This is a genomic window from Stappia sp. TSB10P1A (assembly GCF_900185725.1).
GTDB lineage: Bacteria > Pseudomonadota > Alphaproteobacteria > Rhizobiales > Stappiaceae > Stappia.
The window spans coordinates 168018-223468 of the sequence record NZ_FYAU01000036.1 but is presented as its reverse complement, the minus strand read 5'-3'; the positions used below and the strand labels follow the sequence as shown (position 1 = coordinate 223468).

Annotated in this window: 56 protein-coding genes (2 of these 56 cut by a window edge); 32 read left to right on the top strand and 24 right to left on the bottom strand. The window is 66.9% G+C overall.

Annotated elements, in window-relative coordinates:
• The 7 genes from TSB10P1A_RS19730 to TSB10P1A_RS19705 all read left to right on the top strand — a co-directional run.
• Positions 1-372, top strand: the 3' portion of a protein-coding gene (locus TSB10P1A_RS19730; protein ID WP_186389652.1) for a biopolymer transporter ExbD. Its footprint begins 60 nt before the window's first position; 372 of the gene's 432 nt are visible here — the last part of the coding sequence; its start codon lies beyond the left edge, outside the window; its stop codon occupies positions 370-372.
• Entirely contained in the window at positions 369-1487 is a 1119-nt protein-coding gene (locus TSB10P1A_RS19725; protein WP_186389651.1) for an energy transducer TonB, read from the top strand. Before TSB10P1A_RS19730 ends, TSB10P1A_RS19725 begins: the two co-directional genes overlap by 4 nt.
• Positions 1488-1830: 343 nt before the next feature.
• Positions 1831-2607, top strand: coding sequence for an extensin family protein (locus tag TSB10P1A_RS19720; RefSeq protein ID WP_186389650.1), 777 nt, complete (start codon positions 1831-1833; stop codon positions 2605-2607).
• 254 nt (positions 2608-2861) lie between these two features.
• On the top strand, positions 2862-4646 hold the full coding sequence (locus TSB10P1A_RS19715; protein ID WP_186389649.1) for an alpha/beta hydrolase: 1785 nt from the start codon (positions 2862-2864) through the stop codon (positions 4644-4646).
• Positions 4647-4772: 126 nt separating this feature from the next.
• Entirely contained in the window at positions 4773-5789 is a 1017-nt protein-coding gene (locus TSB10P1A_RS23825) for an ABC transporter substrate-binding protein (protein WP_244293194.1), read from the top strand.
• Positions 5786-6820, top strand: a complete 1035-nt coding sequence (locus TSB10P1A_RS19710; protein WP_244293193.1) for an iron ABC transporter permease — start codon at positions 5786-5788, stop codon at positions 6818-6820. Before TSB10P1A_RS23825 ends, TSB10P1A_RS19710 begins: the two co-directional genes overlap by 4 nt.
• Complete coding sequence (locus TSB10P1A_RS19705) at positions 6817-7575, top strand: ABC transporter ATP-binding protein (RefSeq protein WP_186389647.1); 759 nt, start codon at positions 6817-6819, stop codon at positions 7573-7575. Before TSB10P1A_RS19710 ends, TSB10P1A_RS19705 begins: the two co-directional genes overlap by 4 nt.
• Positions 7576-7626: 51 nt before the next feature.
• Here the strand turns inward: TSB10P1A_RS19705 and TSB10P1A_RS19700 are convergent, their stop codons facing one another.
• The 3 genes from TSB10P1A_RS19700 to TSB10P1A_RS19690 form a co-directional block, all read right to left on the bottom strand.
• Positions 7627-8853, bottom strand: a complete 1227-nt coding sequence (locus TSB10P1A_RS19700; RefSeq protein ID WP_186389646.1) for an MFS transporter — start codon at positions 8851-8853, stop codon at positions 7627-7629.
• Positions 8854-9037: 184 nt separating this feature from the next.
• The gene (locus TSB10P1A_RS19695) at positions 9038-11608 is read right to left on the bottom strand and encodes a putative Ig domain-containing protein (protein ID WP_186389645.1); all 2571 of its coding nucleotides are present in this window, start codon (positions 11606-11608) and stop codon (positions 9038-9040) included.
• A gap of 666 nt (positions 11609-12274) precedes the next feature.
• Positions 12275-13102: a phage tail protein gene (locus tag TSB10P1A_RS19690; RefSeq protein ID WP_186389644.1), complete on the bottom strand. Its 828-nt coding sequence runs from the start codon at positions 13100-13102 to the stop codon at positions 12275-12277.
• 377 nt (positions 13103-13479) lie between these two features.
• Between TSB10P1A_RS19690 and dusA the strand changes: the two genes are divergently transcribed.
• Positions 13480-14499 carry a tRNA dihydrouridine(20/20a) synthase DusA gene (gene dusA / locus TSB10P1A_RS19685; RefSeq protein ID WP_186389643.1) on the top strand — a complete coding sequence of 340 codons (1020 nt, stop codon included), beginning with the start codon at positions 13480-13482 and terminating at the stop codon, positions 14497-14499.
• Positions 14500-14566: 67 nt separating this feature from the next.
• Entirely contained in the window at positions 14567-15397 is an 831-nt protein-coding gene (locus TSB10P1A_RS19680; RefSeq protein ID WP_186389642.1) for a sulfite exporter TauE/SafE family protein, read from the top strand.
• A 4-nt stretch (positions 15398-15401) separates the two neighbouring features.
• On the opposite strand, the gene TSB10P1A_RS19675 is transcribed toward TSB10P1A_RS19680, so the two are convergent.
• From TSB10P1A_RS19675 to cobS, 4 genes are all read right to left on the bottom strand, one after another.
• Positions 15402-16118, bottom strand: coding sequence for a TIGR02281 family clan AA aspartic protease (locus tag TSB10P1A_RS19675; protein WP_186389641.1), 717 nt, complete (start codon positions 16116-16118; stop codon positions 15402-15404).
• Entirely contained in the window at positions 16118-16300 is a 183-nt protein-coding gene (locus TSB10P1A_RS19670) for a DUF1289 domain-containing protein (RefSeq protein ID WP_186389640.1), read from the bottom strand. Before TSB10P1A_RS19670 ends, TSB10P1A_RS19675 begins: the two co-directional genes overlap by 1 nt.
• 51 nt (positions 16301-16351) lie before the next feature.
• On the bottom strand, positions 16352-17545 hold the full coding sequence (locus TSB10P1A_RS19665; protein WP_208987158.1) for an alpha/beta hydrolase: 1194 nt from the start codon (positions 17543-17545) through the stop codon (positions 16352-16354).
• Positions 17546-17630: 85 nt separating this feature from the next.
• The gene (gene cobS, locus TSB10P1A_RS19660; protein ID WP_244293192.1) at positions 17631-18458 is read right to left on the bottom strand and encodes an adenosylcobinamide-GDP ribazoletransferase; all 828 of its coding nucleotides are present in this window, start codon (positions 18456-18458) and stop codon (positions 17631-17633) included.
• A gap of 107 nt (positions 18459-18565) precedes the next feature.
• On the opposite strand from cobS, the gene cobT reads away from it, so the two are divergent.
• The gene (gene cobT, locus TSB10P1A_RS19655) at positions 18566-19594 is read left to right on the top strand and encodes a nicotinate-nucleotide--dimethylbenzimidazole phosphoribosyltransferase (RefSeq protein WP_186389639.1); all 1029 of its coding nucleotides are present in this window, start codon (positions 18566-18568) and stop codon (positions 19592-19594) included.
• Positions 19595-19607: 13 nt separating this feature from the next.
• On the opposite strand, the gene TSB10P1A_RS19650 is transcribed toward cobT, so the two are convergent.
• Positions 19608-20657 (bottom strand): helix-turn-helix domain-containing protein, encoded by a 1050-nt coding sequence (locus tag TSB10P1A_RS19650; protein WP_186389638.1) that lies wholly within the window; start codon positions 20655-20657, stop codon positions 19608-19610.
• A gap of 149 nt (positions 20658-20806) precedes the next feature.
• Between TSB10P1A_RS19650 and TSB10P1A_RS19645 the strand changes: the two genes are divergently transcribed.
• The gene (locus TSB10P1A_RS19645; RefSeq protein ID WP_186389637.1) at positions 20807-21859 is read left to right on the top strand and encodes a hypothetical protein; all 1053 of its coding nucleotides are present in this window, start codon (positions 20807-20809) and stop codon (positions 21857-21859) included.
• 40 nt (positions 21860-21899) lie between these two features.
• On the opposite strand, the gene TSB10P1A_RS19640 is transcribed toward TSB10P1A_RS19645, so the two are convergent.
• Positions 21900-23468, bottom strand: coding sequence for a HAMP domain-containing sensor histidine kinase (locus TSB10P1A_RS19640; RefSeq protein ID WP_186389636.1), 1569 nt, complete (start codon positions 23466-23468; stop codon positions 21900-21902).
• Between the two features lie 159 nt (positions 23469-23627).
• Here TSB10P1A_RS19640 and TSB10P1A_RS19635 point away from each other — a divergent pair, with 159 nt between their 5' ends.
• The 3 genes from TSB10P1A_RS19635 to TSB10P1A_RS19625 all read left to right on the top strand — a co-directional run bounded on the left by TSB10P1A_RS19635 (position 23628) and on the right by TSB10P1A_RS19625 (position 25509).
• On the top strand, positions 23628-24266 hold the full coding sequence (locus TSB10P1A_RS19635) for a uracil-DNA glycosylase family protein (RefSeq protein WP_186389635.1): 639 nt from the start codon (positions 23628-23630) through the stop codon (positions 24264-24266).
• A gap of 223 nt (positions 24267-24489) precedes the next feature.
• The gene (locus tag TSB10P1A_RS19630) at positions 24490-24984 is read left to right on the top strand and encodes an Lrp/AsnC family transcriptional regulator (RefSeq protein ID WP_186390083.1); all 495 of its coding nucleotides are present in this window, start codon (positions 24490-24492) and stop codon (positions 24982-24984) included.
• Between the two features lie 24 nt (positions 24985-25008).
• Positions 25009-25509 (top strand): DUF302 domain-containing protein, encoded by a 501-nt coding sequence (locus TSB10P1A_RS19625; RefSeq protein ID WP_186389634.1) that lies wholly within the window; start codon positions 25009-25011, stop codon positions 25507-25509.
• A 48-nt stretch (positions 25510-25557) separates the two neighbouring features.
• Here the strand turns inward: TSB10P1A_RS19625 and TSB10P1A_RS19620 are convergent, their stop codons facing one another.
• The 4 genes from TSB10P1A_RS19620 to TSB10P1A_RS19605 all read right to left on the bottom strand — a co-directional run bounded on the left by TSB10P1A_RS19620 (position 25558) and on the right by TSB10P1A_RS19605 (position 28262).
• On the bottom strand, positions 25558-25977 hold the full coding sequence (locus TSB10P1A_RS19620; RefSeq protein WP_186389633.1) for a VOC family protein: 420 nt from the start codon (positions 25975-25977) through the stop codon (positions 25558-25560).
• 71 nt (positions 25978-26048) lie between these two features.
• On the bottom strand, positions 26049-26900 hold the full coding sequence (locus TSB10P1A_RS19615) for an AraC family transcriptional regulator (RefSeq protein ID WP_186389632.1): 852 nt from the start codon (positions 26898-26900) through the stop codon (positions 26049-26051).
• Positions 26901-27104: 204 nt separating this feature from the next.
• A complete protein-coding gene (locus TSB10P1A_RS19610; RefSeq protein ID WP_186389631.1) occupies positions 27105-27989 on the bottom strand; it encodes an NAD(P)-dependent oxidoreductase in 885 nt (294 codons plus the stop codon).
• A 129-nt stretch (positions 27990-28118) separates the two neighbouring features.
• The gene (locus TSB10P1A_RS19605) at positions 28119-28262 is read right to left on the bottom strand and encodes a hypothetical protein (protein ID WP_186389630.1); all 144 of its coding nucleotides are present in this window, start codon (positions 28260-28262) and stop codon (positions 28119-28121) included.
• A gap of 115 nt (positions 28263-28377) precedes the next feature.
• Here TSB10P1A_RS19605 and TSB10P1A_RS19600 point away from each other — a divergent pair, with 115 nt between their 5' ends.
• Positions 28378-29253 carry a LysR family transcriptional regulator gene (locus TSB10P1A_RS19600; RefSeq protein ID WP_208987157.1) on the top strand — a complete coding sequence of 292 codons (876 nt, stop codon included), beginning with the start codon at positions 28378-28380 and terminating at the stop codon, positions 29251-29253.
• Here the strand turns inward: TSB10P1A_RS19600 and TSB10P1A_RS19595 are convergent.
• From TSB10P1A_RS19595 to TSB10P1A_RS19550, 10 genes are all read right to left on the bottom strand, one after another.
• Positions 29250-30413 (bottom strand): PLP-dependent aspartate aminotransferase family protein, encoded by a 1164-nt coding sequence (locus TSB10P1A_RS19595; protein WP_208987156.1) that lies wholly within the window; start codon positions 30411-30413, stop codon positions 29250-29252. The genes TSB10P1A_RS19600 and TSB10P1A_RS19595 overlap by 4 nt on opposite strands.
• A 92-nt stretch (positions 30414-30505) precedes the next feature.
• Entirely contained in the window at positions 30506-31342 is an 837-nt protein-coding gene (locus TSB10P1A_RS19590) for an ABC transporter permease (RefSeq protein ID WP_186389628.1), read from the bottom strand.
• A complete protein-coding gene (locus TSB10P1A_RS19585; RefSeq protein WP_186389627.1) occupies positions 31339-32052 on the bottom strand; it encodes an ABC transporter permease in 714 nt (237 codons plus the stop codon). Before TSB10P1A_RS19585 ends, TSB10P1A_RS19590 begins: the two co-directional genes overlap by 4 nt.
• A 64-nt stretch (positions 32053-32116) precedes the next feature.
• The gene (locus TSB10P1A_RS19580) at positions 32117-32893 is read right to left on the bottom strand and encodes an ABC transporter substrate-binding protein (RefSeq protein ID WP_186389626.1); all 777 of its coding nucleotides are present in this window, start codon (positions 32891-32893) and stop codon (positions 32117-32119) included.
• A 205-nt stretch (positions 32894-33098) separates the two neighbouring features.
• Positions 33099-34388 (bottom strand): gephyrin-like molybdotransferase Glp, encoded by a 1290-nt coding sequence (glp, locus tag TSB10P1A_RS19575; protein WP_186389625.1) that lies wholly within the window; start codon positions 34386-34388, stop codon positions 33099-33101.
• On the bottom strand, positions 34363-34905 hold the full coding sequence (gene mobB / locus TSB10P1A_RS19570) for a molybdopterin-guanine dinucleotide biosynthesis protein B (RefSeq protein WP_186389624.1): 543 nt from the start codon (positions 34903-34905) through the stop codon (positions 34363-34365). Before mobB ends, glp begins: the two co-directional genes overlap by 26 nt.
• Positions 34906-34910: 5 nt before the next feature.
• Positions 34911-35537 carry a molybdenum cofactor guanylyltransferase MobA gene (gene mobA, locus TSB10P1A_RS19565; RefSeq protein ID WP_186389623.1) on the bottom strand — a complete coding sequence of 209 codons (627 nt, stop codon included), beginning with the start codon at positions 35535-35537 and terminating at the stop codon, positions 34911-34913.
• Positions 35534-36355: a formate dehydrogenase accessory sulfurtransferase FdhD gene (gene fdhD, locus TSB10P1A_RS19560; RefSeq protein WP_244293191.1), complete on the bottom strand. Its 822-nt coding sequence runs from the start codon at positions 36353-36355 to the stop codon at positions 35534-35536. Before fdhD ends, mobA begins: the two co-directional genes overlap by 4 nt.
• Positions 36356-36595: 240 nt before the next feature.
• Positions 36596-37054: a BLUF domain-containing protein gene (locus TSB10P1A_RS19555; RefSeq protein WP_186389621.1), complete on the bottom strand. Its 459-nt coding sequence runs from the start codon at positions 37052-37054 to the stop codon at positions 36596-36598.
• A 133-nt stretch (positions 37055-37187) separates the two neighbouring features.
• Complete coding sequence (locus TSB10P1A_RS19550) at positions 37188-37634, bottom strand: BLUF domain-containing protein (protein WP_186389620.1); 447 nt, start codon at positions 37632-37634, stop codon at positions 37188-37190.
• Between the two features lie 260 nt (positions 37635-37894).
• Here TSB10P1A_RS19550 and TSB10P1A_RS19545 point away from each other — a divergent pair, with 260 nt between their 5' ends.
• The 17 genes from TSB10P1A_RS19545 (at position 37895) to TSB10P1A_RS19465 (ending at position 53560) form a co-directional block, all read left to right on the top strand.
• Positions 37895-39076 carry an Mrp/NBP35 family ATP-binding protein gene (locus TSB10P1A_RS19545; protein ID WP_186389619.1) on the top strand — a complete coding sequence of 394 codons (1182 nt, stop codon included), beginning with the start codon at positions 37895-37897 and terminating at the stop codon, positions 39074-39076.
• Positions 39077-39557: 481 nt separating this feature from the next.
• Positions 39558-40232, top strand: a complete 675-nt coding sequence (locus TSB10P1A_RS19540; protein WP_208987155.1) for a molecular chaperone — start codon at positions 39558-39560, stop codon at positions 40230-40232.
• 123 nt (positions 40233-40355) lie between these two features.
• Positions 40356-40547 carry a twin-arginine translocation signal domain-containing protein gene (locus TSB10P1A_RS19535; protein WP_186389618.1) on the top strand — a complete coding sequence of 64 codons (192 nt, stop codon included), beginning with the start codon at positions 40356-40358 and terminating at the stop codon, positions 40545-40547.
• 135 nt (positions 40548-40682) lie between these two features.
• Positions 40683-43580 carry a formate dehydrogenase subunit alpha gene (locus tag TSB10P1A_RS19530; protein ID WP_186389617.1) on the top strand — a complete coding sequence of 966 codons (2898 nt, stop codon included), beginning with the start codon at positions 40683-40685 and terminating at the stop codon, positions 43578-43580.
• 12 nt (positions 43581-43592) lie between these two features.
• A complete protein-coding gene (gene fdh3B / locus TSB10P1A_RS19525; RefSeq protein WP_186389616.1) occupies positions 43593-44192 on the top strand; it encodes a formate dehydrogenase FDH3 subunit beta in 600 nt (199 codons plus the stop codon).
• A 105-nt stretch (positions 44193-44297) separates the two neighbouring features.
• Positions 44298-44495, top strand: a complete 198-nt coding sequence (locus TSB10P1A_RS19520; protein WP_186389615.1) for a hypothetical protein — start codon at positions 44298-44300, stop codon at positions 44493-44495.
• Positions 44496-44549: 54 nt separating this feature from the next.
• Complete coding sequence (locus TSB10P1A_RS19515) at positions 44550-45707, top strand: formate dehydrogenase subunit gamma (RefSeq protein ID WP_208987154.1); 1158 nt, start codon at positions 44550-44552, stop codon at positions 45705-45707.
• 14 nt (positions 45708-45721) lie between these two features.
• Positions 45722-47110, top strand: a complete 1389-nt coding sequence (locus TSB10P1A_RS19510; protein ID WP_244293190.1) for a c-type cytochrome — start codon at positions 45722-45724, stop codon at positions 47108-47110.
• Positions 47107-47271 carry a hypothetical protein gene (locus tag TSB10P1A_RS19505; protein WP_186389614.1) on the top strand — a complete coding sequence of 55 codons (165 nt, stop codon included), beginning with the start codon at positions 47107-47109 and terminating at the stop codon, positions 47269-47271. Before TSB10P1A_RS19510 ends, TSB10P1A_RS19505 begins: the two co-directional genes overlap by 4 nt.
• Positions 47268-48221 carry a S1C family serine protease gene (locus tag TSB10P1A_RS19500; RefSeq protein ID WP_186389613.1) on the top strand — a complete coding sequence of 318 codons (954 nt, stop codon included), beginning with the start codon at positions 47268-47270 and terminating at the stop codon, positions 48219-48221. Before TSB10P1A_RS19505 ends, TSB10P1A_RS19500 begins: the two co-directional genes overlap by 4 nt.
• Positions 48222-48336: 115 nt before the next feature.
• Positions 48337-48528 carry a DUF6494 family protein gene (locus TSB10P1A_RS19495; RefSeq protein WP_186389612.1) on the top strand — a complete coding sequence of 64 codons (192 nt, stop codon included), beginning with the start codon at positions 48337-48339 and terminating at the stop codon, positions 48526-48528.
• A gap of 58 nt (positions 48529-48586) precedes the next feature.
• Positions 48587-49408 (top strand): biotin/lipoate--protein ligase family protein, encoded by an 822-nt coding sequence (locus TSB10P1A_RS19490; RefSeq protein WP_186389611.1) that lies wholly within the window; start codon positions 48587-48589, stop codon positions 49406-49408.
• Positions 49405-49890, top strand: coding sequence for a DUF6505 family protein (locus tag TSB10P1A_RS19485; protein WP_186389610.1), 486 nt, complete (start codon positions 49405-49407; stop codon positions 49888-49890). The genes TSB10P1A_RS19490 and TSB10P1A_RS19485 overlap by 4 nt, the downstream gene beginning before the upstream one ends.
• Positions 49890-50906 carry a DUF6352 family protein gene (locus TSB10P1A_RS19480; protein ID WP_186389609.1) on the top strand — a complete coding sequence of 339 codons (1017 nt, stop codon included), beginning with the start codon at positions 49890-49892 and terminating at the stop codon, positions 50904-50906. The genes TSB10P1A_RS19485 and TSB10P1A_RS19480 overlap by 1 nt, the downstream gene beginning before the upstream one ends.
• Before the next feature lie 47 nt (positions 50907-50953).
• Positions 50954-51856: a DMT family transporter gene (locus TSB10P1A_RS19475; protein ID WP_186389608.1), complete on the top strand. Its 903-nt coding sequence runs from the start codon at positions 50954-50956 to the stop codon at positions 51854-51856.
• 56 nt (positions 51857-51912) lie between these two features.
• On the top strand, positions 51913-53139 hold the full coding sequence (locus TSB10P1A_RS19470; RefSeq protein WP_186389607.1) for a multidrug effflux MFS transporter: 1227 nt from the start codon (positions 51913-51915) through the stop codon (positions 53137-53139).
• A 118-nt stretch (positions 53140-53257) separates the two neighbouring features.
• Positions 53258-53560 carry a DUF3144 domain-containing protein gene (locus TSB10P1A_RS19465; protein WP_186389606.1) on the top strand — a complete coding sequence of 101 codons (303 nt, stop codon included), beginning with the start codon at positions 53258-53260 and terminating at the stop codon, positions 53558-53560.
• A 49-nt stretch (positions 53561-53609) separates the two neighbouring features.
• Here TSB10P1A_RS19465 and TSB10P1A_RS19460 read toward each other — a convergent pair whose 3' ends face one another.
• A protein-coding gene (locus TSB10P1A_RS19460; protein WP_186389605.1) for a 4Fe-4S dicluster domain-containing protein crosses the window boundary here: on the bottom strand, positions 53610-55451 show its 3' portion. It continues 198 nt past the right edge of the window; 1842 of the gene's 2040 nt are visible here — the last part of the coding sequence; its start codon lies off the right edge, out of view — the gene reads right to left on this strand; its stop codon occupies positions 53610-53612.

Sequence of the window (55451 nt, the reverse complement as noted above, 5' to 3'; positions counted from 1 at the left end):
AACATCGTCTTCCTGATGCTGATCTTCTTCCTGATCGCCGGCCAGCTCGCGCCGCCGGTCGAGCCGTCGGTGACGCTGGCCGAGACCGTCGACGCCCCGCCGCTGGCGCCGCCCGACGCGCTGTTCGTCGACAAGGACGGCGCGCTCACCTATCGCGGCCAGCCGACCGACATTGCCGCCTATCTCGCGGCACTTTCACCGGGCGTGCCGGCAGGCGAGGCGAGCGAGGGCGAGGGGGGCACCAGTGGCCCGCCCGTCATGCTCGCCGTCGACCGCGACCTTGGCGCCGCCCGCGTCCTGGAAATCGCCGAGGACCTCTACCGGGCCGGCGCCGGCAGCGTGTCGCTCGTCACCAGCGGGGTGGAGCGATGAAGCTGCGACCGCATCATGTCGTCGTCGCCCTGGCGATTTCCACCGTGGTTCATGCCGCCGCCATCGCCGTGCTGGCGGGCGGCGAGCCGGGGCTGGAGCTGGAGGGCGGCAGCGCCTTTCTCTCGGCCGAACTGGGCCAGGGCTTTTATGACGCCTTGCAGGCCGGCAGCGAGGGCGAGGTGACCGAGGCCGTCAGCGAGACCACCGAGGTGGTGACGCCGGTCGATGCCCCGGAAGGGGTGAAGGCGGTGGAGCACGCGACCGCGCTGGTGGAGAGCGTCAGCGAGGCGGAGGCGGCGCCCGAGGCGCCGACCAGCGAGGCGCTGCCGCCGGACGAGCTTGTCGAGGCGGTCGAGCCGCCGACAGAACCCGCGACGACCGAGCCGGTCACGGCCGAAGCCCTGACGCCCGAAGCCGTGACATCCGAGGAGGTGACATCCGAGGCGGTGCCGATGGAGATCGCGGCGCTGGCGCCCGGCCTTGCCGCGACCGCCGTTCCGACCGCCGTCGAACGGCCGGACGAGACGCCGCCGGAGACCGCGCCAGAGACCGCGCCCGTGCAGGCCAGCGTCGCGCCGCAGGAGGCCGAGCCCGTGCCCTCGACCGAGCGGCTGGAGGCGACCGTCGCCGTGCCGGTGCCCCAAGCCCGCCCGGCCGACCTCGAGGTCGCCGAGACCCGCCAGCCGGCGCCGGCCCGCAAGTCCGACACGGTCAAGCGGCAGACGGAGAAGCCGGCCCGCGCCGCGAAGGCGGCAAGCACCAGCGGCGCTGGCGGCCAGTCGAACGCCACCGCCAAGGCCGGCGGCTCCGAGCGGGCCGGCGCGTCCAGCGAGTTCGGCAATGCCGAGGCCTCGAACTACATGGGGCAGATCTATCGCAAGGTGAACCGGGCCAAGCGGCGCGGCAGCGTCGGGCGGCAGCGCGGCGAGGCGCTGATCGCCTTCGTCGTCGCCAGCAATGGCAGCCTTGCCGGCGTGCGGGTGGCGCGCAGTTCCGGCAACGAGGCGATCGACCGCGAGGCGGTGAGCACGGTGCAGCGGGCGCAGCCTTTTCCCCCGATCCCGCCGCAGGCCCGGCGCAACACCTGGACTTTCACGGTGCCGATCGCCTTTTGAGCGGGTTTGCGCGGCGAAACGCAATTTCGGGCCGATTTGAGAGGGAATTTTGCAAAATTCCTCTCAATTTTTGCAAGCGTACCCGCGCGATTTTCCGGCCGGAAATCCCCGCGCGATGGTCGGCCCGCCATCCGGCGATCCGGCCGCCGGTTGCGCCGCCGGATCGCGCCCGCTGCGCGGCCGGCGTCTGCCCGGCGCGGGGAAAGCCCACCGGTTGGCGGTCGGTTGGCGGCGGGAAAACCCTGTGCCGGACGACAGATTGCCGAACGGGTGCCATGATTTGCGGCCAGTCTTGCGGGGAACGCCGGGCCGATCGCGCCGCAGGCGGAGCGTGGACAGGCCCTTGCACACGTCACTTTTCGACAGGATCGCGTTTGCCGGGTGGCTCCGCCCGCCGCTTGCGCTCCTGACCGGTCTTGTCCTCGTCGGCACGGCGGTGGCGGCGCCGCCCCTGCCGCAACCGCGACCCGAGGTCGAGATCGCCTCGCGGCCGCAGGAGGGCGGGGACAACCCGGTTTCGACGCCCCGGGCCAAGCCGCCGCTATCCCCGGTGGAGGCGCCGGCGGCGGCGGGGATCGCGCCTGCGGCCAGCCCCTGCGCGCAGGCTCTTTCCAGCCTCGGCGCTCGGTTCGAGCCGCTGCCGGAGATCGAGGCGCTCGGCGCCTGCGGCATCGAGGATCCGGTGTCGCTGTCGCGGGTGGGCGCCATGGCCCTGGTGCCGCCGGCCGTGCTGTCCTGCGACACGGCGCTGGTGGCGGCACGCTTCGCCGCCGGGGTGATCCATCCGCTTACCCGCTCCACCCTGGGTGCGGATGTGGCCGAAATCCGGGTCGCGGCCTCCTATCATTGCCGCGGGCGGAACCGGGTGGCCGGCGCAAGGCTCAGCGAACATTCCTTCGGCCGGGCGATAGATATCCGCGGGCTGGTGCTGGAGGACGGCCGGGAATTCGCCGTCGCCCCGCGCCCGACCGGCGACGAGCCCGCCGATTTTCTGCAAAAATCGCTGCGGACAGCCGCCTGCGGGCCATTTACCACCGTTCTCGGGCCCGGATCGGATGCCCATCACGACGATCATTTGCACCTCGATACCAAGCCGCGCCGCGCGCCCTGGTGCCAGTAGTGCTCCGGCCTCGGCACCTTTATTCCCGTTCCGCAGGGCTGAAAGGGTCGGAAGACTGACCCAGATCAAGGAAAGTCCGACCATCTTGCGGAATACTGTCCCCGTGGCCGTCTCCTCGACCTGTCCGTAACCCCCCCCAACCGAACGCCGAGGCCGTCGTGACCAAGCGCCAGAAAACCAAAGCCGGACCGGGTTCCGGCACCGCCACTATTCCCGCCAGGGCCGCATCCGCGTCGTTGCCCGTGCCGGTCCCCATGCCCGCGCGCGTCCCGGCGCCGGCAAGCCCGGCCGAAAGCCGGGTTCCGAGCCCGCCGGAGCCTGCCCGCCACCTGCACGAGAACATGGACCGCAGCGTCCGCGCGGCGGCGGCGCGCCTGACCGGAGGCGTTTCCCCCCACGCCTTTCTCGGCGCCTGGGGCGACTGGATGCTGCATTTGTCCCGCGCCCCCGGACGCCAGCTCGATCTTGCCGAGCGGGCGCGCGACAATGCGATGAAGCTCGCCGCCTACACCCTGACCGGCGATGGCGAGCGGGCGCCGCCGCCGTTTACCCCGAAGAGTTTCGATCACCGGTTCGGCCATCCCGGCTGGCAGAAGGCGCCCTATCGCATCTGGCAGCAGAGCTTTCTGGCGGTGCAGGACTGGTGGGATTACGCGACCGAACCGCTGCGCGGGCTGGAGCAGCAGGACGCGGATCGCACCCGCTTCATGGCGCGGCAGGCGCTCGACCTTGTCTCGCCGTCGAACTTCCCCTGGAGCAATCCCGAGATCCTGGAAGAGACCGCCCGTCAGGGCGGGCGCAACCTGATCGAGGGCGCCGCGCATTTCGCGGAGGACTTCATCAAGACCGTGACGCAGCGCCACGATCCGGCGCCGAAGGGCTATGAGATCGGCAAGGATCTTGCCTGCACGCCGGGAACGGTCGTCTATCGCAACGACATCTTCGAGCTGATCCAATATACACCGCAAACCGACAAGGTTCAGGCGGAGCCTATCCTGATCGTTCCGGCCTGGATCATGAAATACTACATTCTCGATCTGTCGCCGCACACGTCGATGGTGAAATATCTTGTCGACCAGGGCTTCACCGTCTTCATGATTTCCTGGGTGAACCCGACGGCGGAGCAGGCCGGACTGTCGCTGGAGGACTACCGCAAGCGCGGCGTGATGGCGGCCATGGACGCGGTGTCGGCCATCGTTCCGAACGAGCGCATCCATGCGGTGGGCTATTGCCTGGGCGGCACCATGCTGGCGATCGCGGCGGCGACGATGGCGCGCGATCATGACGACCGCCTGGCCTCGATCACGCTGATGGCGGCGCAGGTGGATTTCGTCGAGGCGGGGGAATTGCTGCTGTTCCTCGACGAGAGCCAGGTGGCGTTCCTGGAAGACATGATGTGGGACCAGGGCTATCTCGACCGGCCGCAGATGGCGCGCACCTTCGCCGCCATTCGCGCCGAGGACCTGATCTACAGCCGCGCCGTGCGCCGCTACATGCTCGGCCAGCAGGATCTGCCGACCGATATCGGCGTGTGGAACGGGGACACCACCCGGATGCCGGCGCGCATGCATTCGCAATACCTGCGCGGCCTGTTCCTGGAGAACCGCCTGACTGCCGGCCGATTCGCCGTCGAGGGGCGGGTGATCGCGCTGAAGGATATTTCCGCGCCGATGTTCGTCGTCGCCACGGAGACCGACCATATCGCGCCGTGGAAGTCGGTCTACAAGACCCAGCTTTTCACCGACAACGACCTGACCTTCGTGCTGACCAAGGGCGGCCACAATGGCGGCATCGTCAGCGAGCCCGGCCATCCCCGGCGCCACTACCGCCTGTCGCACCGCCCGGCCGGCGCCCACTATTCCGGTCCCGACGGCTGGCCGGAGCGGCATCCGGCCCGGCCCGGCTCGTGGTGGCCGGAATGGGCGGCCTGGCTGGCGGCCCGCAGCGGCGGCACCACGCCGCCGCCGCGGATCGGTGCCCCCGAGCAGGGCCTGCTGCCGCTTGGCCCAGCGCCGGGCAGCTATGTCCATCTGGTGTGAACCGGTGCCGGCGGGGGGAGGGGGAGAGATGTGGAAGGATAAAAACATGAGTGAAATACTCTTGAATTCGCGCCCCCTTCAGGGTAGCTCTCGCGCATCCTCCCTCAGATGCGCGGACAGGTTTCCATGTCTTCCAGGTTCCCCCTTGCCGTTGCCGCCCTTGCGCTGGCGACCGTCGCTCTTTCTCCGGCCCGAGCCGAGCCGACCAGCTACCCGCTGACCCTCGACAATTGCGGCGTCGAGGTCACCTTCACCGCCGCCCCCCAGCGCGCGGTGGCGCTCGGCCAGAACAGCGCCGAGATCCTGCTGCTGCTCGGGCTGGAGGATCGCCTTGCCGCCTCCGCCTTCTGGCCGACCAAGGTGCTGCCCGAACTCGCCGAGGCGAACGAGAAGGTGAAGCTGCTCACCGTCGAGCAGCCGACGCTGGAATCGATCCTGGCCGAGGAGCCCGATTTCGTCGTCGCGCAGCTTCCGCTGCTGCTCGGTGCCGACAGCAAGGTGGCCAAGCGTGAGGATTTCGCCGCACTCGGAATTCCGAGCTACTTGTCTCCGGGTATTTGTACCACGCGCAGGGACACCGGGGATATTTACGGCAGCCGCCAGCAGCTCTGGAACATGGATCTCCTGTTCCAGGAGATCGACGAACTCGCCCGCATCTTCGATGTGGCGGATCGCGGGGCGCAACTGATTGCCGACTTCAAGCGGCGCGAGGCCGACCTGCGCGCCCGCCTCGGCAGCAACCCGGATCTCAGCTTCCTGTTCTGGTTCTCCAGCCCGTCGGTCGCGGACGATGCCTATCTGGGGGGCAAGAACGGCGCCTCCGGCTTCATCGCCGACGTGCTGGGCGGGCGCAACGCCATCACCACCGAGGCCGAATGGCCGACGGTCGGCTGGGAAGGCATCATCGCCGCCGATCCGACCGTGATCGTCGCCGCCTCTCTCGACCGCAACCGCTGGGATCTCGACAAGGCCGAGAACAAGATCGCCTTCCTGAAGGGCGATCCGACCGTCAGCCAGATGGAGGCCGTGCGCCGCGGTTATATCGTGACGATGAACGGCGCGGCGATGAACCCGACCATCCGCACGATCTACGGCGCGGAGGAAGTGGCCGCGCAGCTCGAGGCTCTCGGACTGATCAAGTGAGGATAGCCCTCTCGCGGGCCACCGCGCGGTTCGCACTGCTGCTGTTGGCGTCGCTGGCCGTTCTGGTGCTGGCGGTCGCCACGGCGGTGGGGATCGGCGAGATGCGGATCCCGCTGCGCACCGTCGCGCTTGCCGTCACCAACCAGTTCGGCTGGACCTCGGCCGACATCAGCCGGATCCAGGCCAGCGTGATCTGGGACCTGCGGCTCAGCCGCGCGCTGGTCGCCGCCCTGTGCGGGGCGGGGCTCGCCATGTGCGGCGCCATCTTGCAGTCGCTGCTGCGCAATGCCCTTGCCGAACCCTATGTCCTCGGCATCTCCGCCGGCGCCTCGACCGGGGCCGTGGCGGTGATCATTCTCGGCGTCGGCGCGGGGGCGGTGTCGCTGTCCATGGGCGCCTTCGCCGGTGCGCTGGCCGCCTTTGTCTTCGTCGCGGTGTTGTCCGGCGGCGGGCGGGGCGGCGCCGACCGCACCATCCTGTCGGGGGTCGCCGCGGCACAGCTCTTCAACGCGCTGACCGCCTATGTGGTGACGACCTCCGGCAATGCCCAGCAGGCGCGGGACGTGATGTTCTGGCTGCTTGGCAGTTTCGGCGGCGTCCGCTGGCCGGAGTTCCAGCTTCTGGCCGTGGTTCTCGTGTTTGGCCTCGCGGTCTGCGTGTGGCATGCGCGCGCCCTCGATGCCTTCACCTTCGGCGACGATGCCGCCGCCTCGCTGGGCATCGCGGTCGAGCGGGTCAGGGTCATCCTCTTCGCCGTCACGGCGGTGATAACCGCGACCATCGTCAGCATGGTCGGCTCCATCGGCTTCGTCGGCCTCGTGGTGCCCCATGCCGTGCGCTTCCTCATCGGTCCCGGTCATATGCGGCTGCTGCCCGCCTGCATGATGGTCGGGGCCGTGTTCATGGTTCTCGCCGATATCGTCTCGCGCAGCGTGATGGCGCAGCAGACGCTGCCGATCGGCATCGTCACGGCGCTGGTCGGCGTGCCGTGCTTCTCCCTCATCCTCTACCGGGCGAGGCCGGCGGCATGAGCATACGGGCCGAGAACCTCGTCTGGCGGGTCGGGCGCAAGACCATCGTCGACAATGTCAGCCTGCGCGTCGAACAGGGCAGCGTGCTGGGCCTGCTCGGGCCGAACGGTTCGGGCAAATCCTCGCTGCTGCGGCTGCTGTCGGGGCTGCGCCGTCCCGCCTCCGGCCGGGTGACGCTGGACGACGCCGACATCGCCCACATGGGGCGCCGGCACCTGGCGCGCCGCGTGGCGCTGGTCCAGCAGCATGCCGCGACCGACGTCAACGTGACGGTGGAGGAGGTGGTGCGGCTCGGCCGCACCCCGCATCGCGGGCCCTTGGCGGCCTGGACACCGGCCGACACACTGGCCGTCGAGACCGCGCTGCAGCAGGTCGACATGGTGGAGTTCCGCGGGGAGCGCTGGCAGAGCCTGTCCGGCGGCGAGCGCCAGCGTGTCCATATCGCCCGGGCGCTCGCGCAGCAGCCGCACGAACTGTTCCTCGACGAACCGACCAACCATCTCGACATCCAGCATCAGCTCGAGCTGATGCGGCTGATCGCCCGGCTCGGCCTGACCAGCATCGTCGCGCTGCACGATCTCAATCACGCGGCGATGTTCTGCGACCGGCTGCTGGTGCTGGACCGGGGCAGGGTGGTTGCCGACGGGACGCCGGCAGAGGTGCTGACGCCCGAGCTTCTGAGCGGCGTCTTCCGGGTGGAATGCGATTTCCATCGCCCCGACGAGCAGACCCTGCACATCCTTTTCAGGAAATAGCCGCAGCTCCAGAACGGTCCTTCACGCCGGGGAGAGCTTTGCGCCGGGCACTCAGCCTTTCGCTGCGCGGACCCTGCCCGAACCGGCGAGGGCCAGGAAGGCGAAGACCAGCGGCACGAAGGACAGCCACAGGATGGTGTTCCAGCCATAGGCGGTCAGCAGGCCGCCGGACAGGAACGAACCGAAGGCCATGGTGCCGAAGACGATGAAATCGTTCAGCGACTGCACCCGCGTCTTCTCCTCCGGCCGGTGGCACTCCAGCACCAGCGCGGAGGCGCCGACGAAGCCGAAGTTCCAGCCGACCCCGAGCAGGATCAGCGCCAGCCAGAACTGCGTCACCTCGAGGCCCGTCAGTCCGACGGCGGCCGAGGCGCCGATCAGCGCGAGACCGGCGGCGACGACGGCAGGGGCGCCGAACCGGGCGATCAGGCTGCCGGTGAAGAAGCTCGGGGCATACATGGCGATCACATGCCATTGCAGCCCGAGATTGGCCGATTCCTGCGACAGGCCGCAAAGCTGCATGGCGAGCGGGGCGGCGGTCATCAGGAAGTTCATCAGGAGGTAGGAGACGACGCCGCAGGTCACCGCGATCAGGAAGCGCGGCTGGCGAACGATCAGCGCCAGCGGCCGGCCGCCGCTCCGCTCCTCGGCCGTGGGCATCGGCAGGCGGATGCCGGCGAGGATAACCGCCGAGAGCGCCGCCACCGCCGCCTGCGCCAGGAAGGTCGCGGCGAACATGTAGGGCATCCACAGATACATGGTGTGGGTGACCAGTTGCGGCCCGATGACGCCGGCGAACACGCCGCCGGCCATCACCAGCGACAGCGCGCGCGGCCGCTTGTCGGCCGGCACGCAGTCGGCGGCAGCGAAGCGGAAGGACAGCACGACGGCCCCATAGGCGCCGCCGAAGAAGGTCGCCGCGCAGAACAGCCAGAACGAGCCGATGATCACGGCGAGGGCCGCCAGCAGGCCGACCAGCACGCCGCAGACGGTTCCCAGCAGGAAGGTCGCTCGGCGCCCGTGACGCTGTGCGATGGCTCCGGCCGGCAGCGTGCAGGCAGCCATGCCGACGACGAAGATGGTGATCGGCAGTGTCGCCAGCGCCGGCGTCGGGGCCAGCATATGGCCGACGATCGCGCCGGTGGCGAAGACGACGACGGAGTTTGCGCCCGCCAGCGCCTGAGCGAGGGCAAGGCGGATGACGTTGGCGCGGCCATGCTCGTAAAGCGGGGGCGAATAGCGGGGAGAGGCGGGGAGAGCCGCCACGGCGTCGGACATGGGCGCGTCAACCTGACTGAAAGAGATCCGGCAAGAGGACGCGGCAGTGCCGCGTCGCCGGCTGCAAGGAGAGTGTCACCTATCGCATAACAGATCGCGAAAGCGAGGAACAGGGATCACGAGTCTAGCACGCGCCTGCCCGCTCGGGGACAAGCCCGCGAGCGGACCGGCCGACGGGCCCCGCTCAGAAGCGGACGGCGACACCCACCCTGCCGCCGGCCGAGGACTGGCCGTCGCCCTCGATGTTGAAGCGCAGCGCCGCGTCGAGGCTCCAGTGGCCGCCATTGCTGAGCGTCAGTCCGGCTCCGACCGAACCGAAGGGACCCGAGCCGCCAAGGCTGGAATAGCCGCCGGTAAGGGCGACGCTCGGGGTCAGCACCAGCGCATCGTCGAGAACGTATTGGCGGGCGAGTTCGGCTCCAAGGCTGACCCGCAACTGCTCGACCGTGAAGCCATCCAGGCCGACGATATCGCCGGCAGCGTTTGTGACGCGGTAGTCGTCCACCTTCTCGGACAGATAGACGGCGCGCAGCTTCGGGGACAGCGTGGTCGTCTCGTCGAGATACCACTGGCCGGAGAGGGCGGTGTCGAACATCCAGCGGCGGGTGTTGAAGCGGCCGTCCCAGAAGGTGGTGTCGATGTCGTTGGAGGATCCGCCATACAGCAGGCTGGTGTCCCAGAAGACGCCGCGGCCGAGCTCGAACGAGGCATAGGGGCCGACAAGCCAGCCGTCGCCGCTCAGCCTCGAATTGTCGCGGGTCGGATCGCTCATCCGGTCATAGTGGAAGGAGAAGCCGATGAGCGCATTCTCCGTCACCAGATAGTCCGCGCCGGCCGAGAACAGCGCGAACGTGCCCCAGCGGTTGTCGTTCTGCTTGCGATTGTGCACGGCGAACGAGCCGTCGACCCAGACGTTGAACACCGAGGTGTCGACACCGAGGCTGCGCTCGATCGCATCGCTCGCCGCGGACATCTGTGCCAGGCTGGTGGCAAAGCCCAGGGTCATGCCGTGCGACGAGGGCTTCATGCGCATGCTGATGACTTCCCGCGCCGTCCGCATCTGCCGCCGCTCGCGCAGGCCCGGTATCCTGATCATGGTGCTGATCAGGTTCTGCCGTGTCTGCACGAAGCCGTAAACCAGACTGTGGATTTCCTTGGCGACGGCGACGGGACTGTAGCCGAGCGTGTAGAGCACGGTCCCAACGTTGGACGTGCCGAGCGAACTGGTCAGCGTGAAGCGGATCGTCACCTGGCCGGAATAGGTCGGATTGGGCGTGAACTTCAGGTAGAAGCCGATCGGGCCGGGGCCGACCTGGGCGAACTCGCCATGGACGATCTGCGCCGTGCCGGCCGTCGGCGGTTCGACGGCGACGATGGCGGCGGACTCGAACGGTCCGCCCGTCGCACCGCTCGCCAGATTGACGTTCGGCGGCGTCGACCCCGCCGGCACGGTCACCTCCTTGTCGGTGACCACGACCGTCTGTTCGGTCACGGCCAGCGTATAGGCCGCCGAACCCGTGACGTTGTTGGCATCGCTCGCCTGGATCGTGAAACTGTAGTTGCCTTCGGTGTCGACATCGAGGGGGCCGTTCAACTCGCCGGTCGAGACATTCAGCACCAGGCCGCCGGGCAGGGACCCCGCGATCACGCTGTAGAGATAGGGGCCGGTGCCGCCGCTGGCTGTGATCGCGGCGGTGTAGTCTTCGCCGGCCATTGCCTGAGGCAGGGCGCCTGCCGCCGGGTCCAGGGTGATGGTGACCGGGGCGGCATCGATCTGCAGCGAATAGGCGGCCTCGCCCGTGTCGGAATTGGCGTCCGTGGCGGTGACGGTGAAGCTCGCCGTCTCCGCCGTGGTCGGGGTTCCGGTGAGGGCGCCGTTGGAGGCGAGGGTCAGGCCGTCGGGCAGGGCGCCTGCGGTGACCGCATAGGTGTAGGGCGCAGCGCCGCCGGAGGCGGTGAAGGTCTCGGTGTAGCTGGTTCCGACCGTGCCATTGGCGAGGCTGCCGGCGGCCGGGTTCAGCGCGATGACGACGGGGGCTGCATCGACCTGGATGGAATAGGCGGCCGCGCCGGTGGCGGAGTTGGCATCCGTGGCGGTGACGGTGAAGTTCGCCGTCTCCGCCGTGGTCGGCGTTCCGGTGAGCGCACCGTTCGCGGCGAGGGTCAGGCCGTCGGGCAGGGCGCCTGCGGTGACCGCATAGGTGTAGGGCGCAGCGCCGCCGGAGGCGGTGAAGGTCTCGGTGTAGCTGGTTCCGACCGTGCCATTGGCGAGGCTGCCGGCGGCCGGGTTCAGCGCGATGACGACGGGGGCTGCATCGACCTGGATGGAATAGGCGGCATCGCCGGTGTCGCTGTTGGCGTCGGTGGCGGTGACGGTGAAGTTCGCCGTCTCCGCCGTGGTCGGGGTTCCGGTGAGGGCACCGTTGGAGGCGAGGGTCAGGCCGTCGGGCAGGGCGCCTGCGGTGACCGCATAGGTGTAGGGCGCAGCGCCGCCGGAGGCGGTGAAGGTCTCGGTGTAGCTGGTGCCGACCGTGCCATTGGCGAGGCTGCCGGCGGCCGGGTTCAGGGTGATGGTGACCGGAGAACCTTCCGAACAGCTCGCCGTCATCGTCACCGTGGCAGGATCATCTATATAAGCGGGGTCGGACGACTTGTTTACGAGCGCCTGGAGGATAGCATAGGTATTGCCGGGCGAAAACGTATGGGAGCCGCTGTCGGAGAAGCTGCCGACGAGATCCGAACTTTCGGAATGCACCCAATCACCTCCGTTTCCGACAAAGAAAGCGGCGTAGGTATGGCTGTTTAGGACGCCGCTGCCAGTAACCGACCAGGTCAGCGTTTCGCCGTCCGCCAGGTTGTACTCATCGAAGAAATCATGGTAGCCCGGTGGGAGAGAGGCTGAGTCGAAAGTTACTCCGGCACTCCATTCGCTGTTGATCCGCGCGCAGTCGGCCGAGAGCGCGTTGGCGTCGGTCGTGCCGGCGCAAAGGGCGAAACACAGGGTGAGGACCAGGAAAGCGAACTGGCCGAGCCGATGGCCCGCAGCCCCGAGGGCGGCATGAATGGCCTGCGCGCTACGGCTGCCCGATGGCATCGCGGTAGTAAGGGATGCGCGGAATGTCGCCGGCTTCCGCCTGCCTGCCGTGACCGTCACAGCTTCTGTGCCCCGCATGCCCTATCCCTGCCGTTTTGAGGGGATGTCCCTGGATCGCCCCCCGCCTATCGAGCACACCCGCGCCGCTCAGTGCCCGTCGAAATCCCTTGTGCGATGCCGCTCCCGGACCGGCATCCGCTGCCGGGCCGGGAGTCGTGAATCGCAAATCCGTCTACAACCTATCGTTAAGTCAATTTCTTGCGATGTTTCGTTGGCGCGGTCAATGGTTGCAACCACCGACCGCGCGGTTTTCCGGCGGGTGTGACACTACGGCCTGTCGGGGTAGAGGCCGTTGATCATGATGCAATAGCTCATCGCCAGCGACGGCGACTGGTTGGAGAAGGCAACGCCATTGCCGGTATTGCCAGTCGTGACCGCACCGCCGGTGATGCCGGACTGGTACGTGAAGCTGATGGCGCCGTGGCCGGCTGTGCCGGTCAGTTGCACGTCGAGGCCGCTGAGTTCCACGTCTGCGCTAGTGCTTGTGGATGGCGCATAGATGCTTGCAGCCGGAAAGCCTGTTGTGGGCGCTTTGGCGAGATAGGAATTGGCGGAGAGCGTTGGGGTGCCAACCTCATCCTTCGCATTGAGTTTGGCTGAAACGCCCAGCGTGCCGGCATCTGCCGGGACATTGACTGTCTGCTGTCCACCGCCCGTGCCGGTGAACGTTGCCGCGTGGTTGTGCGGCGGCAGGTTGGAGACGTTGAGGGTGGTGGTGGGCACGCCGGATTGCGTGGCAAAGACCTGATTGGGCAAACCGGGGCCCGTGCCGTAGTGGAGTATCGCCCGGCCGCGCAGATCGGGGAGACCGAACTGGCCGCTCTGCACGGAGCCGCCATACTGGGTGCCGATCAGGCTGTAGAGGGCCTGATTGCCGTTGATCGCGATCAGCCGTCCGTCGGCCGGCAGCCAGTTTCGTGGGCACCAGTTGAACGCAAAGGCGCAGACGCTGCCGATGTAGGATTCCATGTTGCAGGCCTGTGCCGGCGCCGTGCCGACGACGAGCAGGCCGCCGCCCAGGCCGAGCGTTCCGGCGATGCTGAGGGCGGAGAGCCCCCGGGCAACGGTACGATGCAGGTGGAGTTTGCCCTTCATGCCAGTCTCCTTCCGATTGCGCGCGGCCCGAATCGTGTCCGCACGGTGCTATGCTGCGCATCGGATTATAGTTTTTCTATCTAAAGTTGGTAAATATCGAACATTATCTCAATAGTTGTAATACGTAGCGTAAGATTGCAAAGCGGGATGCCGCCCAGCGGGGCGGATTTCGGGCGGCATGCTCGCGTGCAAGGCGCTGTCATGCCGCGCCTCGCACCGGGGAGGAGCGGTTGCCAGCCCCTTGGACGCGCGTGCAGTCATGCTTGAGACGGTGCTTGAGGCGGGCGAGGTGTGCGACGGGATGTCGAAAGCTGGCGAATTCGATCGCAAAATCGAGTACACACTCCGTTCCCAGGATGTTCGATACACGTAAAGCAATGAGATATCAGTCAAACAGACTGGCCGTGGCGCCGATGATGGAATGGACCGACCGCAACTGCCGGGCGTTTCATCGTCACCTGAGCGCCCATGCGCTGCTCTATACCGAGATGGTGGCGAGTGCCGCCGTCATTCATGGCGACCGGGAAAAACTGCTTGGCTTCGACGCCATGGAACATCCCGTCGCCTGCCAGCTCGGCGGGTCCGACCCGCGTGAGCTGGCCGAGGCCGCCCGCGTGGTCGAGGGTTTCGGCTATGACGAGGTGAACCTCAATGTCGGCTGTCCGTCCGACCGGGTGCAGTCGGGCCGCTTCGGCGCCTGTCTGATGCGCGAGCCGGAGCTGGTCGCCGAAAGCGTTGCGGCGATGAAGGCGGTGGTCGCCATTCCCGTGACCGTCAAGTGCCGCATCGGCGTCGACGACCAGGACCCGGAAGAGGCGCTCGACCGGGTGGCCGACGCCGTGGTCGCGGCCGGGGTCGATGCGCTGTGGGTGCATGCCCGCAAGGCTTGGCTGAAAGGCCTGTCCCCTAAGGAAAACCGCGATATTCCGCCGCTCGACTACGACCGCGTCTACCGGCTGAAGCAGCGGCTGCCGGACCTTTACATCGGCATCAATGGCGGCATCGCCAATCTCGACGAGGCCGAGGCGCATCTGGAGCGCGTCGACGGGGTGATGCTCGGCCGCGCCGCCTATCACGACCCGTGGCTGCTCGCCGATGTCGACCGGCGCCTGCATGGCGCGGCAAATCCCGTCGCCAGCCGGGAGGAGGCGATCGCCGCCTTCCGGCCGTTCATTCTGGCGCGGCTTGCCGAAGGCAGCCGTCCCAACCAGATCCTGCGGCACATGCTGGGGCTCTATCACGGCGTTGCCGGCGCGCGCGCCTGGCGCCGACGGCTGACGGTCGATGCGGTGAAACCGGGGGCCGGCATTGAAGTGCTGGACGCGGCCCTTGCCGAGATTGCCGGGGCCGGACTGGACAAACCGGTCGACGTGGGTCAGTTAGAAACCACGGGGTAGGCGACCGGCTGAGTCCAGCCTGGCCCGTTCCTCATTCCTTCCCGCGCCGCAGCCAGTGGGGGCTTTCATGGATTTGTCGTCGATCAACGGCGAGGTCATCGGCCTCGCGTTCGCCCTTGTCGCGTCGGGCGCCGTCGCGGGGATTCTCGCCGGCGTGTTCGGCATTGGCGGCGGCGCGGTGCTGGTTCCGGTGCTCTACCAGTTCCTGACCTGGCTGGGCGTCGACGAGGCGGTGCGGATGCACATTTCGGTGGCGACCTCGCTCGGCATCATCGTGCCGACCTCGATCCGCTCCTTCCTGGCGCACAAGCAGCGCGGCGCGGCGGATCTCGACCTGCTGAAGAGCTGGCTGATTCCGGTGCCGGCCGGCGCGGTGGTGGCCAGCCTTGTCGCCGCCTATGTCTCCGGCGACGGGCTCAAGGGCATCTTCGCCGGCATCGCCGTCATCGTCGGCCTGCGCATGCTGTTCAATCGCGAGAGCTGGAAGATCGGCAACGACATTCCCGGCAACCCGGTGCGGGCGATCTGCGGCGCGTTGATCGGCTTCTTCTCGACCCTGATGGGCATCGGCGGCGGCGTCATGAACAACACATTCATGACCCTGTTCGGCCGGCCGATCCACCAGGCGGTGGCGACCTCCTCCGGCACCGGCGTGCTGATCTCGATTCCCGGCGTCATCGGCATGATGTGGGCCGGCTGGGGCGCGGCGGGCCTGCCGGCGTTCTCGCTCGGCTATGTCAACATCCTCGGCGTTGCGCTGATCATCCCGATCACCACCTTCGCCGCGCCCTTCGGCGTCAAGATCGCCCACGCGCTGCCGCGCCGCTATCTGGAAATCTTCTTCGGCCTGTTCCTGCTGTCGGTCGCCGCCCGCTTCGCCTGGAGCCTGTGGGGCTGACGCCTTACGGCTCCAGGATCAGCCGGTCGCCCTCGACGCGCCAGCTCCTCAGCCGGTCCATTGCCGACATGCCGAGCAGGCTCGTCTCCAGCGAGCCAGGACGGGCGACGAAGGCGCGCAGGTCCGTCAAGGCGAAATCGGCGATCTCCAGCCGCTCGAGCCGGATGGTGGCGACCTCGGTACGGCCGTTCGCCGTCGACACCGGAACCGTGTAGGAGAGCGCTCCCGTGTCGATGCCGGCGGCGCGCGCGTCGGCGTCGGTCAGCGTCACCGCCGAGGCGCCGGTGTCGAACAGGAAGTCGACAGGGGCGCCGTTTACCCTGGCGGCAATGCGATAGTGGCTCGACCGGTCGCGGATGATGGTGATGGCCCCCGACTGCGGATCGGTGATCGCCATGCCGGGAACCAGCGTGCCGACGACCCGCCGTCCAACCACCTCAAGCTCGTCGCGCCAGGCATAGCCGGTGATCAGCAGGCCGGCGAGCGCGCCCCAGATCAGCAGGCTGCGCAGCAGCGCAGGCACCTGGCGCGGCGAGGCGAGCATCGAGCCGCCGATGACGACGAGCAGGGCGAGCAGCGCCACGATGCGTGGCCCCGCATCCGAATGGCGGCCATTGTCGCCCGGCATCTCGAAGCCGGCGAGATAGGCGATCACGGCGGCGATCATCACGGCGACGAGCAGGCCGATGACGACGAGGCCGGCGGTTTTTCCGCGAAACATCAACTGACCTCCACAGGGCGCGGTGCACGGTCGGCGAGCACGGCATTGATCGCCCGGCGCTCGGCCTCCGAGAAGCTCGCCCAGCCGGCGATCTCGTCGAGAGTTCTGAGGCAGCCGGTGCACAGGCCGCTTGCCGGGTCGATCCGGCAGACGCGGATGCAGGGGCTGTCGCTGCCGGTCATGTCTCTCGCTGGTCCTGTCGTTGCCGTGTCATTCGTCCCATGTGGGGGATTTCAGCGCTCGGACAAGACCGTGATCGGCATCGCCAGGATCTTCAGCGGGAAGGTCACGGCCGCCTTGGCGGTGTTGCCGACAATGTCGATGGGCGTTTCGGTCGGTCCCGATTGCTGCTTCAACTGGAGCGAGCCGAGGGCTTTCTGCAACTCTGGCGCCACCTGGGCGAGTTGCGCGAACTTGCCGTGATTGACCGGGTCGTCACCTTTCACATCGGTCAGGTCGATGACCACTGCGCCGAGCCTCGCCAGTTCCTCCTCGTCGCCATAGGCGCCGAGCCGCTCCCGCCCGCCGGCGATCAGCCTGGAGGCGGCGAGCGCCCGGTCGTCGCGCGAGACGAGGATGATATAGGGGCGCTCGGGCTTGCCGGTGCGGCGCAACTGCGCCTTGAACACGTCGACATCGACATCCGGCGCCGCCATCGCCATCAGCCCGATCTTGTGGGCCGGCAGCGGCTTGCCGGAAATGCGGATCTGCCGCCCGGTCTCCATCAGCACCCAGTTGCCCATGGAATGGGCCAGCACGTTGATCTTTTCCGCGCTGGAGGAGGCCAGCAGCCTCAGGGTCTTCTCGAGACTGTCGCGGGCGATCGTGGCGCTGTTGGTATCGTAGAGATAGCCGGTGACATCGCCGCTGGAGGCCCAGGTGAAGAGCACCGGCACATGCGGCATACCGCTGTCATGCGCCAGTTGCACCGTCCGGTAAAGCGCTTCGGGGAAGCGGGTGTTGTAGCCATGCACGAACAGGAAGACCTCGCGCTGGCCCTTGGGGCGCTTCGCCAGTTGGCGTTCCAGTTCCGCACGGAAGCCGGCGTCGTCGATATAGCCGGCGGAGCGCAGGGTGAAGTCCTTGGCCGGATCCCCTGGCGGCGTGGTCGGCCACTCGATCGATCCCGGCTTGTGATCCGGCGGCACCGAGACCGTGGCAATCGCGTGGTCCAGCGCGTCCGCGCGCTCGCCGCTGAACAGGCTGCCGGGGGTCGTGTCACGGGCACGGGTGGTGGCGACGAGGATCTCGTGCGTCTTTGCGCCCGGCGCCGTGGCGTGGGTGGCCACCAGGCTGCCGGGTCCGGGACGACCGGCACAGGCGGCGAGCATGAGCGCGGTGATCAGGACGAGGACGAGGCGGCCGACAGAAGAAGGCTTGGGCATCGCCGGGGTCGTTCCGTCCCAGGTAAAAGCAATACTCGACACGCCGCAGACCTCACGCTTGCAACCGGGGGGCGGACCTGCCGCAGGCCGGGAGGTCTTTCATAGCAGCTAATGCGGCGAGATGCAGTTACCGCGCAAGGCAGAAGCCGAGCAGCAGGGCAAGGAGCGCGACCTGCTGTGTCGCGCCGAGCACATCTCCCGTGTGGCCGCCGATGCGGGAACGGGCGAGCAACGCCATGCCGGCGGTCGACAGGAGGGCAAGCAGCAGGGCGGCGAGCAGGGCCGGCGCGGGGCGCACCGCCAGTCCGACAAGGAGCGCGGCAAGGCCGACAAGGGCTGCGGCGACGGCGGCGCGCCGGGAAGGCTGGCCGCTGGCAACGGCGAGCCCGTCGCGCCGGGCCGGGGCAAGCGCTGTCCACACGCCGACCATCGCTGAGCGCGAGACGGCTTCGGCAAGGATCAGCAGCAGGGCTGCGGCACCGGCACCGACCCGCTCCATCAGTGCGGCGAGAAGAACGCTGCGCAGGCTGATGGAGACGATCAGCGCCAGCGTGCCGAAGGCGCCGATGCGGCTGTCCTTCATGATTTCCAGCCGCCGCTCGCGCTGCTGCGCGCCGAAGAAACCGTCCGCGACATCGGCAAGTCCGTCTTCGTGCAGCGCGCCGGTAAGCAGCATCGCGAAGGCGGCGGCCAGCAGGGCGGCGGCCAGCGCGGGGAGATCGGTCAGGCTGCACAGCACCAGCAGCACGGCGGGCGGCAGGGCGAGCAGGGCGCCGGCGATCGGCACCAGCCAGGCGGCGCGGGAGAAGGCGGGAAGCTGCGACGGATCGTCCAGCCGATTGACCGTCGGCACGGGCACGCGGGAGAAGAAGCGCAGGCAGGCCGCAAGGTCGGCGAGCGGTTGCAGCAGCATGGTGGCGATCCGGTCGTCCGGCACATCGGCCTCAGGCTTCATTTTTCCCTCATCCGACTTTGCGACCCTGCGCGTGCCGGTTTATAGATCGGCCCCCGCCCGCCGCCAAGATCGCGCGGAGCCCCGATTCCAGCCGGAGTTTCCAGCCCATGTCCCTTTCGCCCTCCGCGCTTCCCTTCGACGACATCCGCAACCTGGTGCGCCAGATGCCCGGACCCGATGAGGAAGCTGTCGCGGAAGTGCGCGCGCGCGACGCGCAACTGACCAAGCCCGCCGGTTCGCTCGGCAAGCTGGAAGAACTCGCCGAATGGCTCGCCGGCTGGAGCGGCCGGGGGCGGCCGAAGGTGAGCCGGCCGGTGGTTGCGATCTTCGCGGCGAATCATGGCGTTGCCAACAGGGGCGTTTCGGCGTTTCCCGCCAGCGTCACCCGGCAGATGGTGGAGAATTTCGCAGCCGGTGGCGCCGCGATCAACCAGATCTGCATCGCCCACGATCTCGGCCTGAAGATCTTCGACCTGGCGCTCGACGTGCCGACCCCGGACATCGCCGAGGAGGATGCCTTCGACGAGGCGAACTGCGCCGCGACCATGGCCTTCGGCATGGAAGCGGTCGCCGGCGGCACGGATCTGCTGTGCATCGGCGAGATGGGCATCGCCAACACCACGGTCGCGGCGGCGGTGCTGGCCGGTCTCTTCGGCGGCGCGCCAGGCGACTGGGTGGGGCCGGGCACCGGTGTCGACGCCGAGGGGATGGCGCGCAAGCGCGCCGCCGTCGAGCAGGCCGTCGCCCGGATCGCCGGGACCAGCGATCCGCTGGAGGTGCTGCGCCGCCTCGGCGGGCGCGAGCTTGCCGCCATGGCCGGCGCCGTGCTGGCCGCGCGCCTGCAGCGCACGCCGGTGATCGTCGACGGCTTCGTCGCGACCGCCGCCGTCGCCGTGCTGCATGCGATGGATCCGCGCGCGCTCGATCATTGCCTGTTCGCCCATGTCTCCGCCGAACCGGCGCATCGCATGGCGCTGGAAAAGCTCGGTAAGGCGCCGCTGCTCGATCTCGGCATGCGGCTCGGCGAGGGAACGGGCGCGGCGCTTGCCGCCGGCATCGTCCGCGCCGCCGCGCAGGTGCATGACGGCATGGCGACGTTCGCCGATGCCGGCGTCTCCGGCAAGAGCGAAGAGTGAGCACGAGCGGGCTTCAAAGGGGCGCGACGCGCGCCCGATAGGCGCTCGGCGTCTCGCCGGTGACGCGCAGGAATTCGCGGTTGAAGTTGGACTTGGTGTTGAAGCCGCTGGCCAGCATCGCGGTGGTGACGCTGTCGCCGGCCGCGAGCCGGGCACAGGCGTGGCGGATGCGATAGCCGTTGACATGGCGCGACACGTTCTCGCCTTGCGTCCGGTTGATCGCCGCGGAGAGCTGTTTCATCGGCACGTGCAGGCGGCGGGCGAGGCGGGCGAGCGTCAGATCCGGATCGAGACAGGCGCCGCCGTCGTCAAGCAGCGTGTCGAGACGAGCCATCAACTCCCGGTCGGCCTCGGACTCCTGCAGCGGGTGGATCGGGCGCTCCGGCGGCGCGTCTTCCCCCGCGTCTTCCCCTGGGTCTTCGTCGTCTCCGGGCGCTGCCTCCGGGCGGGCGGCGAGAAGCGCCAGCAGCCCGACGGCGAGCAGCGCCACCGATGAGGTCAGGCTGACGACAACGGGCCGTACCCAGTCTGCGCCCGAAAGCAGCGCGGCGGCGATCGCCGTGTCGCTGACCGCCGACAGCAGCAGCGAGGCGCCCACCGCCTGCCAGATCCGGCGGGGAAGCGGGCCAGCCTCGAACCGCGCCAGCGGCAGGTCTTCGCGGCCGCGCGCCTGCAGCAGGATCGCCGCCCCGTAGCCGGCATAGAGGGCGACGAGCGCAGCATCGGGAAGCCAGTGCAGCGCGCCGTGACCAAGCGGAACCGAGAGGGCGGCGGCGAGCGGCGCCAACACATGCGGCAGATCGCGCGGCACGGCCGGCGCGCGGATCGCCGCCTGGCGGAAGGCGAGATAGGCGAGCGGCGGAACAAGGGACGCGGTGACCGGCAGCACCGGTTGCAGCGCGCCGATGCCGTAGTGCTGAACCAGCGAGATCAGGGTTCCCTGAAGCGCGGCCGCTCCCAGCAGCGCGGGAAACAGCGAGGGACCGTCCTTCAACAGCAGGAAGCGGCAGGCCAGGAAGGCCAGCACGAGGGCGACGGCAAGCGGGATCGGCAGAACGAGCATGGAGGACCTTGAGGAACCGCAACAGGCGACGGACAGGCGCGTGTGTGGTGCACTATCCGGTTCCAGTCGTCCTCGATCCGGTTCGAGGACGCAAGAGCGGGCCGCCCGCGGCATTCGGGTCTCGTTGCCAACCCCTTGGAGATCCTGCAATGAAACACCTCGTCCTCGCCGCCCTGCTTGCCGCTCTGGTCCCGGCGCCTCCCGTTGCGGCAGAATCGGCGGTGCTTGAACTTCCCGGCTTCGACCGGATGGACGTTCCGGCCCGCCACCGTGCCCTGCCGATCGCCGCATCGCTCTGGTATCCGGCCGGCCGCGCCACTTACCGGGCCGTCATCGGCGAGAATGCTCTCTTTACCGGGGTGCCGGCCTTTGTCGGCGCGGCGGTGGCCGAAGGGCGGTATCCGCTGGTGTTGCTGTCGCATGGCTCCGGCGGGGCGATGGAGGGGCTTGCCTGGCTGTCGGCGCGCCTTGCCGCGCAAGGTGCCATCGTCCTGGCGGTGAATCACCCCGGCACCACATCGGGCGATTCCTCGCCGCGCCGGACCATGCGACTGGCGCCGCGTGCCGCCGATCTGGGCGCCGCCCTGGAGGCCGTGCTCGGCGACCCGCAATTCGCGCCGCATATCGACCGGGAGCGCATTTCGGCCCTCGGCTTCTCGCTCGGCGGGACCACGGTCCTGGGTCTCGCCGGCATTCGCTTCGACGCCGAAGCCTTCGCCGACTATTGCCGCGAGGCCGGAGACGAGGCGGCCGGTTGCGACTTCCTGGCGAAGGGCGGCGTGCGGCTCGATGCGTTGCCCGAAGCGTTCTCGGCGGACATGCGGGACCTGCGCGTTTCCGCTGTTGTCTCGGTCGATCCCGGTTTCACCCATGCTGCGGTTGAGGAGAGCCTTGCCGGCGTGCGGGTTCCGCTGCTCTTCGTCAATCTCGGCGAGGAGGAGCGCTGGCCGGGGGTGGATGTCGGTCCGCAGGGCAGCGGCCTTGCTGAGCGAGTCGCGGGTGCACGCCATGTGGCGGTAGCGCCGGCGTGGCACTTCAGCTTCCTCGGCCTGTGCAAGCCGCAAGGGGCGGAACTGCTGAGAAAGTGGGAGGACGATCCGATCTGCGACGATCCGCGCGGGAGCGACCGGGCAACGGTGCATGAGGAGATCGTCGGGATCGTGGCGGACTTTCTCGGACTGTCCGGGGCGGCCGCCAAATAGAACGAAAGGGCTCGGCGAGGTGGCGGCGCGGGCTGCCGCCTCAGGAAGCCTTGCGCACCATCATGCGGCGGGCGGCGCTGCGGCGCGGGTCGGCGCCGCTGCCGGCCGCCTCTTCCAGCGCCGGCATGGCTTCGAGCACGCGCGAGGCGGGGAAGGTGACGATCACCTCCGTGCCCTCGCGCAGCTTCGAGCGCAGCTCGAACTTGCCGCCATGCATCTGCACCAGCGCCTGGACGATGGACAGGCCGAGGCCGGTGCCTTCCTCGGCGCTCTTGATGGCGATGGCGCCCTGACCGAAGGCCTGCATGACGACGGGGATCTCTTCCTCGGGAATGCCCGGACCGTTGTCGCGGATCGAGATGTATTGCCCCCCGCCGGCGGTCCAGCCGGCCTTGATATGCACCTCGCCGCCCGAGGGCGTGAACTTCACCGCGTTTGACATCAGGTTGAGGATGACTTGGCGCACGGCCCGCTCGTCGATCCACAGCTTCGGCAGGTCGACCTCATAGGCTTCCGTGATGGTGATATTCTTCTTGCGCGCGCGGATCGCCATCATGTGCTTGCAGTCGTCGAGGAGTTCGGCCAATGGCACGGCCTCCTCGCTGAGTTCGTAGCGACCTGCCTCGATGCGCGAGAGATCGAGGATTTCGTTGATCAGGTTCAGAAGGTGCTGGCCGGAATTGTGGATGTCGGACGCATACTCGCGATAGGTCTCGTTCTCCATCGGGCCGAGAAGCTGGTTCTTCATGACCTCGGAAAAGCCGAGAATGGCGTTGAGCGGCGTGCGCAGCTCGTGGCTCATCGTGGCGAGGAACCGCGACTTGGCGAGATTGGCTTCCTCGGCGCGCCGCCGCGCCTCGTCGGAAATGGCGTTGGCCTGTTCCAACTCGGAGATGAGGTGGTCCTTCTCGGCCCGGAAGGCCAGCATCGTCGCGGTGGAGACGTGGAGCTGGTTGCCGAGCATCAGGAAGAAGCCTTGCGCGCCGATGGCCATCGCCATCATCGCGTAGTGGATCGCCGTCTGCTGGTTGAGGAAGGAGACGACGATCGCCAGGGTGATCGGCAGCGTGCCGGCGAGCAGGGCGCGCGGCAGGCTCGCCGACAGCATGGTCAGCATGGCGATGACGATCAGCATCGTCGCGAACTGGAAGATCTCCGAGCCGTCATGGCCCGGCGCCGTCGACTGCAGCAGGAAGAACCCCGCCCAGGACAGGCCGTAGAGCATGTCGCCGATGATCATCTGGCGGCGCCAGCGCGGCAGGTCCGCCTCCGCCGGCGCCTCGCGCTCGAAGCGGCGGCAGGCCATCAGCAGCAGGACATGGGCGATGACGGTGAAGACGAACCAGCCGATGACCAGGTCGATCCGCATCCATAGCAGCGAGATGCTGCCGACGATCAGCGCGAAGAGCGGCAGCGCCAGGGCGGCGCTGAGCCGGTTCTTGGCGAAGGTGAGCAGCAGCTCGTATTCGAAGTTGGGGGCGGTGCCATCGGCGCTGGACAGCCGCTCGCGAACGCTGCGCACGGTCTTCGCCACGTCGCGCCGTCGCCGGGCGCGCTCGCTGTTGAGGGCCGTTTTCGCCTCGCTGCTGGTGGTGTCCTGCGCGGCCATGTGGTTCTGTGACCTGGTTGCCGGAAGCTTGTCCGGTTGGATCGAAACAGGGCCAGTGTGGTGACCAACCCTTAATATCCGCCTCAAGGACGTGGTTAACCAAACGTCACGGCCCTACATGGACAGCGTCGAAACTGCCGGGGCGGGCAAGGAGAGCGGATGACGGCGAGAAGCGGACCATGGCTCGATGGGCTTGCGCGCGAAATCGCCGCCTGCCGGGCCTGCGTCAGCGCGCCGGTGGGACGGCCGCTGCCGCACGAGCCGAGGCCCGTCTGCGTGATGTCGTCGACCGCACGCATCGCCATCTGCGGCCAGGCGCCGGGCACGCGTGTGCATGCAAGCGGTCGCCCGTTCACCGACCCGAGCGGGGACCGGCTGCGCGAATGGATGGGCATTGGCGAGGACATTTTCTACGACGCCCGGCAGATCGCCATCGTGCCGATGGGCTTTTGTTTTCCCGGCCTCGACGACAAGGGCGGCGACCTGCCGCCGCGCCGCGAATGCCGGCGGATCTGGCACGACCGGGTGTTTGCCGCGATGCCGCAACTGCGGCTCAAGCTGGTGATCGGCAGCTATGCGCAGGCCTACCATCTTGGCCCACACCGTCGCGGCTCGGTGCGCGAGACAGTCGCCGCGTGGCGGGAGATTCTGGAGGCAACGCGGGCCGAGGGCGTGGCGGCGCTGGCCCTGCCGCATCCGTCGTGGCGCAACAATGCCTGGCTGAAGCGCAATCCGTGGTTCGAAGAGGCGTGCCTGCCGGTGCTGAGGGCGGAGGTGACACGGTTTCTCGAGGGCTGAAAGGGCTCCCGCACCGGCCGGCCTGGCGACGGCAGGCGGCGCGTCGTCGAGGTGGGAGTTGACACTGACGAGAAAACGCGGCAAGCGACGGGGGAATGAAAATTGGAAGAAAAATCCAACATTTCTCAGGATCATGCGGTTTGAAGAAATTTCAATTCGTCTGATGCGATATGTTGGAAAATGAATCCAGATAACCCTCAAGTCGACGAGCCAGACCGCCATGATCGACCGTATCGACAGACGCATCCTTTCGATCCTCCAGGAGGATTGCACCATCCCGGTCGCCGAAATCGGTCGCCGCGTCGGGCTCTCCACGACGCCGTGCTGGCGTCGCATCCAGAAACTGGAGGAGGATGGGGTCATCCAGCGCCGGGTGGCGATCCTCGATCCGAAGAAGATCAATGTGAAGGTCACGGCCTTCGTGGCGATCACCACCTCGCGGCACAATGACGACTGGCTGCGCAAGTTCGCCGACGTCATCTCCGAGTTTCCCGAAGTGGTGGAGTTCTACCGGATGGCCGGACAGGTCGATTACCTGTTGCGGGTGGCGGTGCCCGACATCGAGGCCTACGATGCCTTCTACAAGCGGTTGATCGCCAAGATCGACATTTCCGATGTCTCCACTTCTTTCGCGATGGAGCAGATCAAGTCGACGAGCCAGCTTCCGCTCAGCTATGTCCAGACGGAGAAGCCGCGCGCCGAGCGGGACGAGCAATAGGCGCGCCAGCACGGGAGGCGACGCATGGGAACGCAATCGCAAGGACAGGGGCCGGCATGGCGATGGCGGCTGGCTGCCGGCCTGATGGCGTGCGCCATCTCCGCACCGGCGATGGCGGCCGACGGGCCGCAGATCCGTCAGGTCGAGCGAGCATACGAAGATGTCCGCTTCGACCTGGAGAACGCGATCATCAATCGGGGCCTTGTCATCGACCATGTCTCCAATGTCGGCGAGATGCTCGCTCGCACCGGCGCCGACGTGGGATCGCAGACGGAGGTCTTCGTGAGTGCCGAAGCGATGCTGTTCTGCTCCGCCCGCCTGTCGCGCGCGGCGATGGAGGCGGCGCCGGAAAACGTCGCCTTCTGCCCCTATTCGGTGTTCCTCTATGAGACGCCGGATGCGCCCGGCACGGTCTCCGTCGGTTATCGCCCGCTTCCTGAAGCGGGTAGCGAGGCATCGCGGGCGGCCATCGCCGAGGTGAACGCGCTGCTCGCCGGCATCGTCGAGGAAGCAAGCGGCGAGTGAGCCGTCTGGCGCGGGCGCCAAGCATGGCTCACCTCGTTTGGCCCTGTCTCAGGTGCTCTCGCCGACCTTCGGCCAATAGGTGCCGAAGCACCAGACATTGTCCTCCGGGTCGCGGCAGATGAACTCGCGGCTGCCGTAATCGCGGGTGACGATGGGTTCGACGATTGTGGCTCCGGCTTTCTCGGCGCGGGCGAAGGCCGCATCGATGTCCTCGACCGCGATGTAGAGGGTCTTTCCGGCCGGTCCGTCCGGCTGGCCGACGATCTGCGCGAAATCGTCGTCGCGGGCCTGCCCCAGCATCAGGATGGAACTGCCGAGCGCGAGCTCGGCATGGGCGATCGTGCCGTCCGGTGCCTCGTGACAGGCGTGGACGGTAAAGCCGAAAGCCGCCTGCAGCCACTCGACCATCTGGCGGGCGTTGCCGAAGCGAAGGGCAGGGAAGATGCAGGGGGCAGGGCGCGTTGTCATGGATCACCTTTGTCCTCGTTGCAGAGCGGGACAGCGATAGCGGCTCTGCCCCGCCGGCGATTGAACAAATGTCACCTGACCGGCAGGTCCTCCCAGGTTGCGGCGCCGAACTCGTCAAGGCTCCGCCACCAGGCGCGCGGCGTAAGCCCCGCGAAATCCTCGAACTCGCGGATCATGTGGGCCTGATCGGCATAGCCGCCGGAGAAGGCGATATCGGCCCAGTCGGGCCGTTGCGTCGCACGCGCGAGCGCCTGGACGCGATTGAAGCGGGCGATGCGGGCAACGGTCTTCGGCGAAAGGCCGATTTCACGGGAGAAGCGCTGCGACAGATGCTTGCGGCTCCAGCCGATCCTGGCGGCGAGGTCGGCGACGCGGTGTACCGCACCCGCGGCGAGCAGGCCGTAGGCGGCCTCCACCAGCGGAACCGTCGCCTCTCCGGCGGCTCCCCCAAGGCGGGCGGCAAGGAAGGCCTGTGCGCAGTCGAGCCGGGCGCACCAGTCGTCAAGATCCTCCAGTCTGCGGAGGAGTTCGCCGACCTCGCGATGGGCAAGGTCGGACAGGGGCACCATGCGCCCCGCAAACTCGGCAGCCGGAACGCCCAGCAGGCGCTGCGCCCCGACCGGCGTCAGGTTGATCTGAAGGCATGCGGACCGACCGTTGGAGGCGATGAAGACGCGAGCCGTATCAAGACCGGCGATAAAGCTCGGTCGCTCGTCATCTAGGCGAGGTGCTCGGCCGAGGCCGATGCGGAACGGGTCGCCGAAGCTGACGATCAGCGGCACGGCGAGCGAGGCGGTTTCGATCTGCCGAACGGCGCGACCGGCCGTCTCCTCATAGGCGGCAATGTCCGTGTAGAAGGCGCGCAGATGCAGCGGCGCTTGCCGGCGCATGAAGACGACGCCGCAATCGACGGGGGCTGTCATGCCAGGGGTATGCGGATCGGGACCATCCGTCTGTGCCGGGCCCGCGAACTCACGCCTCTTGTTTCGCTCGCTCATGCCGCAGGCGCTCCCGTTCTCGCTACGCGCCGCCTTCCCGTCAGAGTGACAAGGTGACGAGAGCGGGGACGTGTGCACCCCGCCCGCTCCGGCAGCCTGGCGGCCAACGGAGCGGAGAGGGCGTAAAGGCTACTTGCCCTTGCCGGCGTTTTCGAGGCGGGCGATCAGGCTGGACGTGTCCCAGCGGTTGCCACCCATCGCCTGGACTTCCGCATAGAACTGATCGACCAGTGCGGTGACCGGCAGGCGGGCGCCCGTTTCGTTGGCCGTCTTCAGGCAGATGCCGAGGTCCTTGCGCATCCAGTCGACGGCGAAGCCGAACTCGAACGTGCCGTCACGCATGGTCTGCCAGCGGTTTTCCATCTGCCAGGACTGGGCCGCGCCCTTGGAGATGACCTCGATCACCTTGGCGACGTCGAGATCCGCCGTCTTGGCGAAGTGGATTGCCTCCGACAGACCCTGCACCAGGCCGGCGATGCAGATCTGGTTGACCATCTTGGTGAGCTGACCGGCTCCGGCCGGGCCCATGTGCCCGACCATCTTGGCGAAACACTCGATGACGGGACGGGCGGTCTCGTAGGTGTCGGCATCGCCGCCGACCATCACGGTCAGCGCGCCGTTTTCCGCGCCCGCCTGGCCGCCGGACACCGGCGCGTCGAGGAAGCTGCAGCCCTTTGCCTTGGCCGCCTCGTAGAGTTCGCGGGCGACCTCCGCCGAGGCGGTGGTGTTGTCGACGAAGATCGCGCCCTTCTTCATGCCGTGGAAAGCGCCGTCAGGGCCGGTCGTGATCGAACGCAGGTCGTCGTCGTTGCCGACGCAGGAGAAGATGAAATCGCACCCCTCCGCTGCCGCAGCAGGGGTCGCGGCGTGGGTGCCGCCATGCTGCGCCGCCCATTTCTCAGCCTTGGCCGCAGTGCGGTTGTAGACGGTGACCTCATGGCCGCCGCGCGACCTGAGATATCCGGCCATCGGATAGCCCATGACACCGAGACCGATGAATGCAACCTTCGCCATTGCGCCCCTCCGCTTGAATTTGCTGGCTGAACCGCCCCGGACGAGGCGGTGTGCAAATGCTGTCGGACCCTGTTTAGCGCATCGCGAGGTCAGAGTCAGGGGGAGGGGCGCAGGCGCTGCGGCTGCCCGTCACTCGCCGTCGGGCGACAGGATCGGCGCCAGGGCGCGGCGGGGCGCGGGTCGACGGATACGGCGCGGCGCGTCAACGGGAGGCGAGATCCGGTCCTCGGCGCGCAGGGCGATCAGGTAGGTTCGTGCAAGCAGGTCAATCATGTTCCGCTCTCCATCAATGGCATCAGTTGCCGAAAGAGTTGCGGTTTTCGGCCGTTCATGCGACTCAGGAAAAACGTCTGAATGTAAGTGAGGCTTACAGATGGATTGGAGCCGAATGCCTTCGCTTGCCGGCCTGCGCGCCTTCGCCGCTGTCGCCGAGGCCGGCACGCTGGCCGGGGCGGGACGGACACTGAATGTCAGCCATGCGGCGATCAGCCAGCAGGTGCGGGCGCTGGAGGCATTTCTCGGCGCCGAACTGGTGGTCCGGCAGGGGCGGGGAATCGTCCTGACACAGGAAGGACGCGCTCTCGCCGGGCATCTCGAGGACGCCTTCTCGCGGATGCACCGCGCGGTCGCGGAACTGACCGACGCGGACCGCACCCGCCCGCTGCAGGTGACCATGACGCCGGCCTTCGCGGTGAGCTGGCTGATGCCACGCATCTCGGAATTCCGCCATCGGCATCCGGACATCGAGTTGATGTTGAACCCAACCGCTCAGGTCGTGGATCTGGAACCGGGCGGTGTCGATCTCGCCATCCGTTTCGGCAATGGTCGGTGGCGGGGGTTCGTATCGGAGCCGCTGCTGCTGACCGGTTTCGTGGTGGTGGCGGCACGCTCGCTCGTCGGCGACACGGATTTCTCGGACCTGACGCGGCTGCGGGACTACCCCTGGCTGCAGGAACTCGGCACCAACGAGAGCGCCAACTGGTGGCAGCGGCAGGGCATCGCCCCGGCAAAGGGCATCAAACTGCATCTGCCGGGCTACATGATGCTGGAGAGCCTGCGGCGCGGCGACGGGGTGACCGCGGTCGCGCGCGCCTTTATCGAGTCGGAGATCCGCTCGGGCCAGTTGCGGATCCTGTTCGAGGACCAGGAGCGCGGCAACGGCTATCACCTGGTCACGCGGCCCGGGGTGCAGCGGCTGCCGCTCAAGGCCTTCATCGCCTGGCTGCGGAGCCACCGCGATCGGCAGGGGGACGCGTCGGATTAACGGGCAAGCGGCGCAAGGGCGGAGGAAAGATCCGCGATCAGGTCCTCCGCATCCTCGATGCCGATGGACAGGCGCAGCAGGTTGACCGGGATGCCGGTGGCGTCCCCTTCGATCGTGTGGCGATGCTCGACAAGGCTCTCGACGCCGCCGAGCGACGTCGCCCGCTTGATCAGTGTCAGCCGCCCGGCGACGGCCAGAGCTTCCGCGGCGCCGCCCTTGACGAGGCAGGACATCAGATAGCCGCCCTTGGTCATCTGCCGGCGCGCGGCCTCATGGCTCGCATGGCCCGCAAGCCCGGGATAGAACACGGCTTCGATGGCGGGATGCGCGGCGAGCATCTCGGCGACGGCCTGTGCATTGGCGCACATCCGCTCCATGCGCAGGGACAGGGTGCGCAAACCCCGCAGCAGCAGATAGGCCTCGAAGGGGCCGAGCACCGCACCGGAATCGTGCCGCTCCTCGCGGATGAAGCGCCAGACGTCGCTGTCGGCGTCGCGGCAGGTGACGATGCCGGCCAGCACGTCGGAATGGCCGTTCAGCGCCTTGGTCGCCGAATGCAGGACGAGGTCGGCGCCAAGATCGAGCGGTCGCATGAGCAGGGGCGTTGCGGCGGTGGCATCGACGACGAGAACCGCCTTCAGGGCATGCGCCGTCTCGGCGATCGGGGCAATGTCGGCGACCGTCAGCCAGGGGTTCGACGGCACTTCGAGCAGGACGAGATTCGGGCCGGTTTCGCGCAGCGTTTCGCAGAACCGGGCGGTGTCGCTCGCGTCCGCCTCGATCAGGGCGATGCCGGCATGGGCGCAGTGCTTGCGCAGCCAGGACGTGGTGCCCCAGTAGATGCCGGCCTGCACGACGATGGTGCCGCCCGGCCGTACGCTGCGCAGCACTGCGGCGACCGCCGCCATGCCGGAGGCGAAGACGCGGCTGTCCGCGCCATTCTCCAGGCGCGTCATCAGGCTTTCGATCTGGCGCGGCAGGTCGCTGTCATCCCGCGAATAAAGATGCGCGGCACTGGTCAGCCGGTAGTCCGCGTCGCGGGCGAAGGTCGTCGCCGTGTGGATCGGCGGAACCACCGCGCCGGTTGCCGGATCGACGCCGCCGCCGCCATGGGCGAGGAGCGAGTCGGGAGAAAGGCGGCGGTCGGACATGTCGGCCATGGAAAGACTCCGGTGGGAAAGGTGTCCGGCAGGGGTAAACGCGCAACGCCTTTCCCGCAATGGGGCAGGTTGCACCAGCCGATGAGAAGGGCTCAACTGCGCCGCAGATGGCGGGTCAGGCGCAGTTCGATCTCGTCCCAGATCCGCCGCAAGGTCTCCACCACGATCAGGTAGAGCACGGCGGCCCAGATATAGGCCTGGAAGTCGAAGGTCCGGGAATAGGCGCGGCGTGTCTCGCCCATCAGGTCAAAGATCGTCACCAGCGAGACGATGGCGGATCCCTTGATCATCAGGATCAGTTCGTTGCCGTAGGGGCGCAGCGCCACGATCAGCGCCTGCGGCAGGATCACCTTCCAGAAGGTGATACCCTTGCGCAGGCCCAGCGCGGCCGCCGCCTCCCATTGCCCCTTGTCGACGTTCCTCACCGCCCCGCGCAGGATCTCCGCCTGGTAGGCGGCGGTGTTGAGCGTGAAGGCGAAGACCGCGCAATACCAGGCATCGCGGAAGAACCACCACAGGCCGACATCGCTGAGGAAGGGGCGGAAGCTGCCGGCGCCGTAATAGATCAGGAAGGTCTGCGCGAGCAGCGGCGTACCGCGGAAGAAGTAGACATAGGCATAGGCGATGCCCGAGACAAACGGGTTCCGCGAAGCGCGGGCCAGCGCCACGAGCAGCGACAGGGCGGCTCCCGCAACCATCGACAGGCCGACCAGTTGCAGGGTCACCACGATGCCGTCGAGATATTTCTCCCAGTAGTTGCGGACAAAGTCCGACATCACGTTTTCGGCAAGGTAGTAGAGCAGGCTGGCGCCGGCGACGATCCATAGCGCCATGAGCAGGTGGCCGGCGACGCGGGTACCGCTCCAGCCTCGTGAAGGAACCGGCGGGGCCGGGCGGGCCGGGATGGTCTCGCGGCTGATCCAGCTCATCGCGATGCCTCCCCGCGGCGGGTCCAGGTCTCGATCCGCGACAGGCCGATGGAGGAGATCATCGCCAGCATGAGATAGATGAGGCAGGCCCCGCCGAAGAACAGGAACGGCTCCTTGGTCACCCGCGCGGCAATGCCGGCCCATCGCAGCAGGTCATCAAGGCCGATGGCCGAGACGAGCGCGGTTTCCTTCAGGAGGATCAGCCAGAGATTGCCGAGCGCGGGCAGGGCGAGGCGGATCAATTGGGGCAGGATGACGAGGCGCATCGTCTGGGGACGGCTGAGGCCAAGTGCATAGCCTCCCTCGTATTGCCCCTGCTTGATGCCGCGAAAGGCGGAGAGGAAGGCCTCCGAGGCATAGGAGGAGAAGACCAGCGACAGCGCCACCATTCCGGCGACGAAGGAGTTGACGTTGACCGTGGCGCCGGGAACGAAGAGCCGCGCGACCTCGTTCAGCAGCATCTGCACGCCGTAATAGACGAGGAACAGCGTCAGCAGTTCGGGCAGGCCACGGAAGATCGTGGTGTAGATATTGGCGGCGGATCGTAGCGAAGGCTCGCCGGAATTCTTGGCAAGCGCGACCAGGAAACCGAGAACGAGGCCGAACGGCAACGATGACAGGGCCAGAGCGACGGTGACGAGCACGCCACGCGCGATCTCATCGCCCCAGCCGTCCGGGCCGAACGATATCAGAGTGAGGATGTCGGTCATGCGCCGGAACCGCTGGTCTTGGCGGGGGGGCAGCAGACTGCCGCCCCGCGTATGTCAACGGTCGTCAGCCGCCATAGACATCGAAGTCGAAATACTTCGACTGGATCTCTTCATAGGTGCCATTGGCGCGGATCGCCTCGATGGCCTTGTTGAAAAGTTCCTTCAGCTCCGGCTCGTTCTTGCGAATGGCGATACCGGCGCCTTCGCCATTAATGACCGGATCCGGAGTCAGGGTGCCGAGCAGCTTGCAGCAGGCGCCGTCGTCGGTGCCGAGCCATTCGGACAGGACCACCACGTCGTCGATCACCGCGTCGATGCGGCCCGAGGCGATGTCGAGCTTGTACTCGTCCGGGGTCGGATAGAGCTTCAGTTGCGCATCGCCGAGCTTGGCCTCGGCATAGTTGGAGTGGGTGGTGGACGACTGCGCTCCGAGCAGCTTGCCGGCAAGCGCTTCCTTGGTGGCTTCCGAGATGTCGCTGTCCTTCGGGACGGCAATCGCCGGCGGCGTGTTGTAGTACTTGTTGGTGAAGTCGACGCTCTGCAGGCGCTCCTCGGTGATCGACATGGAGGCGATCACAGCGTCGAACTTGCCGGCCTGCAGGGCCGGAATCATCCCGTCCCAGTCCTGAACGACGAACTCGCATTCCACCTTCATCTCGGCGCAGAGCGCCTTGGCGATGTCGATGTCGAAGCCGACGAGCTGGCCGTCGGAGGTCAGATTGTTGAAGGGAGGATAGGCGCCTTCGGTGCCGATCAGCACCTTGCTCCAGTCCTTGGCCTCGGCGGCGCCGACGGTAACAATCGCGAGAGCGGCGGCAGCCGCGATCTTCATGAAACGCATCATGTATCCCCTGCGGTACTGTTTTTGCCCGCGTCCTTGTTGTCGGCGCGGGATCAGATTTCATACTCCCACCAAAATTGTCCGGAGTTCAACCGCTTTACGCTGCGTTGTCCCCATCGGTCATGCGGAATAGGAACATTGTCCCGCAACCGTCACCAGTATTGGAAGGGTGTCGTAAGGGAATGGGCAAGGACTGTCGGGGGCTTCACCGTGCAGCGAGGCCATAGTCGCCGAAACTGATGAAATCGACAGGCTGCCCTTCGGTCACCGCTGTGACCTCCTCGGGGATCTCGATCAGGCCGTCGGCCTCGCGCAGGGAGGTGATGAGGCCGGAGCCGTCGCGGGCGAACTTGCGCACAACCGTGCGCCCGCTCGCATCGCGGTCGAGACTGCCGCGATAGAACTCGCGGCGGTCGGGTTTCTTCTTCGGCACGCTGAACGCAGCCGGGATCTGGTAGCGCACCGGCTCGAAGAAGGTGCCGCCGCCAAGCGCCGACAGGACGGGCAGGACGTAGAGAAGCCCGCAGACCATCGCGGCGACGGGATTGCCCGGCAGGCCGAGGGTGACGCAGGTGCCGATGCGGCCGAAATTCATCGGTCGCCCCGGCTTGATCGCGAGTTGCCACATGTGCCGGCTGCCGAGAGCGTCGATGGCGCCGACCAGATGGTCCTCTTCGCCGCGGGACGCGCCGCCGGTGGTGACGATGACGTCGTGATCGGTGGCGGCCGCCGTCAGGGCGTCGCGCACGGCATCGGCGCGGTCCGGCAGGATGCCGAGGTCGGTGATCTCGACACCGCTCGCGGCAACCAGTCCGGAGAGGAGAAAATGGTTGCTGTCGTAGACACCGCCGATGGGGAGCGGCTCGCCGGGACGGCGCAACTCGTCGCCGCTGGAGACCAGTGCCACGCGAAGCCGGCGGAACACCTCGACGCGATCGGTGCCGGTGGAGGCGATCGCGGCGATGTCTTGCGGCCGCAGTCGGGCGCCGGATCGCACCAGGACATCGCCAGCGGCGAGGTCTTCGCCGGCCCTGCGCCGGTTGGCGCCCGGCTTGAGGCCGGGGGGAATGCGAACGAAGGTTCGGCCGCCGCGTTCCGTTGCCTCGCAATCCTCCTGCATGGCGACCGTATCGGCGCCGTCCGGCATCACTGCGCCAGTGAAGATGCGTGCCACGCTGCCGGGGGCAAGCGGCGCGTCCGGTGCGTGGCCGGCCGCGATGCGGGCGGAGAGAGGCAGAAGTCCATCGGTGGCGGCCGCATGGTCCGCGTGACGGAAGGCATAGCCGTCGACGGCGGAATTGTCGAAAAGCGGCACGTTCTGAGGGGCCGAGACGGACTGTGCCAGGATGCGGGCATGGGCGTCGCCGAGCGCAACGTTCTCGCGCTCGGCGACGGGCGCGACCCGCTCGCGCAGGATCGCCAGCGCCTCGCCGTGGCGCAGCCGGTCGCGGTCGTGCAGGAAGCAGTCGTCAAGCAGTGGTCTGATCGAAGCCATGTCGCGTCCCGGAAAGACCGCATATGCTCAGGATGAAGCCGGCGATGCCGTCGATATCGTCCAGATGGTAGACCGGCAGGGCCGTCTCCGCCACGGTGCCGTCCGAGGCGATGGCGACCACATGCGGATCGCCAGGCGACAACGGTTCGCCGCGCGTAGCGGCAGCGCGGCGCAGTTCCAGCTTCGGCAGGGCCGCGCGCTTGTAGCCCTCGACCAGCACAAGATCGCAGGGCGACAAGCGCGCAAGGATCTGGTCCAGAGACGGCTCGGCCTCGCCGCGCAACTCGTGCATCAGGGCCCAGCGACGCCCCGACACCAGCGCTGTCTCGACGGCACCGGCCGCGCGGTGGCGATGGCTGTCGGTGCCCTCCTGGTCGATGTCGACGGCATGATGCGCGTGCTTGACGGTGGCGACGCGAAAGCCCCGCGCCGTGATCGCGGCAACCAGCCTTTCGGTCATCGTCGTCTTGCCGCTGTTCTTCCATCCGGCGATGCCGAAGACGGGGGGCTTGTGCATGTCTCTCATGCGCCCGCCTTCACAAGGTCTTCCGCTGCCTTGAGGTCCTCGGGCGTGTTGACGTTGAAGAAGGGGTCGGGCGCGCCTGGCGGCGGTGTGAAGTCGGCGCTGGCATTGGGATGCATGTCGACGAAGGCGAGCACTTTTCGCGTTGTTCCTTCGCGCAGGAAGGTTTCGAGCGAGTCGGCGGCGCAGATCGGCCAGTAGCCGAAGACCGGGTGCGTGTGGCCATCGGACCGGGCGAGCACGATGCGGCCCGGCTCCACCCCGCGCGCGGCGAGGAGCCGGGCGGCAAGGTCCTCGGGAAAGAACGGCGTGTCGCCTGCAACGGAGACGATCCCCTCGGCCTCTGGCGCATGCGCCTGCGCCCAGCGAAGGCCGGCGAGAACTCCCGCCAGCGGCCCGGCGAACCCTTCGACCGGATCCGGGACGACCGGAAGGCCGAAGCCGGCGAAGCGCCCGGCCTCACCATTGGCGTTGAGCACGAGAGGGCCGACCTGCGGCCGAAGCCGCGCGATGACGCGGGCGAGCATCGTCTCGCCGGCAAGCGGCAGCAGCGGCTTGTCGCCGCCACCCATGCGGCGGGCAAGGCCGCCGGCAAGAACGCATCCAGCGAGACCTGCAGTGCTCATGCGGCGTCGTCCTCGCGGCGCGAGCCCTTGCGGGCATGGCGCGGGTCCTCGCGGTCACCGGCCTCCGGCAGCGCGTCGTACTCGAGCCGCTCAGGCCCCGACAGCACGACGAAGCGCTGGCCGCGCGCCCGGCCGACCAGCGTCAGCCCGACCCGTCGGGCAAGCTCGACGCCCCAGGCGGTGAAGCCGGAGCGGGAGACGAGGATGGGAATGCCCATCATCGCGGTCTTGATGACCATCTCTGAGGTCAGCCGGCCGGTCGTGTAGAAGATCTTGTCCTGCGGGGGGACATGGTTGAGCCACATCCAGCCGGCGATCTTGTCGACGGCATTGTGCCGTCCGACGTCTTCCATATAGGCGACCGCCCGGTCTTCCTGGCACAGCACGCAGCCGTGGATCGCCCCGGCTTCCAGGTAGAGCGAGGGCTGGGTATTGATCTTGCGGGTGAGGGCGTGGAGCCAGGAGGTGCGAAGGCGGGCGGCCGGATCGAGCGAGATCTCGTCGAAACGCTCCATCACATCGCCGAAGACGGTGCCTTGCGCGCAGCCGGAGGTGCGCACCTTCTTCTTCATCTTCTCCTCGTAGTCGGTCGCGCGCTCGGTGCGCACGACCACGACGTCGAGATCCTCGTCATGATCGATGCCGGTGATGCGGTCGTCCGGCCGCAGCATGTTCTGATTCAGCAGATAGCCGACCGCCAGCAGATCCGGCCGGTCGCCGATCGTCATCATCGTGACGATCTCCTGCGCGTTGAGATAGAGCGTCAACGCGCGCTCGCTAACGACGCGAATCTCGACCTCGCGGCCGTTCTGGTCCACGCCCGTGACGGGCGAGGACAGGCGCGCGTCCTGCGGATCGGGGCGGACGACAAAGTCGGGGAGCCTCGCCGAAAGGGGGGCTTTCGAGCGATCTGACTCGGGGTCTTTCCGGGGGTCTTGCAAGGCATCCTCCCTGCCACGCCTGCCGAACACCGCCCGGGCGGGGCGCTGCTGCGGCGCGGCTGCGTTGCCGCACAGGTTAGGGAAGGAGAGGCAAGGCTGGCAAGGGCGCCGATGCGATCAGGCGGACAGCGCGCGCGGCTGCCTGTCTTGGCGCACTTGCCGGGCCGCGCTGAAGATGATCGCCGAGACGAGATCGTCGTAGCTCGCAAGGTCCGGCGCCTGGCAGATCGGAATGTAGAGGCTCGACAGAACGCCCTCATGCGAATCGAGAGCATCTGCGAAGAACAGCGGCAGGTCGGGCAGCAGGCGCGAAGTATCTCTGCGCCTGTCGAGCACCAGGCAACCGCCGTGGCGCGCGTCGTCGACGATCCGTGAATAGGTACTCTCCACCGCGTCGCCGTCGCCCTCCAGGATCTGGAAGAACGTGTTGCCGGCCAGCAGCAATGCTCCTGTCACTCCGTCGCGGGCATTGTTGCGGCGGGCGACCGCGAGCAGGCGGTCGACTTCTTCGTCGAGCGACAGTGTCATCTCGCTGAAGTTGATCCTGCTCCGGTAGCTCAGCCGGGTGATGGTCATGGACTGCCTCGATGCGTCGTTCATGCCAGACAGTCTAGTGACAACCCCTTCGCGTTCGGTAAGCGGAATTCCGAATTGTTGCGTGTGATCATTAACTTGCCGGCAAGCAAGCGGCTTGCGGGGGAAGGTCCCGTCAAACCAGCATCGCAGCGCGGGTGTAGCGGCACCCGTCCAGCCGTTCGGCGACGCAAAGCATGGCCTTGCGGGCCTGGTCGAGCGAGACGGGGGCCGGCTGCTCCACCAGTTCGGCAACTCCTGCGGGAACCTCGACCCGGCTGTCGGCGAGACAGAGCCAGCAATGCGGGAACAGGCGGGCAGCCAGCGGACCGCTGCACAGCGGACCGGTTCCGCCAAGACGCAGATCGTCGACAATGCTGGACCGGCTGTCGGTCAGGCCCGAGGCTTCGCCTTCGAGCCAAACGACGACCTGATCGCCATGGAGCAGGATCGCCCCGGTGACGCCATTGAGGCGGTTGAGATGGCGGAAACGGTCAAGCAGACGGTCGATGTCCGCGCCGGACAGTCCGTCGAGCAGGCTGCCGCGAAGAGGGGCCCTATAACAGATCGCACTCAGTACCATGTTCTCGATCCTTGCACGTCAAGGCACCCCAGCCATGTCAGCAGTTTGCCGCGCAAGGTCTCCATCAATGGTTAAGAAGCCGCTGACGTGACCTTGAAATCTTGCGGAAAACGGCGATTTCGCAAGGGAACAGCCGGTTGGGCGGGCACGCCGGGCGGCTGCGGCGGGAAAGCAATTGACCTTTGCGGGCGCAGCCTTACGTTCCGCCCATGTGAACGGGCACGGAAGTCATGATGTTCTGGAAGAAAAAGAGGGATGCAATGCCAACGCGCGAAGAGGTCCTTGCCGAGCTCTCCAAGGTCAAGGGGCCGGATCTCGAGGGGGACATCGTGTCGCTTGGCCTTGTCTCGGATATTTTCATCTCCGAGGGGCGGGTGATCTTCTCGATCACCGTCCCGGCGGAGCGCGCCGAGGAACTGGAGCCCATGCGCCAGGCCGCCGAAAAGGTGGTCGGCAAGCTGGCGGGCGTGGAAAAGGTGCTGGCCGCGCTCACGTCCGAACGGCGGCCCGGCGCGGGGGGGAGCGCACCAGCCGTGAGACCCGCGCCGGCCGCCCGCGACGCCGGCAACGTGCCGCCGCCGATGCAGCGCCGTGCGGCGCCTGCAGCGCCTGAGCAGGGGGCAAAGCCGGGTGTGCCGGGCGTGAAGGCGATCATCGCGGTGGCCTCCGGCAAGGGCGGCGTCGGCAAATCGACGACGACCTGCAACCTGGCCCTGGCGTTGCAGGCGAACGGGCTCAAGGTCGGCGTGCTCGACGCGGACATCTACGGCCCGTCGATCCCGCGGCTCTTTCGTGTTTCCGGCCGGCCGGAACCGGTGTCGGGCCGCATCCTCAAGCCGCTGGAAGGCTACGGCATCAAGGTGATGTCGATGGGCTTCCTGGTGGACGAGGAGACCCCGATGATCTGGCGTGGGCCGATGGTGATCTCGGCCATCACCCAGATGTTGCGCGAGGTGGCCTGGGGCGAACTCGACGTGCTGGTGGTCGACATGCCGCCGGGCACGGGCGATGCGCAACTGACCATGGCCCAGAACGTGCCGCTGGCCGGCGCGGTGATCGTGTCGACGCCGCAGGATCTGGCGCTGATCGACGCGCGCAAGGGGCTCAACATGTTCCGTCGGGTCGACGTGCCGCTGCTCGGCATCGTCGAGAACATGAGCTATTTCCTGTGCCCCGACTGCGGCGGACGACATGACATCTTCGGCCATGGCGGCGCGCGCGCCGAGGCCGAGAAGCTGGGCGTTCCGTTCCTCGGCGAGGTGCCGCTCGACATGGCCATCCGCATCAACTCCGACGCGGGAACGCCGGTGACGGTGACCGATCCGGAGGGGGCCCATGCCGCGATCTATCGCGAGATCGCGGCGAAGGTCTGGGCCGAGATCGAGCGCAATCGCGAGGACGGGCAGCGCGCCGCACCGCGCATCGTCATCGAGAGCCAGTGAAGCGGATTTGACAGATGTGGCCCGTTTCGCGGACGGGCCCGCGCTCAAGCGGCAGGTTCAGGGATCCGCAGATCATCTGCTGATCTGGTTTTTCCTGCGGCTTCTGACATGATTCAGAGCCTGCTGAAGATGCGCAGGTCGGACTGAACCCGGGCCGGCTTCGCCTGTGATGTGGTCTTGCGAGGGCCTCGCGGTCGATCCGCGAGGCCTTTTGCGTGCTCGCGGCGGATTCGCCTTTTCCGGAACCGGACTCGCCGACGCTCTTTTCAGGTCGGACGCCAAATCTCCGGAAGCCGTTTGTGCAGAGCACAACCGCATGGCCGTCGACGGCGGTGTATTTTGTGTCATTTTACGTCTTTTTGTCCCGAAAAATTCCGTCAACCTCATGAAATACATGAGAAAGGCATGCGCGTTGCAAAATCGAAAGCGTTTGCACCTGCCCGGTCAAAATGACACTCTGCAATAGAGGGAGAGCCATTGGATGACCAGCAGACCGGGTGCCGGGACTGCCGTCGAGGCGAGTACCGTAGCGACGGACAGCAGCAACGTCGACGGAAGGATGAGCATCGTTGCCGAGGATCGGGAGCGGGCCATTCTCTACGGCATACTGGCGAGCGGCCTCGAGGGCCCTGTCGATTGTGGCTGGTTGAACGCGGTGGCCGGCCTGCCGCGGCTGGAGGGCGACATCGGGGCCTGCCTGGCGGATCTCTCCCGCTCGGCGTCTCAAGCTGACCCGTTGGTGCTAAGGCGCGATTACCACGACCTCTTCATCGGCGTCGGGCGAGGCGAACTCGTCCCCTATGCATCCTATTACCTGACCGGTTTTCTAAATGAGAAGCCGCTGGCATTGCTGCGGCAGGACATGCGCCGCCTCGGGATCGAGCGCGATCCCGATGTGCACGAGCCGGAAGACCACATCGCCGCGCTGTGCGCCGTGATGGCCGGGCTCATCGATGGCAGCTTCGGCGTCGATCAGGATGCGGAAAGCAGCTTCTTCCGCACGCATCTGGCGACCTGGGCGCCGTATTTCTTCAAGGATCTGGCGACGACCGCCATCGGAGACCTCTACCCGGCGCTCGGGCGGCTGGGGCAGGCGTTCATCGCCCTGGAGATCGAGGCCGACAGGCTGTTTGGAGAGCGCCGCAAGGCGGGCTGAGGATCGTGCCCGGGAATCGCCGGGCGAACCGGCGGCGGCCACAGAGCGCCGCTCAAGACAGATGACTGGACGAGACTAAACTAAACGAGGCGAGACTGGGCAAGACTGGACCAAGAGGGTGCCATGAGACGCAAGGATACAGCGATCGAGGCGGATCGCCGGAGTTTTCTGAAACTGGCCGGACTTGGCGCGGTGGCCGGAACGGCCACGCTCGTGACGGGCGAGGCCGGGGCCGAAGAGGCGGCCAAGACCGCCGGCAGCGGCTATCGGGAAACCGAGCATGTGAAGACCTTCTACGACACGGCGCGGTTCTGAGCTCGAAAGAGCCGTGAGGCAGACTGAAGCCGCAGTCGCCGCAGGTGCAAACAAGGACCCGCGCCACCCGCGTCAGGGCCCAGGCGCAGCAGACATCGCCTTGGCGCGAGGCTGCGCAACCGAGGGAGAAACGTGATGCTGAGGAAGAAGACGAGCGGGACGGCACGTCGGTCCAGCCTGGCTTCCGCCATCGAGGCAATCGGTGCGAGTGCGATGGACCGCCGCATGTTCCTGCGTCGATCGGGCCTCGCCGCGGGCGGGCTGGCCGCCGCCGGAGCCCTGACCGGCACCATGGTGCGCAAGGCGGAGGCGGCCGGGCCGACCAGGGCACGGGTCGATATCAAGAAGTCCATCTGCACCCATTGCTCGGTCGGCTGCACGGTGTTGGCGGAGGTTCAGGACGGCGTTTGGACCGGTCAGGAACCGGGCTTCGACAGCCCGTTCAATCTCGGCTCGCACTGCGCCAAGGGCGCGGCCGTGCGCGAACACGCCCATGGCGAGCGGCGGCTCAAGTACCCCACCAAGCTGGTCAACGGAAAGTGGGAGCGGATCTCCTGGGAACAGGCGATCGACGAGATCGGCGACCAGATGCTGAAGATCCGCGACGAAAGCGGACCCGACAGCGTCTACTGGCTCGGCTCGGCCAAGCACAACAACGAGCAGGCCTATCTGGTGCGCAAGTTCGCCGCGTTCTGGGGCACGAACAACGTTGATCACCAGGCGCGGATCTGTCACTCGACCACAGTCGCAGGTGTTGCCAACACCTGGGGCTACGGCGCGATGACAAACTCCTACAACGACATGCACAAGTCCAAGGCGATGCTCCTGATCGGCAGCAATCCCGCCGAGGCGCATCCCGTTTCCCTGCTGCACATCCTCAAGGCCAAGGAGGAGAACGCTGCGCCGCTGATCGTCTGTGATCCGCGGTTTACCCGCACGGCGGCTCACGCGAGCGAATATGTCCGCTTCCGTCCGGGCACGGACGTGGCCCTCGTCTGGGGGATTCTCTGGCACATCTTCCAGAATGGCTGGGAGGACAAGGAGTACATCCGCCAGCGCGTCTGGGGCATGGATCAGATTCGCGCCGAGGTGGCCAAGTGGACACCCGAGGAAACGGAGCGCGTCACGGGCGTTCCCGGTTCGCAGTTGCGCCGCGTTGCCCGTACGCTTGCCAACAACCGTCCCGGTACGCTGGTCTGGTGCATGGGCGGAACCCAGCATACCAACGGCAACAACAACACGCGTGCCTATTGTGCCTTGCAATTAGCGCTCGGCAATATCGGCATGTCGGGTGGCGGCGCCAACATCTTCCGTGGCCATGACAACGTCCAGGGCGCGACGGACTTCGGCGTCGTCGCCGACTCCCTTCCCGGATACTACGGTCTTGCCGAGGGGGCCTGGCGTCACTGGGCGCGGGTGTGGGATGTCGATTACGACTATCTGGCGGGCCGTTTCGCCACCATGAAGGGCGCCGACGGCAAGGACCGCCCGATGATGTTCGAGACCGGCATCCCGGTGTCGCGCTGGATAGACGGCGTGTTGGAGGACAAGGACAATCTGGTCCAGCCGGACAACACGCGGGCGATGGTGTTCTGGGGCCACGCTCCGAACTCGCAGACCCGCCTGCCCGACATGAAGCGGGCAATGGAGAAGCTCGACCTGCTGGTGATCATCGACCCGTTCCCGACCATGTCGGCGGTGCTGAGCGATCGCAAGGACGGTGTCTATCTGCTGCCTGCGACCACCCAGTTCGAGACCTACGGGTCGGTGACGGCGTCGAACCGCTCGCTGCAATGGCGCGAGAAGGTGATGGAGCCGCTGTTCGAATCCAAGACCGATCACACCATCGCCTATCTGCTGGCGAAAAAGTTCGGCTTCGCGGAAGGAATGTTCAAGAACATCGAAGTGAACGGTGAGGAGCCGCTCATCGAGGACCTGACGCGCGAATACAATCGCGGCATGTGGACCATCGGCTATACCGGCCAGTCGCCGGAGCGGTTGAAGCTGCACATGGCCAACCAGCATACGTTCGACCGCACGACGCTGCGCGCCAATGGCGGTCCGGCCGACGGCGATTATTACGGCTTGCCATGGCCGTGCTGGGGTACGCCGGAGATGAAGCATCCGGGTTCGGCCGTCCTTTATGACACGTCCATTCCGGTGGCGGAGGGCGGCATGGGCTTCCGTGCCCGCTTCGGCGTCGAGAGGAACGGCGACAACCTGCTCGCGGAAGGGTCCTGGCCGGTTGGCTCGGAGATCGAGGACGGCTATCCCGAGTTCACCATGGCCATGCTGCAGAAGCTTGGCTGGGATGTCGACCTGACCGACGAGGAGCGGGCCGAAATTGAGGCCGCCGGCGGCGAGAATGCCAACTGGAAGATCGACCTGTCCGGCGGCATCCAGCGCGTGGCGATCAAGCACGGCTGTGCCCCCTATGGCAATGCAAAGGCCCGCACCGTGGTGTGGACCTTCCCGGATCCGGTGCCGCTGCACCGCGAACCGCTCTACACCAATCGCCGCGACCTGCTCGACAAGTACGCGACCTACGAGGACAAGACCTTCTGGCGCGTACCAACGCGCTACAAGTCGATCCAGGAGAACGACTATTCCCAGGACTTCCCGATCATCCTGACGTCGGGACGCCTGGTGGAATACGAGGGCGGCGGCGACGAGACCCGCTCCAACCGGTGGCTGGCCGAGTTGCAGCAGGACATGTTCGTCGAGATCAATCCGCGCGATGCCAACGATCTGGGCATTCGCGACAGGGAAATGGTGTGGGTGCACGGCCCGGAGGGCGGCAAGGTCAAGGTGATGGCGATGGTGACCGAGCGCGTCGGCGTCGGCGTCGCCTTCATGCCGTTCCACTTCGGCGGCCACTACCAGGGCGAGGATCTCCGGAGCAAGTATCCGGTCGGGTCCGACCCCTACGTGCTGGGCGAGGCAACCAACACTGCACAAACCTATGGCTACGACAGCGTCACCCAGATGCAGGAAACCAAGGCCACGCTGTGTCGCATCGAGCGTGTGGCGTAAGGGGGAGAGATCATGGCACGAATGAAATTCCTCTGCGACGCCGAGCGCTGCATCGAGTGCAATGCCTGCGTCACCGCCTGCAAGAACGAGCATGAAGTGCCTTGGGGCATCAATCGCCGCCGCGTGGTGACCCTGCAGGACGGAAAGCCGGGCGAGCGCTCCATTTCGGTCGCTTGCATGCACTGCTCGGATGCGCCCTGCATGGCAGTCTGTCCGGTCGATTGCTTCTATCAGACCGACGAGGGGGTGGTTCTCCATTCCAAGGACCTGTGTATCGGCTGCGGCTATTGCTTCTACGCCTGTCCCTTCGGCGCGCCGCAATATCCGCAGGCCGGCAACTTCGGCTCGCGCGGCAAGATGGACAAGTGCACCTTCTGCGCCGGCGGTCCTGAAGCCGACAACTCCTCGGTCGAATATGCCAAATATGGCCGCAACCGCCTGGCGGAGGGCAAGTTGCCGCTCTGCGCGGAAATGTGCTCGACCAAGGCGCTGCTGGCGGGTGACGGCGATGTAGTCTCGGCGATCTATCGCGAGCGTGTCGTGGCGCGCGGCTTCGGCGCGGGCGCCTGGGGATGGGGCACCGCCTACGAGCAGAAGGCCGGAAGCTTCTGACCGGATGTACCGGTTGATCGTGAAAAAGGGCAGGGGCGGCCGGTGGCCGCCTTTGTTCGTCGCTGGACCTTGATCCTTCCGCAGCCTGAGCAAGGAGAGCTTGACGTGAAATCGGGACCAGCCGCCTGGGGCATGATGATCGTCGCGGCCACGCTGCTCGCGTTCGTGCCGGGATGCCGGGAGGACGAGCAGAACCGGCCGCTGCATCTGGAGAAGGGGGTCTATCAGGGAGCGGACGACGCGCCGCTCACCGCGGAGGAGCGCCGTGCTCTGCAGGAGCGTGCCAACAGGCAGCGGTTCTGAAGGGCGGCAGGAGACTGGCGATCGAGCGTCCGGACGAGCAAGGGAGGGATTGGGATGAACCACACGGGAACCATTCGCCACGCCGGCTGGCCGCACGCACTTGCGCTGCGTCTCCATGCGGTTGTTCTTGCTGCGGTCGCGGTGGTCTTCCTGGCGCTGACCATGCAGGCGCCGGCCCTGGCGCAGCAGCCCATACTCGACCCGGCGCCTGAGTCGCCGGTGCAGGGCCAGGTTCCCGGAAACACGCGCGGCACCGTTTCCGACACCGACCTGTGGCGCGCCGTACGACAGGGTGTTGCCGGCAGCGTGTCGATCCCCGACAGGAACGCTGCGACCCTGGTGCAGTCGGAGGGCGAACTCTGGCGCTCGATCCGCAATGGTCCACTCGCCCTCTATGGCAGTTGGGCGCTGCTGGCGACGGTCGTGGCGCTGAGCCTTTTCTTCGCCATTCGCGGACGCATTCGCATCGAGCACGGGCGATCCGACCGGACCATTACCCGTTTCGTCGCTGTCGAGCGCTTCGGCCACTGGCTGCTGGCAATCTCCTTCATCGTGCTGGCGCTGACCGGCCTCAATGTCATGTATGGCCGTTACGTGTTGCTGCCCTTGATCGGACCGGACGCCTTCGGAGCGATCACCATGTTCGGCAAGTACCTGCACAATTACCTTGCCTTCGCCTTCATGGCGGGCCTGGTCATCGTGTTCCTGATGTGGGTGCGGCACAATCTTCCGGACCGAACCGATATCAAATGGGTGCTGCAGGGAGGCGGTGTTCTCTCGCGCCGGCTCCATCCTCCGGCGAAGAAGTTCAATGCCGGGCAGAAGGTGATCTTCTGGCTGACGATCCTGTGCGGCGTGTCGATCTCCCTGTCCGGCTGGACATTGCTGTTTCCCTACACCACGCACTTCTTCTCCGGCACGTTCGAAGTGGTCAACACGGTGTTCGGGAGCGAGCTCCCCACCGCTCTGACACCGTTGCAGGAGCAGCAACTCGCTTCGCTCTGGCATTCGATCATGAGCGTCTTCCTGATCTGCGTGATCCTTGCGCATATCTATATCGGCACGATCGGCATGGAGGGGGCTTTCGATGCGATGGGATCGGGCGAGGTCGATCTCAACTGGGCGAAGGAGCATCATTCCCTGTGGGTGGATGAGGTGATGGCCCGCGAGGGAGAACAGAACGGCGGGGCGGAGGCGCAGCCTGCCGAATAGCCCGGGAGCACGACGTGTCGGCGGCGATCAGGGGTCTTGCGGTTTCGGCCGCTCTGGTGTTGGCCGCTACCGGCGTCTGCGAAGCCGCAGACGACGGCGGGCCGACATGGCCGGAGCGGTTGCAAGGACATGGCGGGCCGGTAAGGTCGGTCACGGTCGATCCGGAGGATGCGCAAGTGCTCACCGCGTCCTTCGACTATTCGGTCATCCTTTGGGACATCAGCGAGGGCGAGGCGAAGATCCTGCATCGCATGATCGGCCACGAGGCCGCCGCCAATGATGCGGCCTTCGCCGGTGCGGGCCGTGCGGTGTCGGTCGGGGACGATGGGGCGGTGATCCTCTGGGACCTTGATACGGGGACGATGCTCGACCGGACCGATACCGGCGACGACAAGATGCTGGCGGTCGCCGTCAGCCCGGATGGCCGCTTCGCGGCGACCGCGTCCTGGGACTGGACGGCCAGGATTTACACTCTGGAGAGCGACCGGCTGACCGAGCGCGCCGTGCTGCGCGGCCACCGCGGCACCGTCAATGCCGTCGCCTTCTCCGAAGACGGAGCCCGCGTCTATACGGCCTCCTATGACGGCGCGATCCGGCTCTTCGACCGGGAGAGCGGCGAGTTTCTGCAAGAGGTCTACTCGCATGGCTGGGCCATCAATGTGATGCGCCTGCTGCCCGGTGGGCAGCACCTTGTTTTTGGCGCCGCCGACGGTGAGGTGGCGGTGGTCGACATCGCGCAAGGCGCGGTCTTCAAGCAGCTCGCCAGCCACGAGCGGCCCGTCCTGTCGCTGGCGCTGTCGGGCGATGGGCACCGCCTTGCCAGTGGCGGTGGCGACGGACGCATCCGCGTCTATGCAACGGACGGATGGGAGGGGCTGGAGGAGTTCGAGAACCCTTACGGTCCGATCTGGGGCACGGCCCTGCCGGGCGACGGTTCGGTAGCCCTGTATGCCGGCCTCGACGACCATGTGAATGTCTGGCAGGTGGCTCCCCGCAAGGCCTTCGAGCCGGTCGAGAGCGCCTTTCCGCGCCGCTTCCAGGTGGCCGAGGACGAGGATCCGGGACGACGGCAATTCGCGCGAAAATGTTCCGTCTGCCACACGCTGACGCCGGATGACGGCAACCGCGCCGGCCCGACGCTCTACGGCGTCTTCGGACGACGGGTCGGAACACTGCCGGGCTATCCCTATTCGGAAGCGCTGCGCCGTCTCGACTTCATCTGGACCGAGCAGACGATCTCCGATCTCTTCGACCATGGCCCGGATATCGTGACGCCGGGGTCCAAGATGCCGCTTCAGCGCCTGACGAACGACGAGGAGCGTAACGCGCTGGTGGTCTATCTCAAACGAGCGACCGCGCCCGATGCCGGCGGGGTCGGCAGCGAGGGAGAACAAAAGCAATGAAGGCGTTCGTCAGCGCACTTGTTGCGCTCGTCGTGATCGGGACGGGGGCGTGGGCCTATCTCACCCGCGAACTGGATTACTCGTCGGCCTCCGTCTACACATCGCAGACGGCGGGTGCGGTGCGGCTTTCGCCGGACAGCGGCAAGCGACCGGGTAAATGACCGTGCACGTCCGCCCAGGCATCTTGCGCGCGTTTTTTTGTGCCGCGCCACTGACGATCTTCGCGGGCGTGGGCGCATCAGCACAGCCGGCACCGGCGAACCTGCTGGAGCGCGCGCAGGCCGCGGTGGTTGCCGTGCTGCCGGACTGGCCCGAAGGCCGTGCCAATGCGGAAGAACCGGAAGGCTCGGCCGTGGCGATCGGCGACGGCACCATGCTGCTCACCGCCGATCACGTGCTTGGTCAGGCCCGGGGTGTTCGCCTGCGCTTTTCCGACGGCCGCGTTCTTCCGGCGGAAATCATCTTCCGGGATGCCGAGACCGACCTCGCCATTCTGCGCGCGCCCGAGGCCCTGCCGCCACTCGTCTTTGCGCCGCAGCCCGGCCTGGGTGCTCCGGTATGCGCGCTCGGCAATGGCTTTGGCCTTGGGATCTCGTTGAGTTGCGGCGTGGTATCGGCAACGGCGAGGGGCGGCGTCGGGTTCAATGCGGTCGAGGACTTCATCCAGACCGACGCGGCGGTCAATCCGGGCGCGTCGGGCGGCGCTCTGATTGATAGCGAAGGGAGGATCGTGGGCATTCTCTCGGCGATCTTCACCAAGTCCGGGGACGGCGATATCGGAGTGAACTTCGCTGTCTCGGCGGCGCTCGCTGAGCACGTGATCGAGGCCGCGATCACGTTCGCCAGCCCGCGTCGCAGTCTCGGCGCGCAGGTGCGGCCAACGCGGCCCGGTCCCGACAAGGCGGGTCTCGAAGTGATTTCCGTTGATGAGGACGGAGCCGCACACCGGGCCGGCCTTGCGCCCGGTGACGTCATCCTCTCGATCGACGGCGTATCCGTCAGCAAGCTGGCGGCGTTTCGCGGGCGCCTGGAGCGCCGCGATGCGCGCGGCCGGCTGATCGTCCGCCGGGAAGACTCAGAACTTCAAGTGGATCTGAAAGTTGCAGACTGATCAATAGCTTGCTCGACTGCGCGGACTCTTCATCGCAGATTGGTGATTCACAATCTCAACGGGAGGCGGGCGAAAGGTTTCGCCTTTGCCCCGCCCCAGGCATCAGGAGAAAACCATGAACGACGAGACCTTCAACATGTCTCTGAGGAAGTTCCTCAAGCAGGTCGGCGTCACCTCGCAACAGGCGCTGGAGACTCATGTTCGCGAGGCCGGCCTGACGACGGGCACGTTGTCCGCCCGGGTGGTGCTGACACTGGATGGACAGGAGTTCGAACATGTTGTGACAGGTCAGATCGATCTCGGCTGAGACCTTGCCGGACCTGTCGGGAGGCTGCGGAATCATTTTTTGAAGGAATGCCTGCATCGTGCCGGAACAAAAGGACAAAGCGCCTTCCGACCCACGCCTGCCGCCCTTGCTGGCCGGGCACAGGAGGCCAGCTTGCGAGCACCCTTTCGACGCAGCGGTCTCCGGCGCGGAAGCCGGCCGCTACTCCGCCGGCGACCTGCTGTGGTCCGAGAGCCGGAGCCACTTGCGGATCGCCCTTGTGCTGGAACCTGATGTGCCGCCCACGCGCTGCGCCGAGATGCTGTTTCTTGCCATGGTCGCGAGCACAGATGCGATCGGCACGCTCATCCCGCCGGAAGTTGCCTTGACCTATGTCTGGCCAGCCACGCTGCGTGCGAACGGAGCGCGGGTCGGACGGGCCCGGTTCCGGCAGTCGGCAGACCTGGACGAGGAGGGCGCGCCGCTGTGGCTGGTGGTCGGCATCGAGATGCGCCTTGCCCCGGTCGGCGGAGACGTGGAGCCCGGAGAGATCCCGCATCTGACCAGCCTTTCCGACGAGGGGGCGGCGGATCTCGATGGCACGCTCGCGGTGGAGGCCCTGGCGCGCCACCTGATGACGTGGCTCCACACCTGGGAGGTCGAGGGGTTTGGCCCGGTCGTTGAGAACTGGCTGTTTCGGGCAGATGGCTATAAGGGTGAGGTCGTGCTGCCCGACCCGGATGGCGACCTGCGTGGCACGTTTCTGGGGCTCGACGAAGCCGGAAACCTGCTCCTCAGGCCAATGGACGCAGAACCGGTGACGGTGGTGGCGGTGCCGCTCGACCGGCACCTGGATCAACTTGACCGGCTCGACAGCCTGGATGCTGCGCTGGCGCTCCACAGTGAGGTGATTGACCGATGACACGGCTGTTGAAGGCGATCCGGCTCGATGCATCGGACACGAAGGTGTTCCCGCAGGCGGCGGAAGCGGGCGACTGGGTGATCCCCGGAACTTTCGCGTTTCGCGCCTATACAGACGAGGGGCTGACCGGGAAACTGCGCCAGGCCTTTGTTTCCGGGTTCCTGTCTCTGGAGAATTTCGGCTGGGCGACGCTGGCGACCCCGGCCGACCTGCCAGACGGGGAGCGCGAGCGACTGATCGAGCGACTTTCGGAGCATTTCGTCGCCGAACATGGCGCTCCGTCTCTGGAGGCCGCGCGGTCGGTGGCCGAGGCAGAACTGGACGACGCCGCCGAAATTGCCGCGGAACTGGACCTCGATGCGCTGCTGGCGATCAGCCGCGAGATCGACGAGGACGGATCGATCCGCGAGAGCCTGCACCTGGTGGAGCGCGCGGGCGACGGGTCCCATGCCCGGATCTGGGACGTGTCCGAGGACGAGTGATGCCGCAATTCTGGAAGTCCTCGGGGATGCATCTCCTGACGCGTGACGCGCATGGCCATCTCGCCGTGACGCCGGATTTCCTGCGTGCCTATTACACGCGGCCCGAACTCCACCCGGTGGAAGACTCCTGCGTCGCCGAGCACCGCCTGTTCGAGAGGCTGATGGCGGACCCTTTCGCTCCCGTCGGCGAACAGGACCTTGCGGCCATCGCGGACCCGGACGCGGCGGACAACTATCGTATCGTGTTGCGGTTCCGGGATCACCTGCTGGCGCATGGCAGCATCGAAAGCGGCTATGCCGCCCTGTTCCAGGCGGGCAACGGCATCGCGATTCCGCCGATGTTCATCGATCAGTTGGTGCACCTCATCGCCCACAATATCCTGCGCAAGGTCGCCGATCCTCTGCGTTTGCGCGCCGGCGAACTGCTGTTCCGCGAGCAGGCGGCAACCACGGCGGACGGGCAACTCATGCTGGCGGATGCCGAAACTGTCGAGACCTATTCGCGCACCGGCGGTCTGGGAGGCCTGGGGGCATTGCTGGCCGAAGCCGGTACGCCGCTGCCCTCCGTCTCGCTCGATGTCCTGACCGAAGACAATGCCCCGATCTACTGGGACCGTTCGGACCGCTTCGATACCGCCATCGACGTCCGGTTCACCGAACCGGCCCTCGATGCCTTCGCGAGGGTTCTGGAAAGCTGGATCGCCCATTTCCATGGCGTTTCGGTCCGCATCCAGCCGCAGCAATCGATCCGCGACGAGCGCTGGTCCTGGCATGTCGGACTGGACGCCGAGGCGACCCGCATCCTCAATGCCCTTTATGAGGGAAAACCGGTCGGGGATGAAGATCTCGGTCGGATCGTCGCCCTGTTCCGTCTGGACTTCGACAGCCGGGGCGATGCCATCGACAGCATGCGCGGCAAGCCGGTCTGGATGGGGCTGGCAATGGGAGCGGACAATATCGTGCGCATGAAGCCGCAGAACCTATTGACAAACCTGCCAGTTCGGCGCCGAAACTGACTGCCCCGCCCGCGGTCGTTACGCCCGCAAGCCACCGGACCCCTGCCATGATCGCCTCGGAAAACGGCCGTGCCATCCTGTTCATGATGCTTGCCATGGCCGGGTTCATCGTGAACGACAGTTTCGTGAAGCTGGTCTCCGAGCGTTTGCCGCTTGGCGAGATCATGTTCGTGCGCGGAATGATGGCGCTGGTCCTGGTTCTTGCCCTTGCCGTTTTCAACGGCGAGGTCCGGCGGTTTTCTCTGTTGGTGAACCGGATTGTCGGCCTGCGGGTGTTTGCCGAGGTGACGGCGACTGTCCTCTATCTCACGGCGCTCTTCAACATGGAGATCGCCAACGCAACGGCCATCCTTCAGGCGCTGCCGCTGCTGGTCACGGCGGGCGCTGCCGTCTTCCTGGGAGCGCCGGTCGGCTGGCGACGCTGGACCGCGATCGCAGTCGGTTTTTGCGGCGTGCTGCTGATCGTGCGTCCGGGCATGGAGGGGTTCAACGCATGGGCCCTGATTGCGCTCGCCAGCGTGCTCTTCATGGCGCTGCGCGACCTCGCAACCAACGTTCTGCCGAAGAGCGTGCCGACACTCGGCGTCACTTTCGCGACCCTGGTCGGCGTCACGGTGACCGGGATGGCGCTGTCGCTGGGCGAGACATGGGTCATGCCGACCCTGCTGGACCTGACATTCCTGGCGGCGGCCGCTCTGTTCATTCTCATCGGATTTGTCGCCATCATCAACGCGATGCGCATCGGCGACATCTCGCTGGTCGCTCCGTTCCGCTATTCGATCATCGTCTGGGCGATCATCATCGGCTTTGTCGTATGGGGCGATGTTCCGGACCTGCCGACGCTTGCCGGCATTGCCATCGTCGTTGCCACCGGACTGTACAGCCTGATGCGCGAGCGCAAGAAGCTCAACGCGGCCGGCCCGGCCGCGACGGCGGACCTGCCGCGCTGACTTTCAGACCTGCCGAAACTTGCCATTCACGCTTCGCACGCCGTAAAGCAGTTCCTATGACAAAACCCTTATCCCCGGCACTCTCGGAGCGGCGCCCGACAATCGCGCTTCTTGTTGCCGTCTCAGCCGTCAATCCGCTTGCCCTCAATATCTACCTGCCGTCGATGCCGACGCTGGTCGGCATTTTCGGGACGACTGCCGGCATGGTGCAGCTCACGCTGTCGCTCTATCTGGCAGCCGTTGCCGTCGCCCAGATCGGCATCGGCCCGTTGTCGGATCGGCACGGCCGCAGACCGGTGCTGCTGTGGGGGCTGGCGATCTTCATTCTCGGCAGCACCGTCTGCACCCTGGCGGATACGATCGAGACGATGCTGGTGGGTCGGGTGCTGCAGGCGGCCGGCGGCTGCGCCGGCATCGTGCTCGGACGCGCCATCGTGCGCGATCTCTTCGATCGCAGCCAAGCGGCCAGCATGATCGGCTACGTGACGATGGGGCTGGCGGTGGCGCCGATGATCGGACCGGCGCTCGGCGGCGCTCTGGACGAGAATTTTGGCTGGCGGACCAGTTCCTATCTGATGGTGGTGCTGGGCATCGTTGTCTTCGTCTGGGCCTGGTTCGAACTGCACGAGACGAACCACAACCGCACGCCGGCGGGAGGCGGCCTGAGGGGGCTGGCGCAGAGCTATGCCGTGCTTGCCCGGTCCTCGCTGTTCATGAGCTATGCGATGACCTCCGCCTTCACGTCGGCGGTGTTCTTCTCCTTCCTTGGCGGAGCTCCCTTCATTGCCGCCGAACTGCTGCACATGACGCCGTCGACCTATGGCCTCTATTTCATGCTGGTGGCTGGCGGCTACATCATCGGCAACTGGACGTCGGGCCGGTTCTCCGCCCGGATCGGCATCGGCCGGATGATCAATGGCGGCAATGCCGTCCTGAGCGTCGCGGTGCTGGCGATCGCGGCCGCGTTCTGGATGGGGCACCTGCATCCATTGTCGCTGTTCGGTCCGATGTTCGTGGTCGGGCTCGGCAACGGCATGTCGCTGCCAAATGCGATTGCCGGTGCCGTGAGTGTTCGCCCGGATCTTGCCGGCGCGGCCTCGGGCTTCACCGGCAGCATGCAGATCGGCGCGGGCGCGATCACGTCGGCGCTGGTTGGTTGGCTCTTGTCCGGCGTGCTGTGGCCGGGCACGATCTGGCCGCTGGTTCTGGTCATGGCCGTCTGCTGCTGTATCGCCGTCGGTTCGGGGGTCGTCGCACGTCTGCTGGAGCCCTCCGACTGTTAGGGAACGCCCGGCCAGTGTTTCGGGAAGCACGGGCCGCGGGTTGCCGGCCGGGGGAGACACGAACGTCGAAAACCGGGCGCCGCGCCGTCACGACGGGGCCGAAAGCGAGGACAAGCCAATGACCAACAGACAGGATCGGCGCGCTGGTCGTGCGACGGGGACGCTCGACACGACAGGCTTCCTGCAGGTGGCCGCAAGGTTCATCGACTTGGCCAATCGCGAGAACCGCAAGATCGCCGCCACCGACCTGCAAATGGCCTTCCTCTGGGCCGCCGCGCGTTACAACGCGCATGTCGCCAAGGCGGTGATCGGGGTCGAGGATCACGAGGAGTTCGTCACTCAGATGGTGGAGAGCTATCGCGAGATGCTGCGCCAGAACCTCGCGGATCCGGAACTCGACCCGCCGGCCGGCAGCGCCTGAGGATCGTCCGGGAGACGCTGTTCACCACGTTGCGCGAACCGGCGGGGCGTCAACTGTCCTTAAGGAAGTCCTCCGCGGTCAGCGCCTCCCTGTCGAGCGCGAGATAGTCGTCGGTGGTGACCACTCTCGGACGCGCTCCGCCGCGCAGCGGCGTGTCCTCCATCTCCCACTGAGCCGAAATCCGGCAGTCGTCGCACATCTCGATCAGGGCGATCTGCTCGGCGCGCTGGAACATCCAATGCTTGCCGGAGAGCTTCTCACGGATGCGGGCGATGGAGGCTTTCGTGCCGAAAGCTTTGCCGCAGGACACGCAGGTGGCCGGCTCCTCCTCGTGCAGCACCTGCGGCCTCATCGCAGCCGGTGTGGCGTTGTAGCGGGCCTCCAGCGTGATCACCTGCTCCGGACAGGTGTTGGCGCAAAGCCCGCACTGGACGCAGGCGGCTTCCGTCAGGCTCACCTGCGGTTTGTCGGGGTTGTCGGACAGGGCCGCCGTGGGACAGGCCGAGACGCAGGCAAGGCACAGCGTGCAGCCCTTCGCGGCGATGCGGATCCGGCCATAGGGCGCATGCGAGGGCAGGGCGATGATGTCTTGCGCCGAAGGGGCGCCTTCCAGCAGACGGGCAATGGCGCTGCGCGCAACATCGCGCTTGGTGCCGACCGGGTCGACGCTCGTCGGCCTGATGGCGGGACCAGGCGCGGGCAGGGCGAAGTGTCCATCGAGACGGTCCGGATCGTCTTCCACGGCGATGGTGAACATGTCGGCGGCGACGTAGCCCATGCCGGACAGCAGGCTCGCGCAAAGCTCGATTTCCATTCGCAGCGCATCGAGTTCGTGCGCCTTGGTCGGCGGACAGAGGAAGACGATGCGCCTGGCGCCGGCAAGGGTGGCGGCGAGGACCGCGTCGTGGCCGAAACTGGTGACCGAGTGGACGGCATGCGGCAGGACATTGCCCGGCAATCCCTCGCCGAAGCGGGCGAGCGCGTTGATCAGGTCGCCGCCATGCTGGCCGTCATGGACGAGAAGCACCGCGTTGCTGCCGCCCGCCTCGCGATAGGTGCCGATGAGAGCCTGGAGGCGGCGGATCTCGCCGCGGCGATCGGGATAGCGATAGCTGACCGCCCCGGTGGGGCAATGGGCGGCGCAGGAACCGCATCCGCCGCAGATGCCCGGATCGATGGCGATTTCGCGTCCCATGCTGGAAATCGCGCCGGCGGGACAGGCATCGAGACAGTTGGTGCAGCCGGTTTTGCCGGAGCGGCCATGCACGCAGATCGAGGCGTCATAGGTGACATAGAGCGGCTTCTCGAAGGTGCCGACCATGTCCGCCAAGTCGAACAGGGCCCGCGCCACCGCCGCCGGAGCGCCCGGATCGACGCGGACATAGCCGTCGCGCTTTGCCGGCGCGCTGACGAGCGGAGTGTCTCCGGAAAGGTCGAGAATGAGACTGCATGTCGCCTTCGCTCCGTCGCGCGGCAGCGCGAAGGACGGGGCTCCTCGCGAAGAAGGCAGCATCTGGGCATAGCCGTCGACGGTCACCGAGAAATCCCCGAGCGAACCGGCAACGGTGCGGATGCGGCCGGCATGGACGGGGATCTCCAGAGTGCTGGGCAGGAGAATGTCGGACGCGTCGCTGAGCAGCAGCGAGACGGACAGTCGCCCCTCCAGCGCCCGCGCCGCGTCGAGCGCCTGCTGGCCGGCGCCGTAGACGAGGCAGACCCCGTCCGAGTCGATCGAGTGCAGCACGGCGGGTTCGACCGGCGTCAGGGCTTCGGCGAGAAGCGCGGAGATCTTCGGATGCGGATCGCTTGAGGCAGGGCACCAGCCCGCCCGTTCGCGGATGTTGACGAAGGAGAGATCCTGATCGGCGCCGCGCTCCTCGGCGATTTCCTG

Bases quoted from the DNA above. Each gene is read 5' to 3' on its own strand.
- TSB10P1A_RS19675 (WP_186389641.1), bottom strand. From the start codon at position 16,118: ATGTTTCGCGGAAAAACCGCCGGCCTCGTCGTCATCGGCCTGCTCGTC.
- fdh3B (WP_186389616.1), top strand. From the start codon at position 43,593: ATGGCACGAATGAAATTCCTCTGCGACGCCGAGCGCTGCATCGAGTGC.
- TSB10P1A_RS19475 (WP_186389608.1), top strand. From the start codon at position 50,954: ATGATCGCCTCGGAAAACGGCCGTGCCATCCTGTTCATGATGCTTGCC.
- TSB10P1A_RS19465 (WP_186389606.1), top strand. From the start codon at position 53,258: ATGACCAACAGACAGGATCGGCGCGCTGGTCGTGCGACGGGGACGCTC.
- TSB10P1A_RS19480 (WP_186389609.1), top strand. From the start codon at position 49,890: ATGCCGCAATTCTGGAAGTCCTCGGGGATGCATCTCCTGACGCGTGAC.
- cobT (WP_186389639.1), top strand. From the start codon at position 18,566: ATGTCCCTTTCGCCCTCCGCGCTTCCCTTCGACGACATCCGCAACCTG.
- TSB10P1A_RS19610 (WP_186389631.1), bottom strand. From the start codon at position 27,989: ATGGCGAAGGTTGCATTCATCGGTCTCGGTGTCATGGGCTATCCGATG.
- TSB10P1A_RS19600 (WP_208987157.1), top strand. From the start codon at position 28,378: ATGCCTTCGCTTGCCGGCCTGCGCGCCTTCGCCGCTGTCGCCGAGGCC.
- TSB10P1A_RS19635 (WP_186389635.1), top strand. From the start codon at position 23,628: ATGACGGCGAGAAGCGGACCATGGCTCGATGGGCTTGCGCGCGAAATC.
- TSB10P1A_RS19680 (WP_186389642.1), top strand. From the start codon at position 14,567: ATGGATTTGTCGTCGATCAACGGCGAGGTCATCGGCCTCGCGTTCGCC.
- TSB10P1A_RS19670 (WP_186389640.1), bottom strand. From the start codon at position 16,300: ATGACCGGCAGCGACAGCCCCTGCATCCGCGTCTGCCGGATCGACCCG.
- TSB10P1A_RS19725 (WP_186389651.1), top strand. From the start codon at position 369: ATGAAGCTGCGACCGCATCATGTCGTCGTCGCCCTGGCGATTTCCACC.
- TSB10P1A_RS19705 (WP_186389647.1), top strand. From the start codon at position 6,817: ATGAGCATACGGGCCGAGAACCTCGTCTGGCGGGTCGGGCGCAAGACC.
- mobA (WP_186389623.1), bottom strand. From the start codon at position 35,537: ATGAGCACTGCAGGTCTCGCTGGATGCGTTCTTGCCGGCGGCCTTGCC.
- TSB10P1A_RS19640 (WP_186389636.1), bottom strand. From the start codon at position 23,468: ATGGCCGCGCAGGACACCACCAGCAGCGAGGCGAAAACGGCCCTCAAC.
- TSB10P1A_RS19590 (WP_186389628.1), bottom strand. From the start codon at position 31,342: ATGAGCTGGATCAGCCGCGAGACCATCCCGGCCCGCCCGGCCCCGCCG.
- TSB10P1A_RS19500 (WP_186389613.1), top strand. From the start codon at position 47,268: ATGACCGTGCACGTCCGCCCAGGCATCTTGCGCGCGTTTTTTTGTGCC.
- TSB10P1A_RS19530 (WP_186389617.1), top strand. From the start codon at position 40,683: ATGCTGAGGAAGAAGACGAGCGGGACGGCACGTCGGTCCAGCCTGGCT.
- TSB10P1A_RS19540 (WP_208987155.1), top strand. From the start codon at position 39,558: ATGACCAGCAGACCGGGTGCCGGGACTGCCGTCGAGGCGAGTACCGTA.
- TSB10P1A_RS19535 (WP_186389618.1), top strand. From the start codon at position 40,356: ATGAGACGCAAGGATACAGCGATCGAGGCGGATCGCCGGAGTTTTCTG.
- glp (WP_186389625.1), bottom strand. From the start codon at position 34,388: ATGGCTTCGATCAGACCACTGCTTGACGACTGCTTCCTGCACGACCGC.
- TSB10P1A_RS23825 (WP_244293194.1), top strand. From the start codon at position 4,773: ATGTCTTCCAGGTTCCCCCTTGCCGTTGCCGCCCTTGCGCTGGCGACC.
- TSB10P1A_RS19690 (WP_186389644.1), bottom strand. From the start codon at position 13,102: ATGAAGGGCAAACTCCACCTGCATCGTACCGTTGCCCGGGGGCTCTCC.
- TSB10P1A_RS19515 (WP_208987154.1), top strand. From the start codon at position 44,550: ATGAACCACACGGGAACCATTCGCCACGCCGGCTGGCCGCACGCACTT.
- TSB10P1A_RS19485 (WP_186389610.1), top strand. From the start codon at position 49,405: ATGACACGGCTGTTGAAGGCGATCCGGCTCGATGCATCGGACACGAAG.
- TSB10P1A_RS19615 (WP_186389632.1), bottom strand. From the start codon at position 26,900: ATGACAGCCCCCGTCGATTGCGGCGTCGTCTTCATGCGCCGGCAAGCG.
- TSB10P1A_RS19625 (WP_186389634.1), top strand. From the start codon at position 25,009: ATGGGAACGCAATCGCAAGGACAGGGGCCGGCATGGCGATGGCGGCTG.
- TSB10P1A_RS19550 (WP_186389620.1), bottom strand. From the start codon at position 37,634: ATGGTACTGAGTGCGATCTGTTATAGGGCCCCTCTTCGCGGCAGCCTG.
- TSB10P1A_RS19555 (WP_186389621.1), bottom strand. From the start codon at position 37,054: ATGACCATCACCCGGCTGAGCTACCGGAGCAGGATCAACTTCAGCGAG.
- TSB10P1A_RS19580 (WP_186389626.1), bottom strand. From the start codon at position 32,893: ATGCGTTTCATGAAGATCGCGGCTGCCGCCGCTCTCGCGATTGTTACC.
- TSB10P1A_RS19715 (WP_186389649.1), top strand. From the start codon at position 2,862: ATGCCCGCGCGCGTCCCGGCGCCGGCAAGCCCGGCCGAAAGCCGGGTT.
- TSB10P1A_RS19585 (WP_186389627.1), bottom strand. From the start codon at position 32,052: ATGACCGACATCCTCACTCTGATATCGTTCGGCCCGGACGGCTGGGGC.
- TSB10P1A_RS19545 (WP_186389619.1), top strand. From the start codon at position 37,895: ATGCCAACGCGCGAAGAGGTCCTTGCCGAGCTCTCCAAGGTCAAGGGG.
- TSB10P1A_RS19620 (WP_186389633.1), bottom strand. From the start codon at position 25,977: ATGACAACGCGCCCTGCCCCCTGCATCTTCCCTGCCCTTCGCTTCGGC.
- mobB (WP_186389624.1), bottom strand. From the start codon at position 34,905: ATGCACAAGCCCCCCGTCTTCGGCATCGCCGGATGGAAGAACAGCGGC.
- dusA (WP_186389643.1), top strand. From the start codon at position 13,480: ATGAGATATCAGTCAAACAGACTGGCCGTGGCGCCGATGATGGAATGG.
- TSB10P1A_RS19505 (WP_186389614.1), top strand. From the start codon at position 47,107: ATGAAGGCGTTCGTCAGCGCACTTGTTGCGCTCGTCGTGATCGGGACG.
- TSB10P1A_RS19595 (WP_208987156.1), bottom strand. From the start codon at position 30,413: ATGGCCGACATGTCCGACCGCCGCCTTTCTCCCGACTCGCTCCTCGCC.
- TSB10P1A_RS19700 (WP_186389646.1), bottom strand. From the start codon at position 8,853: ATGTCCGACGCCGTGGCGGCTCTCCCCGCCTCTCCCCGCTATTCGCCC.
- TSB10P1A_RS19605 (WP_186389630.1), bottom strand. From the start codon at position 28,262: ATGATTGACCTGCTTGCACGAACCTACCTGATCGCCCTGCGCGCCGAG.
- TSB10P1A_RS19495 (WP_186389612.1), top strand. From the start codon at position 48,337: ATGAACGACGAGACCTTCAACATGTCTCTGAGGAAGTTCCTCAAGCAG.
- TSB10P1A_RS19470 (WP_186389607.1), top strand. From the start codon at position 51,913: ATGACAAAACCCTTATCCCCGGCACTCTCGGAGCGGCGCCCGACAATC.
- cobS (WP_244293192.1), bottom strand. From the start codon at position 18,458: ATGAAGCCTGAGGCCGATGTGCCGGACGACCGGATCGCCACCATGCTG.
- TSB10P1A_RS19645 (WP_186389637.1), top strand. From the start codon at position 20,807: ATGAAACACCTCGTCCTCGCCGCCCTGCTTGCCGCTCTGGTCCCGGCG.
- TSB10P1A_RS19650 (WP_186389638.1), bottom strand. From the start codon at position 20,657: ATGCTCGTTCTGCCGATCCCGCTTGCCGTCGCCCTCGTGCTGGCCTTC.